Genomic DNA, 57,268 nt, shown 5'->3' with positions numbered 1-57,268 from the left:
GTCCGCGCACTCCACCGTGGCCGGCGGATGCTCCCGGCCGGCCAGCGCGATCATTGCCTGGCCCAACGCCAGATTGCTGGTCACCAGCGAGGGCGCGATCGCGCCTGCCAGTTTCATCAGCGGCGCGCCACCCCAGTACAACGGCTTCAGCAAGCCATGGCGGGTGCCGGTGCCTTCCACCGGGCGCACGCCACCCGGGCGTAACATCACCGTGCGAACCGGCAATGCCTGCAGCGCCTGCTCGGTTTCGCCCTTGATGCGCAGCGGCATCAGCCGGCTGTCCGCATCTGCGCCTGCACCGGACACATACAGGAAGCAGCCCTGCGGATTGGCCGCTGCCCACGCCCGGGCAACGGCCAGCGTGGTGTCCAGCGTGACGCGACGGTACTCGGCCTCGGCGGTGCCTACCGGTGGCGCACCGGCACAGTAGAAGCAGGCATCGAACCCTGCCAGTTCATCCTGCCGCGCTTCGATGTGCAGGAACTCCGGCACGATCAGTTCGCTGCCCGCACCGCGGAGGTTGCCCGGATGCCGGACCAACGCGGTCAGCTCAGCCACCTGCCTCGACTGCTGGCAGGCCAGGGCCACGCCCTGCCCCACCAACCCGGTAGCGCCGGTCAACAGAACCCGCAATGCACCGGCAGCCGCCATTGTGGTCACCCTAAAGCTTCACGAAACGCTGGATCTTCCGCGCCAGCCAGCCACTGAACACCAGCGGCGCATCCAGCGCGGACACGCAGATGCACGGCACACCCGGTGCGGTGACGGGCTGGTGCTCCACCTCCTCATCCAGGTCCGCCACATCGCCCGGCGCGAACAGGCCCAGCGCGTCGTTGTACGAACCGCGAAGGATCTGGGTCAGCTCACTGCGTCCGTGGCTGTGCATCGGCAGGCACTTGCCCGGCGCGATCTTCAGCATGATCAGCGATGGCATCTGTTCGGCGCGGATGCAGTGCACGCCCGGCGCCATCCAGCGCCAACGCAGGGCTGCCAGCGACGCACCGAAGTACGGGTGCAGCGACACAGGCAGGTGATCAGGATCGGCCTCCGGGCGCTCCCGCTGCGGCACGCTCGCCACCATGGGCAGGCCGACGGGCGACTCGCTGGCAAGCTGCGCCAGCATCGCCTCGCGCAACGCGCTCCGGCGTGCGTCACCTTCGGCTGACGCAGGTTGCGTCTGCTCCAGCAGCACCGACCCGATCGCTTCGGCCTCACGCAGGCGCTGGCGGCACTGCGGGCAGTGTTCAAGATGGGCGCCGGCCACGATGCTCAACGGCGCGGGCAGCGCACCGGCCGCATAGCTCATCAACGTGGATTCGTGCAGGTGGTGGTGCGGATTCACAGCGCACCTCCCACTTTCGACTGCAGTTGCAGGAACGCACGTCGTAGATGCGATTTGACCGTGCCCAGCGGCATGCCCAGCGCCTCGGCAATCTCACTGTGGCTCTTCGCTTCGAAATAGGACATCCGCACCAATCGCGCCTGCACGGCAGGCAGCTCGTTGATGCGCTGGCGCAGCCGCGCCTGGTCGGCGAACTGTTCGGCGCTGATGCGTTCGACCATATCCAGGGTTGCCGCATCCTCCACCGCCGCCTGCACCTGCAGCCAGCTGCGCTCGCGCCGCACCCGATCAATATGCAGGTTGCGGGCAATCCGGTACAGCCAGGTACTCAGCGCCCCTTGGGCGGCATCGTAGTCGGCCGCGCGCAGCCACAACCGCAGCAGGCATTCCTGCGCCAGTTCTTCGGCCACAGCGTCAGGTGCGCCGAGGCCGCGCAGATAGACGCACAGCCGTGGCATGAAATGGTCGTAGATCCGCATGAAGCAGTCGCGGTCGCGCAGGCGGGCGACCCTGTCCATGTCACCGGCCCAGTTCGTCGGCTCGCTGCTCGGCTGCTGGGAACTGGACACGATGCGTGCGGTATCGAAGGTGAGGAGAGTGCTGGCAGCGTCAGGGTACATCTGCGTTCGCGGCGGGCAGGTGAAGGTCTGTCCTCTGTACGCGCGTGGGTGGCGATTGGATGCAGGCCACGGACCGCATCCATCCGGCCGCGCCTGACGTATGACCGGGGCCCTCCCTGCGGATGACGATCATGCGGACCGCCTGGCTGCTGTTGTGCCTCCCCCACGCCGCGCTGGCCGCCCCCTGGCTGCGGACCGAAGGCCTTGCCAGCACCGGGCAAGGCGCCGCCGCCTATCGCGAAGTGCACTGGCAGCGCGACGCGACCGAAGGCGCCGAACGCTGGGTGCTGTACCAGTGCCCGGATGGGCGCCCCTTCGCCCGCAAGCACCTGCCCGCGACATCCCGCCCGCAGGCGCGCGGCTACTCGCTGGACGACCTGCGCAGCGGCCAGAAGGTGCAGATCGAGGTGGCCGGCGGCAGTGTCCTGGTCGACTGGAAGGAGGATGCCGATGCGCCATCGCGCCAGCGCCGCCTGGAACTGCCCGCTGATGCCGTGATCGATGTCGGCTTTGACGCCGCCGTGCGCCAGCATTGGCCGGCGCTGATGCGCGGCGAGCGCATCTCGCTGCCTTTCCTGGTCCCGGGGCGGCAGCGCTATTTCCCTGTACAGATTCGCCGCTCTGCCCCGCTGCGCTGGCAGGGGGTGGCCGCTCAGCAGATCGAGGTCAGCCTCGACACCTGGTATGGCGGCATCGCACCGCGCCTGCAGCTGGTCTATGCCGATGCCGACCGACGACTGCTGGAGTTCCAGGGCACCAGCAACCTGCGCGATGCACGGGGCCACTATCCGCAGGTGGTGGTTCGATTCGCCGCTGCCGCGCGCGCGAGCAGCGCGAGCGAATGGCAGCAGGCCTGGGCGCAATCGCTCGTTGCCGGTTGCGGCGTGACGTCCGGGTGAAGCGAAACTAACAGCGGAAGCACGCATCCAGTGGGCATCGTGGTGCGTATAGAGAACACACGACCCCCTTCGAGACCCCTCATGGCCTCTGCAGCGCCCCTCCCCCGTCGCCGTTGGCGCCTGCTGCGCACAGTGCAGCGCTGGGTCGACACCGGCAGTGCTGCAGACAGCGCCGTCGACCGCCCCGGGCGGATCGACTGGCTGCGCGCGGTCCCCTTCGCCTTGATGCATGTGGCGTGCCTGGCGGTGATCTGGGTGGGCGTGTCATGGACCGCAGTGATCGTTGCGGCGGCGCTCTATGCCGTGCGCATGTTCGCGATCACCGCGTTCTACCACCGCTATTTTTCGCATCGCACCTTCCAGGCGTCGCGAGCGGTGCAGTTCGTATTCGCTGTCATCGGGGCCGCCAGCGTGCAACGCGGACCGCTGTGGTGGGCCGCGCACCATCGCCACCATCACCGCCACGCCGACCAGCCGCTGGACCCGCACTCGCCGCGTGAAGGCGGCTTCTGGCGCAGCCACATGGGCTGGTTCCTGACCCGCGAAGCCTTCGCCACGGACCTTTCGCGCATCCCCGACCTGGCGCGCTTCCCTGAACTGCGTTGGCTGGATCGCTTCGACACCGCGGTTCCCGTACTGCTCGCCGCGGCGCTGTATGCCCTCGGCGCCGCGCTGGAGCGCTGGGCGCCGGGCCTGCACACCTCGGGACCGCAGTTGCTGGTCTGGGGCTTCTTCATTTCCACCGTCGTGCTGTTCCATGCCACCGTGACCATCAACTCGCTGGCGCATCGATTCGGCCGCCGCCGCTTCGAGACCCGCGATGACAGCCGCAACAACCTCTGGCTGGCCCTGCTTACCTTTGGCGAAGGCTGGCACAACAACCACCACTTCTTCCCGGGAACGGTCCGCCAGGGCTTCCGCTGGTGGGAGGTGGACCTGACCTGGTACGGCCTGCGCGTCATGGCGGCCCTCGGCCTGGTAAAGGGCCTCAAGCCGATTCCCGAGTGGGTGCTGGCCAAGGCGAGGTACTGACATGCGCATCGCGATCATCGGCTCCGGTATTGCGGGCCTGGCCAGCGCCTGGTGGCTGGACGGCGAACACGAGGTCACGCTGTTCGAGGCCAACGACTATCTGGGCGGCCACACCCATACCCACGACGTACAGGTCGATGGCCTGCAGATGGCGGTGGACACCGGCTTCATCGTCTTCAATCCGTTGCACTACCCGCTGCTGACGGCATTGTTCGACGAACTGGGCGTGGCCTCCCAACCTACGACGATGAGCTTCTCCCTGCACAGCGAGCGCAGCGGGGTGGAGTACAACGCCACCTCGCTGGATGGGCTGTTCTGCCAACGCCGCAACCTGCTGTCACCCCGGTTCTGGGGCATGCTGGCCGACCTGCGCCGGTTCTACCGGGACGCGCCCCTGCTGCTGGGCGAGGATGAAGGCCCCACCCTGGGCCAGTACCTGCATGCCCAGCGCTACGGCCAGGCATTCATCGAAGAGCACCTGCTGCCGATGGCATCGGCGCTGTGGTCGTCCCCCACCCGCTCGGTGATGGAGTTCCCGGCCCGCTACCTGGCCCAGTTCATGGCCAACCACCAGATGCTGCAGATGACCGGGCGCTCGCCCTGGCGCGTGGTGAGTGGCGGCTCGGCGCGCTATGTCGATGCCTTGCGCGCCCGCTGGCGCGTGCGTGAGCGGCTGCAGTGCCCGGTGCATTCGGTCGAGCGCATGCCGTGGGGTGCGCGCGTGCATAGTGCGGCCGGCGTGGAGGGTTTCGATGAGGTGATCCTGGCCTGTCACAGCGACCAGGCGCTGGCGCTGCTGGGTGACGCAGACCCTGTCGAGCGCGAGGTGCTCGCTGCCATCCGCTACCAGCCCAACGAAGCGGTGCTGCACACCGACGCAACGCTGCTGCCGCGCAATCGCAAGGCATGGGCCGCATGGAACGCGCATGTGCCGCGTGACCCGTCTGCACCCTGCACGGTCAGTTACTGCATGAACCTGCTGCAGGGACTGCCCGGTGACACGCCGCTGGTGGTGACGCTCAACCGCAGCGAGGCGATCGACCCGAGCAAGGTCCTGCGCACGCTGCACTACGCCCACCCGGTGCACGACCACGCAGCCATCCGGGCCCAGCAGCGCTGGCCCGAGCTGCAGGGCCGTCGCCACACCTGGTTCGCAGGCGCGTACTGGGGCTGGGGCTTTCATGAGGATGGAATCCGCAGTGCGCGGCGCGTGGTCGATGCGCTGCGTGCCTGCGAGCCACACCGGCTGCTGCCGGCGGCCGGCGAGGTCGCGGCATGAGCGCCAGCGCGCTCTATTTCGGGCAGGTGATGCACCGGCGGCATCACCCGCACCCGCATGCGTTCCGTTACCCGATAGCGCAACTGCTGCTCGACCTGGACGAGCTCGATACGGTGTTCGCTGGCCGCTGGCTGTGGTCGATCAATCGGCGCAACCTGGCCGAATTCCGCCGCAGCGACTACTTCGGTGATTCCACGCGGCCACTGGCCGATGCAGTCCGCGACCACGCCGCGGCCACCCTCGGCTTCCGGCCTGCCGGCCCGGTGCGCCTTCTTACCCACCTGCGCTTTGCCGGGCATGTGTTCAATCCGGTCAGCTTCTATTACTGCTACCAGCCCGATGGAAGCACCCTGGACTGCATCGTGGCCGAGATCACCAACACCCCGTGGAAGGAACGGCATGCCTATGTGCTGCCGGTCTCCACGGCCACCCATGAAGGTACCTCGCTGCGCTGGCAGTTCGACAAGGGCTTCCACGTCTCGCCCTTCATGCCGATGGACTGCCGCTATGACTGGCGCTTCAACGTGCCCGGCGAGGACCTGCGCGTGCACATGCAGGTCTCGCGCGACGGTGTCCGCCAGTTCGATGCCACCCAGGCCATGCAGCGCCGCGCACTGGATGGCCCCGGCCTGGCCCGGGTGCTTGCCTGCTATCCGCTGATGACGCTGCAGGTGGTGGCCGCCATCCACTGGCAGGCCTTGCGCCTGTGGCTGAAGCGCAACCCCGTCCACGACCACCCCAACCTTGCCGGGAAACCGCGATGAACTCGATGACTCCTTCGGTCGCGCTGCCGCGCCCGGGCGCACTGGATGCCTTTCTTCGCCGCCGCCTGCTGGCCCAGCTCGCCCCGCTGCGCGAGGGCCGGCTGTGTGTGCGTGACGCGCTCGGCGAAGTCTGGCTCGGCGATGCCCGGGGCGAACTGCATGTCACCGTCACCATCGACGACCCGGCGTTCTACAGGAAGGTCGCCGCGCAAGGCAGCGTCGGCGCAGGTGAGAGCTACATCAACGGTGAATGGCGCTGCGACGATCTGGTCGCGCTGATACGGCTGCTGGTACGCAACCGCGATCTTCTCGACAGCATGGAACACGGCCCGGCCCGCGTCGGCGGTTGGCTGCTGCGCGGCTGGAACCGCCTGCGCCGCAACAGCCGTGAAGGCAGCCGCCGCAACATCGCCGCGCACTACGATCTCGGCAACGACTTCTTCGCCCTGTTCCTGTCGCCGGACCTGATGTACTCCTCGGCGCTGTTCTCCGATGAAAGCGAATCGCTCGAATTGGCCTCGCGGCGCAAGCTGGACCGCATCTGCCAGCAGCTGCGGCTCAGCCCTGGCGATCGCGTGGTGGAGATCGGCACCGGCTGGGGCGGCTTCGCCGTGCATGCCGCTACGCACTATGGCTGCCACGTCACCACCACCACCATTTCCGCCGAACAGCATGCGCTGGCCGCAGAACGCGTGCAGGCCGCCGGTTTGCAGGACCGGGTCACCCTGCTGATGCAGGACTACCGCGACCTGCAGGGCCAGTTCGACAAGCTGGTCTCGATCGAGATGATCGAAGCCATCGGCGCCGAGTATCTGGACACCTATATGGCCACGTTGCAGCGCCTGCTGAAGCCGGACGGCGTGGCCCTGCTGCAGGCGATCACCATCGAGGATCACCGCTACGAGCAGGCCCGGCGCAGCGTCGACTACATCAAACGCTACGTCTTCCCGGGTAGTTTCATTCCATCGATCAACGCGATCATGGCGGCCAAGACCCGAGCCAGCGACCTGCAACTGATCGCCCAGCAGGATTTCGGGCACTCCTATGCGCTGACCCTGCGCGCCTGGCGCCAGCGCTTCCTGGCGCAGTTGCCCGCGGTGCAGGCACAAGGCTTCGACGCGCGCTTCTGCCGGCTGTGGGAGTTCTACCTGGCGTACTGCGAGGGCGGCTTCCTCGAGCGCTCGATCGGTGTCTCGCACCTGCTGCTGGCGCGCCCCGGCCATCGGCCGATCACGGATGCGGACGGCGGGCACTGAGATGGGTCGCTTCTGGGCCAACCTGCTCGGTAACCAACTGGTCTGGCTGAGCGCCGTGGCCGGTGCTGGCCGCGGCTGGCAATGGCCCGCATTGCTGGCTGCGTCGCTGTACGTCGGCAGCCAGCTGCTCACGTCCCCGCAGCCGAGGCTGGACCTCCGGCTGCTGGCATGGGCGCTGGCCTGCGCCTGGCTGGTCGACGCCAGTGCAGCGGCCAGCGGCACGGTGCGCTATGCCGCCGCCGCGTTCGGTTGGGCGCCGCCGCCGTGGATCATGGCGCTGTGGGCGGCGTTCGCGATGACGCTGACCACTTCGATGCGCTTCCTGCAGCGGCACGCCGCGCTGCCGATGCTGTTCGGCCTGCTGCTGGCGCCACTGGCCTACCTCTCTGCTGCGCGCGGCTTTGACGCAGTGCGGTTCGCAGCGCCGGCATGGCACGGCCTGCTCGTGCTCGGCATTGGCTGGAGCATCGCGCTTTCCCTGCTGTGCAGCCGTGCCCGGCTCGGATCGCGCGGCGCGCCACAGCCACCCCTCGCTGGAGCGCCGTCATGATCGACCTGTTATGGGTGCTGTTGTACGCCGTGCTGATAATGAGCTGGGGCTGGGCCTGGCAACGCCGCCACACAAACATCGGTGTAGTCGATGTGCTGTGGGCCAAGGGCGTCGGTGCATCTGCACTGTTGCTTGCGTTGCTCGGCGATGGCGCGCTGATGCCACGGGTGGCACTGGGCGCGCTCGGCGGCATGTGGGGCGGCCGCCTCGCCCTGCATCTGTGGCACCGGGTCCGTCACGAAGCGGAGGACGGACGCTATCGCTACCTGCGCGAGCACTGGCACGGCCACCAGGGAAAGATCTTCGGTTTCTTCATGGCCCAGGCCCTGCTGATCATCCTGTTCGCCCCGCCCTTCGTAGCCGTCGCGGCCAACCCACGGCCGGGGCTGACGATCTGGATCGTGGCCGCTGCGGGGGTCTGGCTGCTCAGCGTGGGGGGTGAAGCGCTGGCCGACCGCCAGCTGGCCCGGTTTCGCGCCAACCCGGCCAACAAGGGCCGCACCTGCCGGGATGGCCTGTGGCGCTACTCGCGGCACCCGAACTATTTCTTCGAATGGCTGCACTGGTTCACCTACGTGCTGTTGGCCGTGGGTTCGCCACTGTGGTGGATGGCCTGGCTTGGGCCGCTGCTGATGTATGTGTTCCTGCGCTACCTCAGCGGTATTCCGTTCACCGAAAAGCAGGCCCTGCGCAGCCGCGGCGACGACTACCGCGAGTATCAGCGCACGACCCCGATGTTCTTCCCCTGGTTCCCACGCCCTTCCAAGGAGCATTCCGCATGAACGCGATCCCGTCACAGAACCCCACCGAAGCGGGTGAGAGCGGGCTGATCGCCTGGGCCGAGCGCGGCTGGGTTCCAGATGCAGCCTTGCGCGCCGGCATCCGGCGCCTGTGCGCGCAGCGCCTGCACGAGGAAGCCGAGGGCGGCATCGAGGGCCAGTCGGCCCGCTTCAACCGCCGCATCGCCGAATTGGCCGACAGCCCACTGGCGCTGCATACCGATGCCGCCAACCGCCAGCACTACGAGGTGCCCGCCGCCTTCTTCCAGGCTTGCCTGGGCAGGCAGCTGAAGTACAGCAGTTGCTACTACCCGACCGGCAACGAGACGCTGGACCAGGCCGAAGACGCAATGCTGGCCCTGTACGGCGAACGTGCCGGGCTGGCCGATGGCCAGCACATCCTGGAGCTGGGTTGCGGCTGGGGCTCGCTGACCCTGTGGATGGCCGAGCGCTATCCGCTCGCCCGGATCACCGCCGTGTCCAACTCGAACAGCCAGCGCCAGCACATCCTGGCGCAGTGCGCGTCGCGAGGGCTGCACAACGTCGAGGTGCTCACCCGCGACGTCAACCAGCTGGAACTGCCACACGCGCAGTTCGACCGCTGCGTCTCGGTGGAAATGTTCGAACACGTGCGCAACTACCAGCGCCTGCTCGCGCGCATCGCGCAGTGGCTGAAGCCGGACGGCGCGCTTTTCGTGCACATTTTCGCGCACCGCACGCTGATGTATCCGTTCGAGACCGACGGCGGCGACAACTGGATGGGCCGGCATTTCTTCACCGGCGGGCTGATGCCTGCCGCCGATACCCTGCTGCACTTCCAGCGCGACCTGCAGCTGGAGCAGCGTTGGCTGATCGATGGCACCCATTACCAGCGCACCGCCGATCATTGGCTGGCCAACCAGGATGCGGCCCGCGACCGCGTGATGCCGGTGCTGGTTGCTACCTACGGCGAAGCGGCCGCACGGATCTGGTGGCAGCGCTGGCGCATGTTCTGGATGGCCTGCGCCGAGCTGTTCGGCTACGACGATGGCCAGCAGTGGCTGGTGGCCCATTACCTGTTCCGTCCACGCTGAGGTGTCGCATGCGCATTTTCCCGTTGCTCCCGCTGCTGGCGGTCGGACTGTTCGGTACCGGTTGCAGTTCCAATGACACACGCCCCCTGCCGCGCCCGCCATCGGTGGACGTGCCGCGCTTCATGGGCGACTGGTACGTGATCGCCCACATTCCCTCGCGTCCCGAGCGCGAGGCGTTCGATGCGGTCGAGAGTTACGCACTGCGGCCCGATGGGCGCATCCAGACCACCTTCACCTATCGCAAGGGCAGCTTTGACGCGCCACAGAAGTCGATGCATCCCATCGGCCGGGTCGAAAAGGAAGGAAACGGCGCCGTCTGGGGCATGCAGTTCATCTGGCCGATCCAGGCTGAGTACATCATCGCCTGGCTGGCTGATGACTACCGCCAGACCATCGTGGCGCGCAGCAAGCGCGACTATGTGTGGTTCATGGCGCGCACGCCACAGGTCTCGGACAGCGACTACCAGCAGGCGGTGCAACGCATCGCGGCAATGGGCTATGACACGCGGAAGCTGCGACGGGTGCCGCAGTCGGTGCGATGACCCCCTGCTACGCCCCTGCGTGGCCGCTCGCCCAGCACTTCGCACCAGGCTGACACTGCGCATCCACGCTGTTGATGCGGCAGGTCGCACACTGCGGTTCCCCATGTGAAACAGGCACCACCGGCATGCATCCCGAATCCCGCCCGCACATCTGCAACCTGCTGCTGGTGGAGGACCAGTTCGACCTGGCCACACTGATGGAGCAGGCGCTGCAGCAAGAGGGCGACCAGGTCACGCATGCCTACAGCGTGTTCGATGCACTGGGCCTGCTCGACACCCGGCAGTTCGACGGCGCCGTGCTGGATATCGAGCTGCGCGACGGCGTGGTGTTCCCGGTCGCCGATCGCCTGGCCGCGCTCGGAGTGCCCTATCTGTTCGTGTCGGCGGTCTATGACCAGCTGGTGCCGGCAAGGCATCGCGGCGCCCCGTTCGTTGCCAAGCCATTCCATCTCGAAAAGCTGCAGCGAGCCGTGCAGCAAGCCATCAGCGGCAGCCCCGCCATTGCATCGCCGGGGCCGGAAGGTGCCCCTCGCAATCCAGCGCACCCACAGGAGGCAGCCGCTCCCGGCACTCAATCCAGCGCGAACCCTGCAACCCTGCCTTCTTCGTCGGGGCGGATCATGTAGGGCATGAAGACGCCGGCGCCGAACGTCGCCACGTAGCGGTACATCGTGCCCTTCTCGCTGGCCTGCGTGCCCTTGAAGACCAGGGCGTCCGGCTTGCCATAGGGCCCGACCGCCTTCGCCAACCCGGCACCCAGCCCCGCCTCCAGCCTTGTACGCAGGTTCGCGCTGAAATCCGCATAACCGTGCCCGGCCTGCAACTGTTCAAACGTGGCCCGTGCCCGTGCCGTCACGGCAGCGTCTTCGCCAGGCGCGGGCTGGCTCCACGCAGCGACGATGGCGGGATGAAGCGCACTGAAGACCGCATTGGTCAGCGTGATGCCGGCCTCCGGCGTCTTGTCCCCCAGATTGGTGAAAGCAATGATGCGCAGCCCAAGCGCGGGGAAGTACTCGTCGGCGGTGGTGAACCCCTGCGAGCCGCCGGTATGGCCGATCCTGGCCTGGCCGTAGACCGCATTGACGAACAACCCGAGCCCATAGTCGGCGCTACCGCCCTCAGCGGTGTGAACCGGCGTGATCATTTCGCGGTAGCCGGCCTGGCTGACCACCCGCCCCCCGCTCAGGCCACGATCCCAGCGCGCGAGATCGTCAAGCGTACTGACCAGAAAGCCGGCAGCGCCACTCCAGTCCGGGTGGAAACAGGGTGATCGGCGCAGGACGCCCGCCTCGTGCCGGTACCCCACCGCCATGTCCTGCAGTCGCTCCGTATCGGCGAGGGTGAAGGTGTGCCGCATGTCCAGCGGCTCCAGCAGATGCTGGCGCACGTAGTCGACGTAACGCTCGCCCGATACCACCTCGATCACCCGGCCGAGCAGGATGTACCCGGTATTGGAGTACGACCAGCGGCTGCCCGGCGCGAAATCGAGAGGACGATCGCGGATGCGCGCGATCAGCCGATCAAACGCAATCGGCTGCGTCACCAGGGCATCGACCTCCTGTTCGGGCCCGTCGAAATAGTCGTGCAGGCCGCTGGTGTGGGACAGCAGCTGGCGCAGGGTCACCTCATGCGCGTGCGGGGCGTCCGGCAGGTACCTGGCCAGCGGATCATCCAGGCTGAGTTTGCCGGCCTCCTGCAGCTGCACGACCGCAGCGGCGGTGAACTGCTTGGTGATCGAGCCGATCTCGAACGGCGTGTCGGTGCGCACCGCCAGGTCCCGCGCCAGGTCGCGCTGGCCATAGGCCTTGGCGTGAATCAAGCGCCCGTCCTGGAGCACCATCACCGCCGCACCGGGAACACTGAAGCGGCGCATGACCTGGCCGACGCCGCGGTCGATCCCCTGGATCGCGGCCGCATCCAGTGGGGCGCTCGCCCTGCTCGCGGCATCGCCGCGCGGCCCTTCCGTGGCAACAGCGGGCCGGGCACTGCCGATCGTCACCAGCAGCAGGCCCGCCAGGGCCATCCAAAAGCGTGCCGTGCGCATTCCCGCCCCTATTATTCAAATTTGAACTATAGTTTGAATTATGAAATCCGCCACTGCAAGCCACTCCAGCCCAGCACCGCTCAAGCTGACACCCGCCCAGCTTGCCGCGATGGCCTCGCCCGCACGGATGGCGATACTGCAGCGCCTGGACGCGGAGGGTCCGGCCAGCATCCGCGAACTGGCCGAGCGCCTGGGCCGCCCCGCCACCGCGCTCTACCACCACCTGGCGCACCTGCAGAAGCACGGCCTGGTGCACATCACCGAACATCGCGACACCGGCCGCCGCCCCGAAGCCGTCTACGCGGCGGCCTCAACACGGCTGTCCTCCCGCGACGCGGTGCGCACCCCATCCGGCCGGCGGAGCCTTGTCCGCGTGGCGACACGCGTGGTCGCCGCCACCCTGCGCGCGTTCGCCTCGGCCGCCACCCAGGCCGCCGCCCGCTTTGAAGGGCCACAGCGCAACTGCGCGGTCAGGCACCTGTCCTTCCGCGCCGATGACGAGCAACTCGCCCGCATCAACGCATTGATCGAAGCGCTTGAGGCCACCGCGCTCGACGCCGGCACGCAGGGCGACCCCCTGCTGCTGACCGTACTGATGGCGCCCGCCGCACACAGGCCGCGCGGACCCTCGGCCTGACCGTCGATGCATCGCCACCATCAATGAACATTGCCTGGTTCGATATTCATTGACGATCGAAACTTAGGAATAATCGCAAAAATCCGACAAATTCAATGTGCGGCATGACAACGGCGCCAGAATGATCGCCACGCCCGCGGGGCGCTGACCACCTCTGTGCGCATGAATGGATATCCTGCACCGCGCCTGTTGCGCCTGGCACTATTGGACGATCACGAAGTGGTCCGTCGCGGTACCGCACTGCACCTGTCCCAGGACGCCCGCTTCAGCATTGTTGCCAGCCACGGCCACAGCGACGCGTTCATCCAGGACCTGCATGCAACGCCGGTGGATGTGGCCATCATCGACCTCACTCTGGCGCGCGGGGACCGCGACTGCATGGCGCTGGTGGAGCTGCTGCGCGCGACGTTCCCCGCCATCCCCCTGCTGGCCTTCGCCACCCTGTCGCCCAGCATCCACATCGGCCCCCTGATCGACGCTGGCGTCAGCGGCGTGGTCAGCAAGGCCGAGCCGCTGCCACTGCTGTCCGAGGCAATCGTACGCGTGTCGCTGGGGCTGGACCGGCTGCCTCCCGACTGCCGGCATCCGGCAGACGGCGAAGATCTCAGCCGCAACGAACGTGAAGTGCTTCACCTGCTGCTGGCCGGCCTTACCGTCTCGGAGATCGCCCAGTTGCGCCATCGCAGCATCAAGACGGTCAGCACACAGAAGAAATCCGCGTTACGCAAGCTGGGCCTGCGCAACGATGCAGAGATCTATGCCATGCGACATCAGCTGGAGGCACTGTGAGCCGGCGCCACCGCCTGCGCTTCGCCCCTGCCCTGCTGCTGGCCCTGCTCCTGTTGCCGACGGTCTCGGCCGGGGATGCACCGTCGCAACGATGGGCGGCGGGCCGCGAGGTCCGCGTGGCCACCGCGCCCTCGCTGCGCCCCTTGCCACCGGCGCTGGCTGATACGGCGCCGCTGCCCACCCTTGCCCACGGCTACGCCACGCTTGTGGCACGCCATTCCCAGCTGCGCTTCACCGAACACCCCTACCCCAGCACGGGCTCGTCGGTAGTCGCGGTATGCCGGGGCGATGCCGACCTGGTACTGGTCATCGGCGCGGTCAGGCCACTGCACCAGCCCTGCGCCAACCTTGTTGCCTCCACTCCCTTCCGCGGCGGCAGGACCGTCCTGGCCGGCCGGAACGGAGGCGCCTCCCGCACGATGTTGCACAACTGGAAGGACGCACACTGGCCGTCGTCAATGGCGGGCCGTACGCCGAGTGGCTGCAGGCGCATCATCCACACCTAAGCCTGCTGCACCTGCCCGATCGGCACGCAACACTGGTGGCCGTTGAAACCGGCGCTGCCGATGTCGCAATTGGCCTGGAATCGACACTGCAACCGATGATCCGGCGACACTTCGGCGGCACGCTGCAACTGCAGCCCTTCGAAAGCGCGTTCTCCACCGACCTGTACCTGCTGGTGCGCAGCATTGACCGCCAACTGCTGGCGCGCATCGACCAGGCACTGCAGGACATTACGCTGGAAGAGCATGCCGGCCTGCTGCAGCTCTGGGCCCGGCAGGCACTGCCCGCCTCGATCCAGCGCATGTTCGATCAGATGCGCATGCCACCGCCGCACTGGCTTCTGGCCCTGATCGCAGTACTGGCCGGCCTGCCTATCCTGTGGCACGTCGCGGCCCGTCGCACCAGGCGCGAACGCCGTCGCCATGCTCGCGCGGCAGGCATGGTCAGCCATGAGATGCGCAATTCGGCGCAGGCGATGCTGATGTCGATCGACCTGCTGGGCCGGTCTCCCCTGGCCAGCGGCCAGCGCGAACTGCTGGCGGCCGCCACGGCGGCCGGGCGCTCGCTGCGCAGCCTGTTGAACCGGTCACTGGATTTCTCGCGCCTGGCCGGCGGCGGCTTCAAGCCACATGTGGGCGCCTGCGATGTGGCGTCTCTCTGCCAGCAATCGCTGGACGCGATCCGGCCACAGGCCCGGCTGAAGGGATTGCAGCTTCGATTCGACTGCAGCCCCGACCCTGCGCCGACGATCGCACTCGATGCAGAAGCACTGCGGCAGATTGTCGACAACCTGCTTGGCAACGCGGTGAAGTTCACCGATGTGGGCGGCATCGATCTGCGCGTGCAACTGATGCCGCCGGTCCAGCCCCGGGCACTGGTGCTGGATGTGATCGACAGCGGCATCGGCATTGATGCCCGCCACGTCGGGCGGCTGTTCCGCGCCTTCCAGCAGGGCGAGGACGGCCAGATGCGCGGCGGCAGCGGCCTGGGCCTTTCCATCGCCCGCGAACTGGCCCGCGCCATGCGCGGCGACCTCACCGTGCACAGCGTCGTGGGACGCGGCAGCCGTTTCACCCTGTGCCTGCCGGTACAGGCCGCCGGCGACGATGTTGCGCCCGCAGAGTACCCTGCCGCCGGCCGTCCACTTGCCGGCCTCGACCTTCTGCTGGTTGAAGACCATGCATTGAACCGGCAGATCATCGCCGAGCAGTTGCGTCGGTTCGGTGCGAGCGTGCGTGCCGTTGCCGACGCGGCAGGCGCGCTGGACGAGCAGAGCCGCAGCCCGCGCCGGATCGTGCTGCTGGATATCGGCCTGCAGGGCATGGATGGCTACGCACTGGCGCAGCAACTGCGCAGCCAGGCCAGTGGGCCGCTGCGGCTGGTGGCGCTGTCCGCCCGTACCGGGCGCAGGCACCTGGCGCGCTCGCGCAAGGCCGGATTCGACGCCGTTCTGACCAAACCCCTGCAGGTTGCGCACCTGCTGCAGGCGCTGCAGCTGACGCCCATCACCGGTATTGCAGCCCGCACGCCCCTGGCAGCGCTGGACCACGTCCATCTGGCCGATATCCGCGGCGAACTGGAAGGCATCGAGCGGGCGCTGGCCGATCACGATGCAAGGGCCATGCGCCATCATGCGCACCGCCTGCAAGGGACACTTCAGATCTGTGGCGCCGCTGTCCAGGCCGACATCGCGGCCGATCTGTGGGAACTGGGTCATGATGCCGCGACGGACTGGATCGACGCGCGTCGACTGCTGCAGTTGCTGTGGCACTGGCATGGCTCCCGCACTGCGGAAGCCATGCCTGCCAACTGATCAGGCGGCCAGGCGCTGGACCTGGCGACGGGTCAGGTCATTGAAGCGACCCAGCGACATCAGGTGCTGGTGGATCAGCGCCAGCCAGCCGCTGCGGTGCCACTCGACCACGGTGGCTTCCGGCAGCGCAACGAACTTTTCGACGTCGACCACCTGGAAACCATTGAGGTTGAACTCGCGGCCATCCGGGGTACGCACGGTGGCGTTGCGCTCGACCAGCAGGCCGTTGTCGATCAGGGCCTTGGAGAAGGCCTGGGTCTGCTCGTGCTCACGGGTGAACTGGCCGCAGAATTCCAGCGCCTGCTGCACCATGTCGGTGGCCTTGCCGTCGACGAACAGCGGCTGGCCTTCGTCACCGCCCTTGACCACGCGCGGGCTCTCTTCATCGATGCCCAGCAGGAAATCGTTGTCCGCACCGGTGTCGATGAAGATGAAGGGATGGCGACGCAGGTAGGCCGGGATGTAGGCCTCGTCTTCCCACAGGCCGTCCTTGATGAACAGGTTTTCTTCCGACACACCCACGGCGGCCATCGGCACCGCGGTCGGGCCAGCGAACAGGATCGGGAAGTGGTGCAGCGCCAGCGAAAATTCGCCCAGCACCAGCGGAATGGCGTTGTTGCCGGCGGCGAATTCGAGCTTGCCCGGCAGGACGCGCAGATCGGCGTGCACATCGGCCTGCAGCGGCACCGGACGGGTGTAGAACAGGGGGGCGCCGCTCGGCGCCGCTTCGGTGGTGGTGTCGCTGGTGGTGGTCATCTTGGGAACCGTTCGATCATGCGCGCCTGCCATCCCGGGCGCGCCAGCGGGAACAACCTGAATCCCGCATTATCAACAAGCTCGATGACAAGGGCCACCCCGGCGAGGGCCTATTTCAGCTGCAGGGGGTATCGCTGCCACAGCACGTGGACGAGAAAACCGGCCAGTTCGGTATCACGGGCGCTCACCGCAGCGCGGATCTTGTCCAGCAGCACCATGTCCGAGCACGAGCGCACATCGGCGTGATTGGCCTGCCCTGCCCTGCGCGCACGGTAGCGCGCAGCCCGCTGTGCATCACTCATTGCGTACCCGAACTTGGGCGGACGACCGCGCTTGCGCGGCAGGGTCAGCTCCAGGGTTCCGGGGTCTTTGTCATCACGCATGGGCGGGGTGCGGGCGGCGGCGAGCAACGGGGGGTGCGCAATTTATCGTGAGGCATCACTTTAATCCAGCTTTTTCTGCAGTTTTGTTGCAATGCAGTGCAAATGCATCACGCCTCCGGCAGCAGAACCACGCCACGCGTGGATGCCTCACCGTGGCCCACGCAAAAAAGGGAGCCCGCGAACGGGCTCCCTTCACCTTCCTCATGCAGCGCGTACGGGCTCGTAACCGTGCAGATGCGCCTCGCTGCTGGCCCGCCCCTGGCTGAGCGAACGCAGCGAGGTGGTGTAGCCCACCAGCTGCGCCAACGGTGCGAATCCGCTGACCTCGGCGCGACCGTCCTGGTCCTCGATGCGGGCGATGCGGCCGTGACGGCGATTGAGGTCGCCGACCACGTCGCCCACCGACGCCGAGGGCGAATGTACCGTCACCGCCATCACCGGCTCCAGCAGCTGCGTGCCGCCTTCTGCCAGTGCCGCCTTGATCGCCTCGGCGCCGGCGCGATGGAACGCCATTTCCGAGGAATCCTTGGCATGGGTCTGTCCATCGACCAGGCTGACCTCGATGCCGACCACCGGATGTCCCTGCGGGCCTTCCGACAGTGCAGCGCGCACGCCCTTCTCCACCGCCGCGATGAAGCTGCGCGGCACCACGCCACCGACGATGCGATCGTTGAACACGACCTCACCGTCCTCGCGCGGCGCCACGTCCAGCACCACCTGCGCGAACTGCCCCTGGCCGCCGGTCTGCTTGACCAGCCGGCCGACCACGCCGGCCACTGCACGCATCGGCGTCTCCTGGTAGGCCACGCGCGGCGCGCCCACGCCCACCTCGACCTTCCATTCGCTGCGCAGGCGCTCGACCATCACCTCCAGGTGCAGCTCGCCCATGCCCCAGACCAGGGTTTCGGCCGTATCGCGATCGGTTTCGACGCCGAACGACGGGTCCTCCTGGGCCAGGCTGGCCAGCCCCTGCGCCATCCGGATCAGGTCGGCGGCACGCGCCGGCTCCAACCGCCATGCCAGCACCGGCGCCTGTGCCTGGATGTTCTCCAGGCGCAACGGCTGCGCACGGCCGCTCAGCGTTTCGCCACTGACCGCATCCTTCCAGCCCAGCACCGCGACGATGTCACCGGCCACGGCCTGTTCGATGTCGTGGGTCTGGTCGGCCTGCACCCGCACCAGGCGGCTCACACGCCGTCCCTGCGGATGCTGCGAACTGGCCACCGCATCGCCGACCTTCAAGGTGCCCGAGTACAGCCGCACGAAACTCAGCGCACCGTGCTGCTGGTGGGTGATCTTGAACAACAGGCCGGCCAGTGGACCGTCCGGATCCGGCGGCAGCACCACTTCGCCGTCCTCGCTTTCAGCGACCACGGCAGGCCGATCCAGCGGCGATGGCAGGTAATCGACCACCGCATCCAGCAACGTCTCGATGCCCTTGTCCTTGAACGCCGCGCCGGCCAGTACCGGCACACCGGCACCGGCCAACGTTGCGCGCCGGATGGCTGCACGTAGCTGCTCCGCATCGATCACGCGGCCTTCCAGCCAGGCATCGGCAAGTGCTTCATCGTGGTCGGCCACGGCCTCGACCAGCGCATCGCGTTGCGCCTGCCACTGCCTGCGCGCTGCGTCGTCCCATGGGGTGATCGTCGCCGCAGCACCGTCGTGCCACTGCAGCACCCGCTCATCGACCAGATCGACCCAGCCGTTGAAGTCGCTCTCGCTGCCCAGCGGCACGCCCAGCGCCCACGGTCGCGCGCGCAGCTTGTCCTGCAGCTGCTCCAGCACGCGCTCGAAGGAAGCACCGACGCGATCCATCTTGTTGACGAAGGCAATCAGCGGCACGCGGTGGCGTCGCGCCTGGCGCCACACGGTCTCGGACTGCGGCTGCACGCCATCCACCGCCGAGAACACGGCCACGGCGCCGTCGAGCACGCGCAGCGAGCGCTCGACTTCAATGGCGAAGTCGATGTGGCCGGGGGTGTCGATCAGGGTCAGCCGATGCGACGGCAGGTCGCGCGGCGACCATTGCGCCTGCACGGCAGCGGCGCCGATGGTGATGCCACGTTCGCGCTCGATCGCCGAGAAATCGGTGGTCGCATTGCCGTCGTGCACTTCGCCGACGCGATGGATCTCGCCGCTCTTCCACAGCAGGCGTTCGGTCAGCGTGGTCTTGCCGGCGTCGATGTGGGCAATGATGCCGAGGTTGCGGCGACGGGAAAGGGTCTGGGTGTTCATGAAGAGATTCCTGCAAAGCCAACTTCGGGGGCCGCGCACCCCGGTTGGCGACAGGGCGCGCGGCTAGCGTTCGGTCTCGGCGATCTGGTGCATGGCACGTTCTCCTTGCGGTACATCGGGTTACGGGGAATGGAACTGCGGAAACGAAAAGAGCGCCCCGGAGGGCGCTCTGTCGAAGGTCCAGCGATGGCCGTCTCAACGGCCTCGTGGGGCTCCAGGCAGACACGCCCGTTCCGCGCTTGCGCGGGTCAGGGTGAAAAACTTCAGGAGCGGCATCCGGTTCATGGGGCGCATTCTAGACCTGCCAATCTGGCGCGCAAGTGAATATTGCATACATTGATGGAACGATGCGCACCACTACAGACCCACCCATGGGGTGGCTGCAATCGGTCCCTGGCGCCTTACTTGCACCCATGCAGCGAGCGGGCCTCCGCCACGGTCGCCGCACGGTCATCCCCCATCGAGACCCATCCTTTCAGCGACATCCCCGGATCCACCTGCGCCTGGCGCGGGCCGCCATGGATCACCACCTCGGTCCAGCTGCCGACCGGCACCAGCTCGGACAATCTCGCCGCCTGGTCGTCCTCGGTGCTGAACATGTCGTCCGGCGACGCGGGCTTGGCGTTGTTCACGGTCTCGGTCTTGCGCACCCGGACCCGCAGCGCGCCATCCGGCATGCGCTGGGTCATAACCTCATGGCGTTCGACGCCGTAGGCCCACGTGTTCTCGCCAACGCCACGGGTTTCGCTGCCGTCATCCGCGACCGCCACCACCTCGCCTGCCGGCCCGATCACTCCTGCCACCGCACCCAATCCCGACATCAGTGCCTGGTAGACAATCATCTGCCGCTGCTCGGTCGTCAGCGAACCGACATCCGCCTTGCCCGCAGGCAACTTGAGATAGGCCGCTTCCTTGCACAACACCAGGACCTGCTGGTCATCCCAGCTCACCGACATTTCCTCGTTGGCGAAGTACTGCGTCTTCAACAACGTAACGGCGCCACCCTTACCCTCTGAATGCCGCGTTTCGATCAACGAGGCGTTCTCGGCTGCATCGGTCAGTGATACCGGAGAGGTGGCAGCCGCGTTGGCGGCGCACACGGAAGCAAGCAGGGCGGCAAGCAGCACGCCGCGCGGAGCGGTACGGAACATGGGGTCAGTCCATTGAGGGATTCGAGCACGCCATGATATGCCAACGAGACTCGACAGCCCCATCCCAACCCCGGATCAGCTCATCTCGCCATAGGTACAGCCTACCGTCACCCACCCCGGCGAATAGGACAGATCGACAATCAACCGTATGTGTCGATTGTCCGGAAGCGTTCTGTAGAGATTGAGGCCTTTCCAGCCATGCTCTCTTTCCATGGCCTCGGCATTCCAGCGCGACGACATGCCTCCAATGCGCTTGGCAATGGACATCCCCCGTGCCATCTCCTCGCCGATCGGAACCGGTATGGCAAGAAGCATCTCCTGGCGACCCGACACATGCACTAGCGACGACGACTCTCCCCACGCCGTCGTGGACGTCCGGGTTTTCCAGAGCATCAGTGCCGCGCCAACGCCCGCATCGCTCTGGGTGAAATCGGCGAGGTCGCCCGCTGCGATCCGGCCAGTGAAAGCGTCCAGCTCCCGGTGAGCCAGCTGACACTGCAACAAGCGGGAAAGAATCGATGACGTGTCCTGTTGCGCCTGGGCTGAGAATGAGAGGCCGACAGCCACACAGAACGCAGCCAGCCGCTTACCCCAGAACCTGTCCATCACCATGCCCACGTTCAACACCTTCTACGAATTTTCGATGAAGGCCCATCAATGCGGCAGTGCATCCAAGAAGTAAAGCCGGTGCACGGACTTCCGCGGCCTCCTCGTTGGGCGGTGTGCGTCCTGCCGTTGCAGCAACTGCTGACAGGAAGCCAGATACGTCACGGGCGGCATGGAGATGACGCCTGATCGTACGATTTTCGTACTTCTTGTATACCGCCAATGACAGCGGCAAGTGAACATGCGCCGACCCTATCCCGAGGCGGCGCACATGAGCAAACCGACAGAAAAGTTCCCCAATGACCCATCACGGCTTGCATGGGCGTCACTTCTGCTGGGCAACTGGCTGACTGCAATCATTGCCATCGTCTACGCAAACAAAGCCGCGTCACTTCATCTCGCGGGCCAGGCTGAACTCAGCCTGGCGGCCGCACGCAGATCCCGGGCCTGGGCTTATGCATCATTTGCCCTGCTGTGGATTCCGTTCGCCATAATAGTTGCCGCCGGCATGTACCTGCGTCTCACGGGATCGCGGTAGCCCCCGTCTCAGGTCACCACCACCAGCGGCACACCACGTCGCGGATGCTGCAGCACCACCACATCCTGCTGGTAGACCCGCTGCAGGTTGTCCTCGGTCAGCACCTGCAGCGGCGTGCCATCTGCGGCCACCCTGCCCTGCTCCAGCAGCACGATGCGGTCGGCATAACCGGCGGCCAGATTCAGATCGTGCAGTACTACGATCACGCAGGCCCCGGCTTCGGCGCAGGCACGCACGCTGCGCAGGGTGCGCTCCTGGTGGCGCAGGTCCAGTGCGGCGGTCGGCTCATCCAGCAGCAGCAGCGGCGTGTCCTGCGCCAGTACTCGCGCAAACGTGGTGCGGGCGGACTCGCCACCGGACAGCTGCTGCACTTCGCGCAGGCGCAGCGCCTGCAGTTCGGCGGCATCGATGGCACCTTCAACGTGAGCGTCATCCGCCACAGGATCCGGCGGGTGCGGCAGGCGCCCCATCGCCACCACTTCCTCCACGCTGAAGGCGAAACGCACGCCGTGCTCCTGCGGCATCACCGCGCGCTCGCGTGCCAGCGGCCCCGCCTTGTAGCCTGCCAAGGGTTTGCCGCGCAGGCTCACCTCGCCCGCATCGGCGCGAAGATCACCGGCCGCCACCGCCAGCAACGTGGATTTACCCGCTCCATTCGGGCCCACCAGCGCGGTCACCGTCCCCGGCTCGAATGCGAGCGAGATGCCATGCAGGATCTCGCGCTGCTGGCGGCGCACCACGACCTCGTGCAGTTTCAACAGCACGCTCATGGTGCGGCCTTGCGGCGCTGCTGCAGCACCAGCCAGAGGAAGAACGGCGCGCCCAGCGCAGCCGAGAACAGGCCCAGCGGAATCTCCGCCGGCGGGTCGAGCGTGCGCGCCGCGGTGTCGGCCACCACGATCAGCAGTGCGCCCAGCAGGCCGGACAACGGCAGCAGCCAGCGATGGCCGGGGCCGACCAGCAGGCGCGCCACGTGCGGCACCACCAGGCCAACGAAGCTGATCGAACCGGCAAAGGCCACCGCCGCGCCCACCAGCAGCGCACTGAACGCGACCAGGCGGCGACGCGTGCGGGTCACATCCAGCCCGAGGTGCTGCGCCTGGCGTTCGCCCAGCGCCAGCATGTCGAGGGGTGTGGCCAGGCGCTGCAGCGCGAACACGCCGATCGCGAACAGCGGCACCACCGCTGCCACATCGGCCCAGTTGGCGCGTGCCAGCGAACCCATCTGCCAGAACACCAGCGACTGCAGTTCGCTTTCGCTGGCAATGTAGGCCAGGAAGCCGATCAGCGCCGAGCAGAACGCGGCCATTGCGATGCCGACCAGCAGCAGCGTGGCATTGCCACTGCCCTTGCCCGGGCGCGCCAACGCGTAGGTCAGGCCGATCGCCAGCGCGCCGCCAACGAATGCGGCGACCGGCACCAGCCAACCCGCCGCACCGGCAGCGCCGAGCACGATGGCGGCCACCGCACCCAGCGCCGCGCCCTGGCTGACGCCAACGATGCCCGGATCGGCCAGGGGATTGCCGAACAGGCCCTGCAGGCTGGCCCCGGCCATCGCCAACGATGCGCCGACCATCGCACCGAGCAGCGCACGCGGGATACGCAGCTGCCAGACCACGGCCAGGTCGCGACTGCTGACCGCCTGCGGATCAAGCAGGCCCAGCTTCACCCCCAACGCCTGCACCACCTCCAACGGCGGCAACCGCAACGGACCCACGGCAAACGACGCCAGCACCGCCCCCAGCAGTGCCAGCAACGCCACCATCAACATCATCCGCCCGCGACGGCGGCGCCGATCCGCCGGACTCATGCCTTCGGCAACGCCGCCAGGGCCTTGGCCAGCGCCAGCGCACCGGCACCGGAACCGACGCTGGTGTACTTCAGCTGCACGTCCGGCATCACCCAGACCCGATTGGCCTGCCCGGCCGGGGTCTGCTTCAGCGTCGGATACGACTTCCACAGGCCTTCGGCGCCGCCGAACAGCTGCAGGTCATGCTCGGTCACCAGGATCACCTCCGGTGCTGCCGCGACCACGCCCTCGTTGCTCAGCTGCGAGTAGTTCTTCACCCCCGCTTCGGTACCGATGTTGACGCCACCGGCCAGTGCGATCAGCTGCGCCGAGGCGCTGTCGGCACCAGCCACGGTCGGCGCGCCGCCGGCGCCGGTTGCCGAAACGTGGATCACCCGTGGTGCATGGCCCAGGCCCTTGCCAATCGCTGCAGCCTCGTCCAGCTGGCGCTGCACCTGCGTGGCAAGCGCCTGCCCTGCCTCGGCCAGCCCGAGTGCAGCGGCGACCTTGCGCACCTTGTCAGGTGCCGGCTGCAGATCGTCGATGACCACCGCCGGCTCGCCCACTTCGCGCAGCTTCTTTGCCAGCTCGGTATGGCGGCGCAGGCTGTTGCCCAGGAACAGCGAGCCCTGCAGGCTCAGCACGCCCTCTACGCCGGTGGTGCGGTTGAACAGGAACTGGTGCGGCGCGGCCAGGCCCGCCTGGGTGGTGGTGTTGGTCGGCGCGGCGAAGACCTGCTTGCCAAGGCCCAGCGCCTCGATCACCGCAATGACATCGTCGCCACCGGCGATGATGCGGCTGGTGTCGGCCACCTCGATATCGGCGCCGTCATCGGAATGCACCTTGGCCGGCAGCACCGCCTTCTGGTCGTGCACGGCCGGCATCTCGGCACCGGCCACGCGCTGCCAGCCTGCCGGCAAGGCACCTTCAGCCGCCGCCGTGGCGGCCGGCGCCTCGGCAGGCTTCTGGCCCTCGGACGGGGCCGGCGCGCCACCGCACGCGGACAGCGCCAGCGAGACAGCCAGGGGAAGCGCACACAGGCGCAGACGGGACGCGATGTTCATGGAGGTTCTCCTTGCTGGCCGGGCGATGCGCGCATCGCCCGGCCCGGTGGCTTACTGCTTCGGGGTGATGCGGGTGATGCGGTCACCCTTCGGGTCTTCGGCACCGCGCGACTTGTTCACCGCGAACACATTGCCCTTGCCATCGGCGCGGACATGGTTCGGCAGCGTGCCGCCATCAAGGTTGGCGACCACCTTGCCGTCGCCATTCACCACGGTGACGGTACCGGCGCCGCGGTTGCTGACGTAGGCCAGGCCGGAGGCATCGTCGAAGGCGACGTTCAGTGCACCGGCACCGACCGGCACGTCATGCAGCACCTTGCCGGCCGCCACATCGACGATCAACAGGTTGTCGGTGCCCTGCGAGGCCACGTACAGGCGGTTGCGTGCCGCATCGAAGGCGACGCCGGAGGCGCTGATCGAATTGCCCAGGTCGATGACCTTGTCGACCTTGCCGCTGGCAACGTCGATCACCGCCGCTTCCGGCGTACCGATGCTGACGGTGAACAGCTTGCCGCCCTTCTCGTCCAGCACCAGGCTCATCGGGGTGAACTTGCCGTCATCGACGCCGGACTCCAGCGTCACCGCCGGCAGCTCCTTGAGCGTCTTGGCGTCGAACACCGACAGGTGGTCCTCACCCGTAGCCGAGGCGAACACCTTGCCGTGGGTACCATCGACCACCACGTCGCGCGCGTGCGGCACCGCATCGACCGGGAACTGGTGGACCAGTGACAGATCCTTCTGGCGATAGACCGCGATCGAGTTCTGGCGGGTATTGGTGACCCAGACGTTGCCGTTGGTGTCATCCACGCCGACGCCGTAGACCGCATACACCGCGCCATTGGTGCTGCCCGGCACCTGCGCCGGGGTGATCGCCTTGGTCACCTTCAGCGTCTTCGGGTCCAGCTTCAGCAGCTGCGACTGGGTCACCGGCGGGCGGCCCACCGCCGAGGTCACGAACACCGCGTTGCTGGCGGCGCTGTAGGCGGACTGGTACAGGCCCGGCACCAGCTTGTTGGACTGGGTAGCGAACTGCGCCTGGCCCGACAGCGGCAGCTGCGGCGAGACCCGCAGCTTCAGCACCGTGGCCGCGGCCGGCTGGCTGGCACGCACCACCACCGGGTGGGTGCCCGGCACCGCATCGGCCGGAATGCTCAGCTGGGTCTTGAAGTTGCCATCGGCATCGACCACCAGCGGCTGCGTGTTGAGCACAGCGTCACCGCGCAGCAGGCTGACCTTCTGGCCCGGCACGAAACCGCGACCGACCACGTCGGCGGTGCTGCCGGGAACCACGTTCTCACCGCGTGAGACGACCTGGCCCTTGAAGGTGGCATTGGCCGGCTGGTCGAATACCGGCTGCGCGGTGGCGGTCACCGCCAGCAGCATGCCGGCGGCCAGGGAAGTGAGACGGAAAGACGGACGGAACGACATGGAAGGCTCCTTGCACACGTAGGCCGCGCCACGTGGCGCGGGAGTCATCGGTTGCCTGGGCCGCTGCACGTCGGCAGCCTCGCCTGGGTAGTGGGGTCGCACGGCATCGCGTGCGAGGGAATTCATTCGGCGGCGTTGTCACCGCCAAGGGCAGCACCGTCGCCGGCGCTGCGATCGGTCACGCCATACAACTCGTGCAGCGCGGCGTGGAACGAGGCCGGCAGCATCGGACCGTGGCCGAGGCCGTCGAACTCGCGGTACTGCACGCTCAGTCCGGGGACCTTGCCCAGCCGCTCGGACAGCTGCATCGCTGCGTCCGGGGTGGCACCACCGATGCGGCGCAGGTGCGCGACCACGCGCGGGTTGTTCATGTCGCGCTTGCCGCGGTCACCAATGCGCTCCGCGCCGCCCAGCATCAACCAGAGCTTTGCGCGCTGGCCGTGCACGTTCTGCACGAACTGCTGTTCCGGATCGCCCAGCGCCGCACCCTGGCTCCACCACAGCGACGGGCTGGCCGCCAGGTAGGACTGGAACGCCGCCGGACGGGTGTACAGCGCATTGAGCACGAACAGGCCACCCAGCGAGTGGCCCCACAGCGCTTGCTGCTGCGCATCGATGCGTGCGCGGCGCTCGACCTCAGGCTTGATCCGCCGCTCGATCACATCAAGGAACGCTGCAGCGCCTCCTCCTACCGCCTGGGTCGTGCCGCTCTCGTCGTCCGCGCGATCGATCCACGCGGTGTAGTCGCGGGTGCGCGCCTTCGAATCGATGCGCAGGTCGTTGTCGTAGCCGATCAGCACCAGCACCGGTGGTGCCTTGCGTGCCGCCAACTCGGCCAGAATCGGCTGGTCCAGCACCATGGCCACGGCATTGCCGTCCAGCGCGTACAACACCGGCAGCGGCGCCTTGCCAGCCTTTGCCGGAATCGCCACGTTCACCCGCCAGCGGCGTTGCTGGTCGGGGCTGTCCACCACGAAATGCTCGAAGCGATAGCTGGCCGCCGGCTCGTCGAGCACGGTGTGGCCGATTTTCTGCAGCGGGTTGCGCTGCTGTGCATGGGCGTACGGAGTAGCCAGGAGTAGACCCATCATCAAGGCGGCCAGGCAGCGGGCCAGCGGGCCCCGGCGCAAAGGCAGGACGAAATGCTTCATCAGCGGCGGCAGAAGCGGCCCACGGCCGCCGGTTCACAAGGGACCGCAGTCTACCTCAAACGCGAATGATTATCACATCGATCACACGTCACACTGTGTATCACGCGCGCGCATGCCCGCTTGCACAGGGGGCGGAATTTCCCCTATTTTGCCGGCCACCGGGGCATTGGACCGCCCCGCTTCCAACGCTGCCATGGAGGGTGGACAGTCTGCCGCCGTCCGGGCCGCGTTCATCCGCGCCACGACCGCCATGGGATCGGATCCCATGATTGTGAGACCCCTTGAAGCACACCGCACTGATCGCCCTCACCCTCGGCCTGCTCGCGCCGCTGGCCGCCCACGCCGCACAGGATCTTCCGACGCTCTACCAGGCCTTTGAAGAAGCCGGCAATTCCACGCTGAGCATGGAAGAACTCAACCAGACGGTGACCTTCACCGCCGTGGCGCTGGGCGTTTCCAGCAACATGGCGGGCGAACCGCTCATCGAGGCCGGCGATGACCAGGGCAATGTCCTGGCCCGGCTGACCACCTCCGATGATCAGCAGGCGGCCAAACTGGGCGCACTGGAAGAAGGCGCTGTCTTCAGCGCCAGCTGCACGCTGCAGTTCAGCTCCGGCACGGACTACCTGTCCTTCGGCGATTGCGCCATCAAGTAAAGACGAAGCCGGCGAAACGCCGGCTTCTTTTCTTTGCCTCTGTAGCGTCGAGCCATGCTCGACTCGTGCAGCATCACGGCCCCGTGGGCACCGGGCCATACGGATTCTCCTGCGGCGTGCCCGGCAGCAGCGAGAAGATCATGATCACGATGCCACCGCCCGGCACCAGCGCCAGCAGGAACAGCCAGCCCGACTGGTTGCAGTCATGCAGGCGGCGCACGGTCACGGCAATCAACGGCACGATCGTGGCCAGCCACATCACACCCAGCAGTACCACCATGCCGATCAGGATGCCGGCCAGTGCATCGGCACTGTTGCGCAGGAGGATTGCCAGCACGCCGGCCAGCACCATCACCGCTGTTGCGACCAGGAACAGGAACAGCTGGTACATCCAGTACTCGCGGCGGTTGGCGCGGCCCTCGAACTGGGCGTAGCGCTTCAACGGCAGAATCATTTCCTGCACGGCATCGATCCTTGAAAAGAGAAGCCGCGCAGTGTGCCAAATGCACGCGCACGCGACAATGCAGCGTCGTGCCCTGCCCGACTGCCATGCCCCTGTAGAGTCGAGCCATGCTCGACTCAATACGCGCGAAGCAGTCGAGCATGGCTCGACTCTACACAAGCAGGATCAACGGCCCTTTGCGGCGCGCGCCGCTTCGCGCTCGGCGCGCAGCCGATCCAGCTTTTCCTTCAGCTTGATTTCCAGGCCGCGCGGCACCGGGTTGTAGTACACGCGCTCACCCATCGCATCCGGGAAACCGGTCTGATCCAGCGCGATGCCGCCTTCGGCGTCGTGGTCGTACTGGTACTCCGCACCGTAGCCCAGCTCCTTCATCAGCTTGGTCGGCGCGTTGCGCAGGTGCAGCGGCACCTCCTCGGTACCACTCTCGCGCACGTCGGCCTTGGCCTGATTGAAGGCCGCATAGCCGGCGTTCGACTTGGCGGTGCTGGCCAGATAGAGCACCAGCTGGGCAAAGGCAAGCTCGCCTTCCGGGCTGCCCAAACGCTCGTAGATGTCCCAGGCCTCCAGCGCCATGCTCTGCGCGCGCGGATCGGCCAGTCCGATGTCCTCGATGGCCATGCGAGTCAGCCGGCGCGCAAGGTAGGACGGATCGCAGCCGCCATCGAGCATGCGGGTCAGCCAGTACAGCGCGGCATCGGGATTGGAGCTGCGCACGGACTTGTGCAATGCCGAGATCTGGTCGTAGAACTGCTCGCCGCCCTTGTCGAAGCGCCGGGTGCGATCTGCCAGCACCTGGATAAGGGTCTGCGGGGTGATGCGGCCACCCTCGCCGCCCGCCAGCTCGGCGGCGATTTCCAGCAGGGTCAGCGCGCGTCGCACGTCACCGTCAGCGGCGGTGGCGATTTCCAGCAGCAGCTCGGGGGCGACCTCGATACCCTCGTCGCCCAGGCCGCGCTCACGGTCACCCAGCGCACGCTCCAGCGCTTCGACGATGTCGGTGGGCGAGACGCCCTCCAGCACATGCACGCGGCAGCGCGACAGCAACGCCGAGTTCAGTTCGAACGACGGATTCTCGGTGGTGGCGCCAACGAACAGGATGGTGCCCCGCTCGATGTGCGGTAGGAACGCATCCTGCTGCGCCTTGTTGAAGCGATGCACCTCATCCACGAACAGCACCGTGCGGCGACCTTCGGCGAACCGTTGCGCAGCCTCGGCCAGCACCTGGCGCACTTCCGGCAGGCCGGACAGCACGGCGGAGATGGCACGGAACTCGGCATCGGAATACTCGGCCAGCAGCAGCGCCAGGGTGGTCTTGCCACAGCCCGGCGGCCCCCACAGGATCATCGAATGCACGCGACCGGATTCAACCGCGCGGCGCAGCGCGCTGTCCGGCGCCAGCAGGCGCTTCTGCCCGACCATTTCGTCCAGGGTGCGCGGGCGCATGCGCTCGGCAAGCGGGCGCAGATGTTCCCGATCAACGCTCAGCAGATCGGGGCCGGGGAAGGAAGTTGAACGATGTCTTGCCACACGTCCATTGTACCGCGAGAGCGTGCCAACCAAGGTTGGCACCCACCACGGCGGCCGGCCATGATCGGTAGTGCCGGCCGCTGGCCGGCAACCCCGCAATCTGTCGGAAATGGGCCGGCGCGGGTGCCACCGATACATCGGTAAGCCGCTGATTCACATGGAGCATGCTTTCGCGGGACCCATGCATCCTCATCATTAACCGAGAATTTGAAGCTCAACCATTCAGGACTCACCCGTGCGCGATCCCGAGTCCAATGCCCTTGAGTTCGTTGCCGGCTGCGCCGTCGACGCGGACATCTACTACCTGGCTGCAAGGATTGGCCCGGGGCACGAATGCTATGACCCTGATCCCGGCCCGCCCTCCCGGATGTTCTTCTATCAACATCAAACGGATGAGAAATGGTTCTATCACGACCTGTCCGACTGGCAGGTCGAGTCCGCCATCTTCATCCCTGAACAACAGGACGGGCGGGAGCGCCGTGTACTGGCCCTGGACTTCTACGGCCACCTTGAAGACCTCGCTCGATCAGGCACGAAATGCGAGCTCATTCCACCTGAAGGTGATCACTTCTGCGGGGGCCTGACCCGAGTTCGGCAACTGGGCAAGGATCTGTTCTGCTGTGGCGTGCACGGGATGATCTGTCACCGTAGCGAGACTGGCTGGAAGCAGCTTCCCACCCACTTCCCCGCACCCGAACGCGGGAGTCTCAAGGACGATCTTGAGTCGATTGATTTCGACAACTGGCTTGCCTGCGTTGGCCATCTGTTCGAACTGGACGGTGTGCCACCACTACCCGCTGACCCTGCAGAGCGCGACGCAGAGCTTCGGCGAAGATTTGAAGAATCACGCGCCGATCTGGCGCAAATCGGCAAGAATCAAGTGGTCAAGCAGCTACTCGCTGAGTTGGATCTGGCCAGCGTGAATGACCTCTGCGGAACCGGCCTTACCGATCTCTATGCGATCGGTTCTGACGGCCTGATTGCGCACTGGGATGGGGCCACCTGGAATGTTCCGGAGCCGATCACCTCCGCCGAACTGCTGCATGCATCCAGAACGGATTCGGGCGAACTGTTCCTGGTCGGTACCGAGGCAACAATCTTGATGGGGCAGATCAATACGGGTTTCACGCCGATCCGGCATCAGATCAGCCCCGAAGTCCCGTTCTACTGCGCTTGCATGTACGGGCAAGCCATCTACATCGGCTCAGAGAATGGACTTTATCTCTACAGTCCCAACTCCGGAGTGGTTGAACGCCTGGAGGCGGGCATTCCTGAAGAGCTGATGGATGCCGCAATTAACGACATCAGTTCCGCCGACGGCGTGTTGTGGGTGCTGACGCCCTGGGATCTGATTCGATTTGATGGCACCGCGTGGCAGGTGATCGTTCACCCGGACAACGAATGAGCCGACCGAGAGCGTGCCAACCAAGGTTGGCACCCACCAGGGCGGCCGGGCCATGATCGGTAGTGCCGGCCGCTGGCCGGCAGATCAAAAGCGTGCCAACCAACGGTTGGCACCCACCAGAGCAGGTAGCGCCCGGCCGGGCCCGGCGTCCCCGATCAGTTACCGATGACGTCGGTGCCCTTCGGCGGGGTGAAGCTGAAGGTGCCGGCGGCGAAGCCCGGGTTGCGCTTCCAGCCACTGAAGGTGATCACGGTGCGCTGGCCGACCGCGTCGGTGATTTCCATCTTGGCCAGGCCCTGGGCGTTGAAGCCCAGCGCGGCGTACTGGAAGCTGGCTTCGGTGTCGCGCTTCGGCGACAGCGACAACCATTGCAGGCCGTCGCGCTGCGCGGCTTCCTCACTGAGGTCGTACTGCTGCTCCAGCAGCGCCGGGTTGATCAGCGCGGTCAGCGGGCTGTTCTGCTCTTCCTTGCCCTGCTCGCGCACGGTGGCCTGTTCCAGGTCCGGCTCGTACATCCAGACCTTCTTGCCATCGGCCACGATCAGCTGTTCGTGCGGGCGCACGTACTCCCAGCGGAACAGGCGCGGCGCCGACAGCGCCACACGGCCACTGGTCGATTCCTTCACCCTTCCGCGGCTGTCGAACACCTGCTGGCTGAACTGGCCATCCAGGCCCTTCAGGCCACTGGTGAAGCTCTTCAGGTCATCGCGGGCACCGGCCCAGGCGCTGCCGGCAGCGGCGCAGGCGACGCCCAGGGTGGTGATGGCAAGGAAACGACGGAAGCGGAAGTTCATGCAGGAATCCTGTGGGCGCATGCGCCAGGAAAGGTGGTAGCCAGTGTGCCCGGGCAAAGATGAATGGGCGATCAGGGCGACATTATGCCGCCCCGAACGTCCATCGGCGATTCAGCCGCCCGCCCCCGGCAGCTTGCCGTACAGCACCTGCCCGCGGAAACCACGGCGCACTTCGCGGTACAGCGCGCGGAACGCGGTGTAGTCCTGCGGCTGGCACAGCGCCTCCGGGCCACGCACCGCGTTCTGCTGCAGGCGGTGCCGCACGACCACGTCCTGGCCCTCGCGGCTCCAGTCCACCCGGTACTCGCCCGCAGCGTTGCTGAAACGCTGGCTGGCCGGAATGGCGATGATCGGTGCGTTGGCCGGGAACTGCAGGCGATAGGTTTCCTCGCGCAGGCTGGCGTTGCAGTAGAACGGGGTCTCGTTGGCCGGCGCCGATGCGGTGGCGTACAGCCCGCGCACCGATTCGCCACCCGGCGGGTCCGGCACGGCCATGCCGCCGGCCACGCTGAAATCGGCGTAGTCCTCGGCCTGGAACGCCATGCGATAGCCGAATGGCCGGGTCAGGTCGACCGGCACGCCCTGGATCTGCAGCTGCCCTCGCCCATCGAAGCCGGACGCGGCCATGATCTGCTCTTCAGCGCGCGCACGGTTCTGCGCGTTGAGCTGGGCGAACTGCGCACGCATGCCGATTTCGGCGTTCTCGCCCAGCTTCGGAATCGTTTCGCCACGCAGGTTGCCATTGGCATCGAAGGTGAAGCGCACCTCCATCGACGTAGCATTGCGCTGCGGTGTGTTGGCCGGGGTACGCGCCAGCGTGGCATCGCGGGTACGCATCACCGGAGCACCAAGGTCACCTTCGGGCAGCTGGCCGAAGCGCGCCCACGCGGTGGTCGAGTCCAGGTACAGATCAAACTCGGGAATGTAGGTGATGGCGTGGTTGAAGCGGCCCAGTACCGGAATCTTCGGCAGGGTCGGGCCACCGCCCGCTCCGATCAGCACTGGCGAACTGTCGATGCCCTTTGCCGCCAGCAGCGCCTCCAGGATCGTCACGTGGTCCTTGCAGTCGCCATAGTGGTTGTCGAGGATGCTCTGCGCGCTGTTCGGCTCCAGGCCACCGTTGCCCAGGTACACCGCCACATAGCGGATGTTCTGCGCCACCCAGCGGTACAGCGCATCGGCCTGCTCGCGGCGGTCGCTGATGCCGGCGGTCACCTGGTCGGCCAGTGCCTGCAGCTCCGGGGTGACCTGCGCCGCCGGGCCCGCCTTGAGCTGGTAGGCGCGCCCCATCTGCGACCAGTCACGGTACGTGCTGGCCATGATGTTCGGGCCGAACTCCCAACCTGCCGCCGACCAGTTCTGCGCCGGCATCGCCTCGCGGCGCTGGTAGCGCCAGCGCCACTGCGCCTGGCCGTTCTTCACCGTCGGGCGATCACTGCCCTGCACGCCACGGCTGTCGACGAACATCGGCAGGTTGGCCGGCGCACTGAGGGTGACTTCGGCGTCCTCGTATTCGGTGAACACGTTGAAGGTTTCCCACAGGCCGAAATAGCCCGGGAAGTACGGGGTCGTCTGGGTCCGGCGCACCTGGTAGTACAGGCGCGTGCCCGGGGCCAGGTTCGGGAACACGATCACCCGCACCTTGCGGTCGGCGTACATCGCCGCCGAGGCGCTGGAGTAGCTTTCCTGGGTGTAGATGCGATCGGCCGGCACGTCGCGGCGCTGGCCGTCGGCGGTGATGGTGTAGGCGCCGAGCACTTCCAGCGTCTCCATCTTCTCGCTGTAGCTCAGCCGCACCTGGCTGAACTGCTCGACGGAGGCCTTGGTCTTGAGCAGGACTTCGTAGGTTTCGGTCTGCACATTGCCCGCATCGGGCCGCACCTGGTAGTCGGCGCGGTAACGGACAATGCTGAAATTGTTGCTGGCTTCGGTGTCGCCGCTGGTGGAAGGCGGCGCCGTAGCGGGCGCGGAGGTGGCGGTGTCTGCCAGTGCCGGGCTGGCAGCCAGGAAGGCTGCCAGCGCCAGTGCCAGCGCGCTGGGTACGGGGTGAAGCATGCGTCGGTTCCTTGGACGTCGTGGGGGATACGTCGGGTCTTACTTCGGCGGCGGCGGTGCCAGCACCGTGCGGTCGCCATTGTGTTCAGGCGCACTGACCACGCCGGCCGCTTCCATGGCCTCAATCAGTCGTGCTGCACGGTTGTAGCCGATCTTCAGCCGGCGCTGCACGCCGGAAATCGAGGCGCGGCGGGTCTCGGTGACCACCCGCAGCGCTTCGTCATACAACGGGTCGGACTCATCGCCGGCGGAGCTGTTCTCGGGCAGGCCGGTGGCGCCAACGACCACGCCGTCACCCATCGTCTGCACTTCGTCCAGCACGCCGTCGACATAGTCGGCCGGGCCCATCGCCTTGAGGTGTTCGACCACGCGGTGCACTTCCTCGTCGGAGACGAACGCGCCGTGCACGCGCTCGGGCATGGCGGTGCCCGGCGGCAGGTAAAGCATGTCGCCGTGGCCCAGCAGGGTTTCCGCACCGGACTGGTCGAGGATGGTGCGCGAGTCGATCTTGGAGCTGACCTGGAAGGCGATGCGGGTCGGGATGTTGGCCTTGATCAGGCCGGTGATCACGTCCACCGACGGGCGCTGCGTGGCCAGGATCAGGTGGATGCCGGCCGCACGCGCCTTCTGTGCCAGGCGCGCGATCAGCTCTTCCACCTTCTTGCCGACGATCATCATCATGTCGGCGAATTCGTCGATGAAGATGACGATGAACGGCAGCGTCTCCAGCGGGCGCGGCGCCTCGCCCAGTTCCGGGTTCGGCTTGAACAGCGGGTCCATCAACGGCTGGCCGGCGTCCTGCGCTTCCTTCACCTTCTTGTTGAAGCCGGCCAGGTTGCGCACGCCCACCGCGCTCATCAGCTTGTAGCGGCGCTCCATCTCGGCCACGCACCAGCGCAGGCCGTTGGCGGCCTCCTTCATGTCGGTGACCACCGGCGCCAGCAGGTGCGGGATGCCCTGGTAGACGCTCAGTTCGAGCATCTTGGGGTCGATCATCAGCATCCGCAGGTCTTTCGGCGAGGCCTTGAACAGCAGGCTCAGCACCATCGCGTTGACCGCCACCGACTTGCCCGAACCGGTGGTACCGGCCACCAGCAGGTGCGGCATGCGCGCCAGGTCGGCCACGGTGGAGCGGCCGGCGATGTCCTTGCCCAGCGCCAGGGTCAGCACGCTGGCCGACTTGTCGTACTCCTTGGAGCGCAACAGCTCGGACAGGTAGATCATCTCGCGGGTGACGTTGGGGATTTCCAGGCCGATCACCGACTTGCCCGGAATCACGTCGACCACGCGCACCGATTTCACCGACAGGCCGCGCGCGATGTCCTTGTCCAGCGAACTGATCTGGCTGACCTTGATGCCCGGCGCCGGCTCGATCTCGAAGCGGGTGATGACCGGGCCGGGATTGGCACCGACCACCTGGGCGTCGATGCGGAAATCCTTCAGCTTGAACTCGATCTGCCGCGACAGCGCGTCCAGGGTTTCCTTGTCGTAGCCCACCGGCTGCGGCTTGGGATCGTCCAGCAACGCCAGCGGCGGCAGGTCCGAGCCATCGCCATTGACGCCACGGAACATCGGGATCTGCGTGTCGCGCTTGGCCCGGTCACTCTTCTCGATCACCGGCTCCGGGCGCGGTTCGATCTTCACCGGCTCGCGCTTGGCGCGCACCTCGGCATCGGCCTTGCGCACCTCCTGGCGCTCCTCGCGCATCACCCGGGTCTGCTGCCACTCGGTGACTTCTTCCTTCTTGCGCGCCAGCAACGGTGCCAGCGACATCACGCCGCGTCCGATCTTCTCCATCACCGTGAACCAGGAAAGCCCGGTGGCCAGGGTGATCGAGGCCAGCAGCAGCACCAGCACGAACAGGTTCGCACCCAGCGCACCGAAGCCCACCGTGAGCGAATTGCCGACCAGCTTGCCGAGGATGCCGCCGGCGCTGGAGACATCGCCACTGAACAGGCGTACATGCAGGAAGCCGGTGCCGGCGATCAGGAAGCCGACCAGCCCGACCAGGCGCAGCGCCGGGTCCAGGTCGTTTTCGCCCTTGCTCTCGCGCTTGAGGCCGAACATGGCTATCCACGCCAGTGCGCCCAGCACCACCGGCAGCAGGAAGGCGACGTAGCCGAACAGCTGCAGCAGCACGTCGGCGATCCAGGCCCCGGCGCGGCCGCCCAGGTTGTGTACCGGCGCAACCACGCTGCCGGTATGCGACCAGCCCGGATCGGTGGCTGAATAGGTGAACAGACTGGCCGCCAGGTACAGCAGGGCTGGCGCGATGGCGATCAGGCCAAGGTCGCGCCAGAGGCGTTGGCGGCGTGGATTGTCGGTCGTCGCCGCCGCGGCCGTGCGACGTGACGCCTTGCTGTCGTCGGACTTGGAGCGTTCGGGGACCTGCTTCGCCACCTTAGACCATACCTTTGGAATGCGCTGTTAGTGATTGATAATAAATGAGACGGCGTCAGTTTTCAGTTATGCGACGTTTCACGGGGCATCCGGGGCGCCGCAACCACCGCTGGATGACGGCGTTCTGTTCATCGGCTTGAATCGCCCTGCCCCAGCCGCCACTCTATGACCAGCCACGGATGCTGCGCAAACATCGCCAGCGCCTTGTCCCATCTACCTTTTCGCGAGTCTACATGAGCACCAGCCTGCCCTCCCGCCACCAGCGCCTCGTCATCCTCGGTTCCGGCCCGGCCGGCTGGACCGCCGCCGTCTACGCCGCCCGTGCCAACCTGAAGCCGGTCGTCATCACCGGCCTGCAGCAGGGCGGCCAGCTGATGACCACCACCGAGGTGGACAACTGGCCGGGTGACGCCCACGGCCTGATGGGCCCGGACCTGATGGCACGCATGCAGGCCCATGCCGAGCGCTTCGAGACCGAGGTCATCTTCGACCACATCCATACCGCCGACGTGTCGCAGCGCCCGTTCAAGCTGATCGGCGACAGCCACGAGTACACCTGCGATGCCCTGATCATCGCCACCGGCGCCACCGCCAAGTACCTGGGCATCCCGACCGAGGACGAATTCAAGGGCCGCGGCGTGTCCGCCTGCGCCACCTGTGACGGTTTCTTCTACCGCGACCAGGACGTGGTCGTGGTCGGCGGCGGCAATACCGCCGTGGAAGAGGCGCTGTACCTGTCCAACATCGCCCGCAAGGTCTACCTGGTCCACCGCCGCGACACCCTGAAGGCGGAAAAGATCATGCAGGACAAGCTGTTCAAGAAGGTGGCCGAGGGCAAGATCGAGACCGTCTGGCACCACCAGGTGGAGGAAGTGCTGGGCAACGATGCCGGCGTGACCGGCGTGCGCGTGAAGTCCACCCTGGACGGCAGCACCCGCGACATCGACGCCCACGGCTTCTTCGTGGCCATCGGCCACCATCCGAACACCACCCTGTTCGACGGCCAGCTGGCGATGAACAACGGCTACCTGGAAATCCGTTCGGGCCTGGGCGGCAACGCCACCCAGACCTCGGTGGAAGGCGTGTTCGCGGCCGGCGACGTGGCCGACCAGCACTACCGCCAGGCAATCACTTCGGCCGGCTTCGGCTGCATGGCCGCACTGGATGCCGAGCGCTACCTGGACACACAGGGCAAGGCCAGCTGAGGGGCGAACCCGCTTCTGTAGCGTCGAGCCAGGCTCGACTCAGGCAAAAGGCCGACGCCAGTGCGTCGGCCTTTCTGTTTCATCTGCCCTATCCTTCCCTCATGCCTTCCCCCCGCTTCCTCGATTCCCTGCAGTCCGTTTCCGCAACCGACTGGGATGCCCTGCACGAAGGCCACAACCCCTTCGTCAGCCACGCGTTCCTGTCCGGACTGGAAGAACACGGCTGCCTGCGCGAGGACTGGGGCTGGCAGCCGCAGCACTTCACCCTGTGGGAAGGCGACACCCTGGTCGGCGCCATTCCGGGCTACCTGAAGACCAACTCGCACGGTGAATTCGTGTTCGACCACGCCTGGGCCAACGCCTATGCCCGGCATGGTCGCGACTACTACCCGAAGTGGCTGGGTGCGGTGCCGTACTCGCCGGTCACCGGGCCGCGGCTGTTGGCCTGTCACGATTCAGGCCGCGCCGCGCTGCTGTTGGCGTTGCGCGAGGCACTGCCCGCGCTGGACGTATCGTCGGCCCACATCAACTTTCACAGCGCTGGCGACGAGGCATTGTTCGGCGACGACTGGCTGCTGCGCGAAGACGTGCAGTTCCAGTGGCATAACCCGGGTGACTGGTCGACATTCGACCAGTTCCTCGGCGCGATGGACCACAAGCACCGCAAGAACATCCGCCAGGAGCGCGCCAAGGTCGCCCGCCAGGGCATCACCTTCCGCGTGGTGCACGGCGACGAGGCCAGCCGCGCCGATCTGCAGTCGATGTACCGCTTCTACCTGCAGACCTTCATGGAGTACGGAAATGCGCCGGCACTGACGGAAGCCTTCCTGCGCCATCTGGCCATTACGCTTGGCCGCGGGCTGGTGTTGTTCCTGGCCGAGCAGGACGGCGAACCGATTGCCGGCGCACTGTGCCTGCGCGGGGGTGACACGCTCTTTGGCCGCTACTGGGGTGGCGCCACCCTGCCCGGCCTGCACTTCGAGGCCTGCTACTACCAAGGCATCGAGTATTGCCTGCGCGAGGGGCTGGCGCGTTTCGAGCCCGGCGCACAGGGCGAGCACAAACTGGCGCGGGGCTTCCTGCCGACGCGGGTGCGCAGCCGGCACTGGGTGGCCGATGCGGAGTTCGCCAATGCGCTGCAGGACTGGTGCCGACAGGAGCGTCGCGATGTGCGGCGTTACCAGCAGGAACTGCAGGGGCATGGGCCGTTCCGCGAGCGTGCCAACCAAGGTTGACACCCACCAGAGCAATAGCGACAGCCGCACGCATCCGTAGAGTCGAGCTTGCTCGACTTGGGCGATGCCGAAAAGCGTGCCAACCAAGGTTGGCACCTACCAGATCAATAGGCCTACGGTTGCCACCCGCCAAAGCGCTGGCGGGAATGCTGCGCTCAGGTGCACTGCCAGAAGTGCCCGCTCACCCGGCACTTCGCGCACCAGAACGTGTAGAGCATGCCACCGCTGCCCCACAGCAGCGTGCTCTCACCCGTGGTCGGCAATGTCGAATCCAGCTGCATCACGAACGGCATGTCCTGGCCACAATCGATGCACGCCGGGTACCAGGCACTCTGCACCCAGCTGGGCGCGCCACCCACGCGCGAGAGATTCTGCCGATGATTGGACTGGCCCCAGTCCTGCTGCTGCCAGCGCGCGCTGTCCAGGAGTGCCAGTCCCACATCGGCCGGCATCAGATCGCCGCTGTCGGTGGGCGTGTTCGGCACGTCGCGGTGCTGGCGGGGATGGCAGCTGGGCCAGCCCGCGCCATCGTGGCGATAGAAGCGCACCGGCGGCTCCTCCCAGCCACAGCAGTCCAGGCAGACGCCCAGTGTGATCTCCCCTTCCGCGTCCGGCTGCAGCACGGCGGCGTCGGTCTGCAGCAGGCGCTGCAGTGGTGCATGGCAGCTCCCGCACAGCGCCTCCAGCCGCCCACCCATATGACCGGCGTGATGAACCTGCCCGCCGCTCCAGGTGGGGTGCAGGCGCCAGATGCGCTTGCGCCAGCCCGGCTCGTCGGCCAGCTGGGCGCGATGCTGCGCACCGCCGAAACGGATGTGCAGCGGCCGCTCTCCATGCAGGCGCCGCGGATGCGGCCCGTCGGCAACGCCGGCCCAATGTGCCCAGGCCTCGGCGTCCAGCTGCCCCCAGCCGGCCAGATAGCCGCGCGCAGCGGCATAGGTCGCGGGCTGCGCAGCCAACAACAGCGCCCGCGCCCGCGGCATTTCGCGATCATCATCGGCCTCGGCCAGGACCTGCGCCCAGCCCGCAGCCACCGCGGGCGGCAGCGCCCGCCACAGCTGCGAGGCCAGTTGCACCTCATCTTCGATGGTCAAGGCCAGCAGCGCATCCCAATCGTCCTGCAGCACCCTCGGCGCTTGGTAGCTGGCAAACTCGATCACGTTGGCCAGCAGTTCGCCGCGCTCGCCGTCGCGATAGCGCCGCCAGGCGTCGACGGCAACCGCGGGCACCACCTCATCCGGCATCAGGTCCAGTGCCATGTCGAGGAAGGCCGAGCCCGGCGAGCGCCGCGCCAGGGCCTGCAGCATCAGCTCGCCCAGCTGGCGCGGCTGCTCAGCAGCCAGCGACAGCAGCATGCCCAGGCTGTCGTTGCGTGTGCGCGGGCTGTCGTGCACATCGAGAACGGCGCTGATCGGGTCGCTCATGCATAGGCTCCTTGCCGCGGGAAGATGATGGTGCCAGACATCGCGCATGCCTACCGCGAATACAATTGCCTGCATGACCCGCCAGCTGCCCTGGCGCCTGGCCGATGCGCCGGACGCCCCCTTCCCGCCGGCCGAGACCGCGCTGCGCCAGCCCGATGGCCTGCTCGCGGTAGGCGGCGACCTGCACCCGGTACGACTGCTGAACGCCTATGCCGGCGGCATCTTTCCATGGTTCAGCGAGGGCGAGCCGATCCTGTGGTGGTCGCCGGACCCGCGCATGGTGTTTCGCACCGAGGGTGTGCACCTGTCCAGCCGCTTCCGTCGCCAGCTGCGCGGCAGCACGTGGGAAGTCACCGCCGACACGGCCTTCAGCCGGGTGATGCAGGACTGTGCCGCCGCGCCCCGCCCGGGCCAGGATGGCACCTGGATCAGCCCGGCGATGATCGAGGCCTACAGCCAGCTGCACGACCTCGGTTTCGCCCACTCCTTCGAGGTCTGGGACCGGCAGACCCTGGTCGGGGGTATCTACGGGGTGGCGATCGGGTCGATGTTTTTCGGCGAGAGCATGTTCAGCGGCGCCAGCGGCGGCTCCAAGATCGCACTGGCGGCGCTGGCGGCCACCCTGCGCGGCTGGGGCTGGGCGCTGATCGATGCGCAGGTGGAGAATCCGCATCTGCTGCGGATGGGGGCCGAGCACCTGCCGCGCGCCGAATTCCTGGCGCATGTGCGACAGGCCGTGCGCGGCAACGGGCGCGAAGGCCCGTGGACCAGGGCGGTCGGACGGCTGCCGGCACGGGATTTGGCCGGGGGTTAACACAAACTTTGCAAGCTGGCCCGGTCACGCGTAAAATACCGCGCCTTAGGCCCAGCGTGGCCGTTTTCTGAACCGCACAGGACTACATGTCGAAAGACGATTCCATCGAGTTCGAGGGCACCGTCAGCGAGACGCTGCCGAACACCACTTTCCGCGTTCGTCTGGAAAATGGGCACGAAATCATTGCCCACATTTCCGGCCGCATGCGCAAGAACTACATCCGCATCCTTACCGGTGACCGGGTCAAGGTTGAAATGACCCCCTACGACCTGACCAAGGGTCGTATCACCTACCGCATGAAGTAAGCGGTCGGCGCCTGGCGCCACTCCGACAAGGCCAGCCCTGGTTGCTGGCCTTTTGTCATGCCTGCAATCCGGCCCTGCCGAAGGTCATCGTGACCGAACTCACCGTGACGTCGGTCAGCCCCGCTTGCGGCAGATTCGCATGTGCAACGGCGACGGCAATCTGCAATCCGGTCCAGTCCGGATCGCTACCCCCTCGCACCGCCATGAAGATGCCCTCCCTGCTCACCGCCCTCGCCCTGGCCGTGACCGGCCTGCTGGCGCCGACCGCCCAGGCCGCCGACACCACCCCCACCCAATGCGTACCGCTGGCCGGCGAGCAGCAGATCGTGCGCGCCGGCGCAGACAAGAACGTGTTGCTGCGCACCGGCGACGACCACTACATCGTGCACTTCCGCAGCAGCTGTCCTTCGGCCGTGCTGGCCACCCGCCTCGGCTTCAGGACCGACGGCAGGAAGGAGGCGGATCAGTTGTGCGGTGAAGGCCGCAGCCAGCTCGACACCGGCAATGCCACCTGCGACGTGTCGCGCATCGAACCGATCGATGCCGTGCAGTTCAAGCGCGAAGTGCGCCGTCGCAGCCGCTGACCGCAGGCACGACAAGGGCGGCCGAAGCCGCCCTTGCCCCTGCTTGTTGCCGGGTTGCGCCCGGCGCCGGCTTTACTCCACCGTCACCGGCAACAGACGCTCCGGTTCGGCCTGGGTTTCGACCACCAGCTCGTCGTCACGGACGTCGATGCTGACCTTGCCACCGTTCACCAGCTTGCCGAACAGCAGTTCGTCGGCCAGCGGACGCTTGATCTTGTCCTGGATCACGCGGGCCATCGGACGGGCACCCATCAGCGGGTCGAAGCCGTGGTGGGCCAGCCAGTCGCGCGCGGTCGGGGTAGCCGACAGGCTGACGTGCTTGTCCTGCAGCAACATCTCCAGCTCGATCAGGAACTTGTCGACCACGCGCAGGATGTGCTCGAAGCCCAGTGCCTGGAACTGCACTACCGCGTCGAGGCGGTTGCGGAATTCCGGGGTGAAGGCGCGGCGAATGGTCTCCATCGCGTCGGTGGCATGGTCCTGCTTGGTGAAACCGATCGAACGCCGCGAGGCCTGCGCCGCGCCGGCATTGGTGGTCATCACCAGCACCACGTTCTTGAAGTTGGCCTCGCGACCGTTGGTATCGGTCAGCACGCCGCGGTCCATCACCTGCAGCAGGATGTTGAAGATGTCCGGGTGCGCCTTCTCGATTTCGTCCAGCAGCAGCACGCAGTGCGGCGTCTTGACGATCTTTTCGGTCAGCAGGCCACCCTGGTCGAAGCCGACGTAGCCCGGGGGCGCACCGATCAGGCGGCTGATCGAATGCGGCTCCATGTACTCGGACATGTCGAAGCGGACCAGCTCGATGCCCAGCTGCAGCGCCAGCTGCTTGGTCACCTCGGTCTTGCCGACACCGGTCGGGCCGGCGAACAGGAAGTTGCCGATCGGCTTTTCCGGGTTGCCCAGGCCCGAGCGGGCCAGCTTGATCGCCGAAGACAGCGTCTCGATGGCCGGATCCTGACCGAAGATCACCATCTTCAGGTTGCGCTCCAGGTGCTGCAGCACATCCTTGTCGGTGGCACTGACCTGCTTGGTCGGGATGCGCGCCATCTTGGCGACGATCGCCTCGACTTCCTCGACGTCGATCAGCTCCTTGCGCTCGCCTTCCGGCAGCAGGCGCTGGCGGGCGCCGGCCTCGTCGATCACGTCGATGGCCTTGTCAGGCAGCAGGCGGTCGCCGATGTGCTTCACCGACAGGTCCACGGCAGCCTGCAATGCCTCGTCGGAATAGGTCACGCCGTGGTGCAGCTCGTACTTGGACTTCAGCCCCTGCAGGATCTCGTAGGTCTCGCCGACGGTCGGCTCGACGATATCGATCTTCTGGAAGCGCCGGGCCAGCGCCCGATCCTTCTCGAAGATGCCACGGTACTCCTGGAAGGTGGTCGAGCCGATGCAGCGCAGCTCACCCGAGGCCAGCGCCGGCTTGATCAGGTTGGACGCATCCATGGTGCCGCCCGAGGCCGAACCGGCACCGATGATGGTGTGGATCTCGTCGATGAACAGCACCGCATTGGGCACCTTCTTCAGCGCGGTCAGCACGCTCTTCAGGCGCTTTTCGAAGTCGCCCCGGTACTTGGTGCCGGCCACCAGCGCGCCCAGGTCGAGCGAGTAGATCACGGCATCGGCCAGCACGTCGGGCACCGAACCCTCGACGATGCGGCGGGCCAGGCCCTCGGCAATCGCGGTCTTGCCCACGCCGGCCTCACCCACGTACAGCGGATTGTTCTTGCGGCGGCGGCACAGCACCTGGATGGTGCGCTCGATCTCGTCGGCACGGCCGACCAGCGGGTCGATGCGACCGGCCCGGGCCTGTTCGTTGAGGTTGCTGGCGAATTCGGTCAGGGCGTCGCCCTTCGGCTCGCCGTCCCCGCCCTCGATGCGGCCCTCGCCCTCGGAGGACGAGGACGGCTGCTCGCCCTCCTCACCCAGCTTGGCGATGCCGTGGGACAGGTAATTGACCACGTCCAGCCGGGTAACGTCCTGCTGGTTGAGGTAATAGACGGCGTGGGAGTCCTTTTCGCCGAAGATGGCGACCAGCACGTTGGCGCCGGTGACCTCCTTCTTGCCCGAGGACTGCACGTGGTACACGGCCCGCTGCAGCACGCGCTGGAAGCCGAGGGTCGGCTGGGTGTCGCGGCCGTCATCTTCGGCCAGGCGCGACACAGAGGCCTCGATGGCCTGCTCCAGTTCCTGGCGCAGGCGTTCGGCGTCGGCCCCACAGGCCTTCAGAACGGCCTGGGCGGACGGGTTGTCGAGCAGTGCCAACAGCAGGTGTTCGACCGTCATGAACTCATGCCGGGCCTCACGGGCGCGCTTGTAGCACTGGCCGATGGTGTGTTCGAGGTCTTTGCTGAACATGGATTACTCCGGCGGCAGATGGGGACAATATGCGGCCTGACTACGCGTTTTCCATCACCCTAGCGGATTGCTGCGTTCAGATGGCGTTAGCAGTAGAGATTGCTTGATCTTCATTCACTCCAGGACAGCCCGCCCAGCATGAGCGAACCCTACCTGAGCCGCTGGCGATTGCGGCGTGATGGCGCATCCATCAAAACGCCCCATGCCCTGCTCTGGCCGGTACTGACCGCCGCCGGCGAGCCGGCGATGCTGAAGGTCAGCAGCGAAACCGAGGAGCAGAACAGCCATCGCCTGCTGCGCTGGTGGGACGGTGACGGCGCCGCCCGCCTGCTGGCCCACGACGGGCCGGCGATCCTGATCGAACGCGCACGCGGCGACTCGCTGCGGCAACGCTCGATCGACGGCAACGATGACGCCTGCACCACGATCCTGTGCCAGGTCCTGCAGCAGCTGCACCGGCCACGGAGCGCACCGCCAGCGGAACTGGTCTGCCTGCGTACATGGTTCGCCGACCTGCTGCAGCCAAGGGCTGCGCTACCGCCATTATTGGAACAGTGCAGGTCAATGGCGGAGGAGCTGCTGCAGGACGAACAGGAGATCCGGCCCCTGCACGGTGACCTGCACCACGACAACGTGCTGGATTTCGGCCCGCGCGGCTGGCTGGCGATCGACCCGAAGCGGCTGTTGGGCGACCGTGCCTTTGATTACACGACACTGTTCAGCAACCCGGACCTGTGCGGCCCGGGTATCCATGTGGCCACGCGCCCGGAGCGGTTTGCCGCCCGGCTGGAACAGGTGAGCACGCTGGCCGGCCTGGAACGGGCGCGCCTGCTGCGCTGGATCGCAGCCAGCGTGGGGCTGTCGGCGGTGTGGTTCCGCGATGACGGTGACCTCGCGGACGTGGACGGGGCAGTGGCGCGGATGGCGCTGGAGGCGCTGGCGGCGGGGTGATCCGCACTTGGCAGGTGCCCACCCGGGTGGGCACACCCCGTCCGGGATCGATACAGGCCTGTGCCCTGGCAGGTGCCCACCTTGGTGGGCACGCCCCGTCCGGGATCGATACAGGCCTGCGCCCTGGTAGGTGCCCACCTTGGTGGGCACAACGGGTCCGGAATCAATGTGCCCGGACGAGAATCAGCAGCCGGTCAGGCTTTTTCCATCGTGCACAGCAACGGATGCTGGTTCATCCGCGAGTACTCGTTGACCTGGGCGACCTTGGTCTCGGCCACTTCGCGGGTGAACACCCCGCATACACCACGGCCACGCGTATGCACGTGCAGCATCACCTGCGTGGCCTTGTCCAGGTCCATGCTGAAGAACTGCTGCAGCACGTCCACCACGAAATCCATCGGGGTGTAGTCGTCGTTGAGCAGCATCACCTGGTAGAACGGCGGCGGCGCCACTTCCGGGCGCGCGGGCTCCACGGCAACGCCGTGCTCGTGATGGGAATCGGGGGAAGACTCATGGGGCATCCATCCATTATAGAGGTTGCGCCCGGCCTGCGTCGGCCTGCCGCGGATTGGACGACACGGACGCCCACCGTCACAATTGCAGCTTCTTTCAAATCTGCTTCACAGGATCTTCATGAAAAGGACCCTTCTGCCTGCCCTGCTGATCGGCCTGGTCGCCGCCGGCTCTGCCGCCGCCGCGACCGAGGCCGACAAGGCCGTGGCCCGCCACCTGGACAAGCTGGGTTACACCTATGAGGTGGACGAGGACGGCGATTACCGCATGGTCTTCGACGTCGAGGGTGACCGCACGCAGATGGTCTATGTGCGTTCGTCGGTGGAAGATTTCGGTACCCACAACATCCGCGAGATCTGGTCGCCGGCCTACATCGCCAAGACCAAGCAGTTCCCGGTGGCCGTGGCCAACCGCCTGCTGGAGGATTCGCAGGATGCCAAGATGGGTGGCTGGGTGAAGCAGGACACCACCGCCATGTTCGTGGTGAAGATCGACGCCGATGCCAGCGCCGACCAGCTCAGCGACGCCATCGATGCGGCCATCCGCACCGCCGATGCGATGGAGCTGGAACTGACCAAGAAGGACGAATTCTGATGTGAACACCACGCCGGACCCGCGCTGGGCACCGCACGCCACCGTCGCCACCGTCGTGGTCGACGGCGGCCGCCTGCTGCTGGTCGAAGAGACCATCGAGGGCCGGCAGGTGCTGAACCAGCCGGCCGGCCACCTCGAGCCGGGCGAAAGCCTGGCCGAGGCGGCCCTGCGCGAGACCCGCGAGGAAACCGGCTGGACGGTGCAGCTGACCCACTTCATCGGCTGCTACCAGTGGACCGCCGGCGACGGCACCACCTTCCTGCGCTTCTGCTATGCGGCACGCCCGCTCTCACATGACCCGGTGCAGCCGCTGGACACCGGCATCGACCGCGCGCTGTGGCTGACCCCGGCCGAGCTGCAGTCCGCTGGCGAACGCCTGCGCAGCCCGCTGGTCTGGCAGGTGGTGGCTGATTTCCTGGGTGGCCAGCGCCATCCCCTTTCGCTGGTCAGGGAGGTCGCATGAGCACTCCGCGGGTGATGGTGGGCGTCTCCGGTGGCGTCGATTCCTCGGTTGCCGCCTGGCGCCTGGTACAGCAGGGCGAAGCCGTAGCCGGCCTGTTCATGCAGAACTGGGCCGATGACGGCAGTGGCGACTGCCGCGCCGAAGATGACCGCCGCGATGCGGTGGCGGTCTGCGGCCTGCTCGGCATTCCGTTCCACTTCCGCGATTTCTCCAGCGAGTACTGGCAGGGCGTGTTCGAGCACTTCCTGGCCGAGTACGCTGCCGGCCGCACACCAAACCCGGATGTGCTGTGCAACCGCGAGGTGAAGTTCAAGCACTTCCTGGACGCGGCCCGCGAACTGGGTGCCGAGCGCATCGCCACCGGCCACTACGCGCGGGTGACCCAGCGCGGCGGCCAGTGGCTGCTACTGCGCGGCGCCGACCGCTCCAAGGACCAGAGCTACTTCCTGCACCAGCTCGGCCAGCAGCAGCTGGCGGCGACGCTGTTCCCGATCGGCGATCTTGAAAAGAGCGACCTGCGCCGGATCGCGCGCGACGTCGGCCTGCCGACCCACGCCAAGAAGGACTCCACCGGCATCTGCTTCATCGGCGAGCGCGACTTCCGCGAGTTCCTTGGCCGTTACCTGCCGGCCAAGCCGGGCCAGATCCTCGACCCGGCCGACGGCAGCGTGATCGCCGAGCATCCGGGCGTGTTCTATTTCACCCTGGGCCAGCGCGAAGGCCTGAACATCGGCGGCGTACGCGGCCGTCCGGCCGCGCCGTGGTACGTGGTCGGCAAGGACGTGGCCAGCAACGTGCTGTACGTGGACCAGGACCGCGAAAGCCGCTGGATGTTGTCTGACCGCCTGCGCTCGGAGACCGCGCACTGGATTGCCGGCTCGCCGCCGGCGCGGCGCTTCGAATGCGCCGCACAGACCCGCTACCGCCAACCCGACGAGCCGTGTACGGTCGAAGTGCTGGACGATGGCAGCGTGCTGGTCAGCTTCGCCCGCCCGCAACGCGCCGTCACCCCCGGCCAGTCGCTGGTGCTGTATGACGGTGATGTGTGCCTGGGTGGCGCGGTGATCGCCGCCACCGATGCGCCGCTGGAACAGCGCCTGCGCACCACCCCTTCTCCTTTTGAGGTAATCGCTGCATGAGTTTCACCGTCGACGACCGCGTCCTGGCCTTGGCCGGCATTGCCCAGGCCCTGCAGCAGGTACGCCGCATCGCCGATACCGGCCATTCCGACGCCGCTGCCGTGCGCACTGCCGTGGACAGCGTGTTCCGCGTCGACGCGTCCTCGCCGCAGGAGGTGTTCGGTGACCGCGACGCGCTGAAGGCGGGCCTGCGCCTGCTGCACAACTACTTCCGCAGCCAGGGCCAGGACCCGATCCTGCCCAAGCTGGCGCTGTCGGTGCTGCAGCTGGAGCGGCGCTTCGTGCAGGACGGGGCGACCGTGAACAAGGTCGCCTCGGGCATCGAGCGCGCCCAGCGACAGGCCAGCGAACTGGGTGACAGCGGCCACCCGGACGTGCTGGCCAACCTGGGCGGCCTGTATGCCGACACCATCAGCCACCTGAAACCGCGAGTGATGGTGCAGGGCAACCCGCACTACCTGGGCCAGGCCGGCGTGGTCGCCGAGATCCGCGCCCTGCTGCTGGCCGCGGTGCGCTCGGCGGTACTGTGGCGGCAGCTGGGCGGCAGCTACTGGGACTTCCTGTTCAGCCGCAAGGCGATGATCGAGGCCGTGGACCGTCAGCTGGCCTGATCTTCACCCACAATCGCCGGGCATCGCCCGGCGAGCGCACCACGCAACGACGCGCCAAGCGCCGGAAAACCGGCGCATTCAGAATGCACTTCAAGGCACATCGACGTTAAAGAGAAAGGGGGTACGGCCGATACATCCTCCGTGCACCTCCCGAGAACGTCCATGTACTCACGCATTTTCATCCGTCTGGCCGCCCCCCTGGCTCTGACCCTGCTGCTCCCCTTCGCCATCGGTTTCGAATGGCCGGCCGCCCTGCGCTGGGCGATCCTGACCACGATGACGCTGAGCTGGCTTGGCTTTGCGTGGTGGACCACCCGCGCCCAGGCGCACCGTTCCCCGGAACATGCCCGTGTGCTGCGTGAGCAGGACCAGCTGCTGACCGAACTGCGCAACTTCGTCGGCAACGAGATCGACGGTTCGCGCGGCGAAGTGGAACGTGCCCGTGACCTGATCCGCCAGGCCGTTTCCAGCCTGGGCGGCAGCTTCGATGCGATGAACCGCAAGTCGCGCCAGCAGAGCCAGGCCCTGTCGCGCATCGTTGACCGCGCCGGTGATGAAGGCAGCGCCGGTCTCGACGTTGCCCGCTTTGCCCAGCACGCCAGCCATCGCATGGAGCAGCTGGTGGAGGCGCTGGAGCAGGTCAGCGGCCAGAGCAGCACCACCGTGCAGCACATCGACCAGATGGCGCAGCACCTGGATGGCATCTTCGCGCTGCTGGAAGACGTCAAGTCGATTGCTGACCAGACCAACCTGCTGGCCCTGAACGCCGCCATTGAAGCCGCGCGTGCCGGTGAAGCCGGTCGTGGCTTCGCCGTGGTGGCCGACGAAGTGCGCAACCTGTCCGAGCGCTCGACCACGTTCAACGAGCAGATCCGCAAGTTGGCGCACAGCTCCAAGGACGCCATCGCCAAGGTGCGCGAGACGGTCTCGCACATGGCCTCGCGCGATATGGACCGCTCCCGTGAAGCGCGCCAGGAAGCGGCGGCCATGCTCGACAACGTCGCTCAGATCAACGCCTCGCTGGGCGACGGCATGCGCGAAGTCTCCGAGTGTGCCCGTTCGATCGATGGCAGCGTGGCCGAGGCCGTGCGCGCCCTGCAGTTCGAAGACATCGCCACCCAGGCGCTGGGCGGCGTGCACACCCACCTGGACCGGCTGACCGCGATCAACCGCGAAGCGGTGGCCCTGCAGGAGCTGCTGCACCGCAATGGCGGCGTGTTCGACGAAGAGATCGCCACCGCCCTGCAGCGCACTGGCAGCCGCCTGCGCGAACTGCGTAGCGAATGGGAGCGCCCGCCGCACAAGCCGGTTGCCCAGCAGAGCATGGGCGCCGGTACCGTCGAGCTGTTCTGATCCTGATGTCCGCTGCCGCCACCGGCAGCCCGAAAGGCCCCGGTTCGTCCGGGGCCTTTGCCTGTGACCCGCCGTTGGATGCATCCTGTACGCGCACCATGACCCTGATCCGCGCCCTGCCCTCCCTCACCGACACCGAGCGCCCGCGCAACGCGAGCGTGCGTGAGCAGCTGCAACAGCTGGAGGACGTCGCCCGCGAGGAGATACGCGAGCTTCAGCAACTGGCCGATGCGCGCCCTGCCCCGACCCGTGCGGACAACGAGCTGCTGGGCCTGGCGTGGGACCTGGGCCTGGATGGGGAAGCATTGAGATAGAGATCCACGCCATGCGTGGATGAACGCGGGCGCAGGCATCCGTGCCGACCAAGGTCGGCACCTATCAGAGCGGGATTCTGATGCGTGGATGATCGCGCGTGCAGGCATCCGTGCCGACCAAGGTCGGCACCCACCAGAGCGGGATTCTGATGTGTGGATGTTCGCGGGCGCAGGCATCCGTGCCGCCCAAGGTCGGCACCTATCAGAGCGGGATTCTGATGCGTGGATGATCGCGCGTGCAGGCGTCAGTGCCGACCAAGGTCGGCACCCACCAGAGAAGGTCGGCACCCACCAGAGCCGGTCCAGATACGGTCAGCGCACCAGCACCACTTCGCCGCTGGCGTCGGTGCGCATCGGTGACGGGTGCTGCTGGCGCAGCCACTGCGCCAGGTCACGCGGGCTGAGCGGGCGCGAGTACAGGTAGCCCTGGATCTCATCGCAGCCCTGGCGGCGCAGCATGTCTTCTTCCTGGTGCGTTTCCACGCCTTCGGCCACCACCTTCATGCCCAGCGCGTGGCCCAGATGCACGATGGCCTGGGTCACCTCGGCTGTACCCGAATCGTGCAGCATGCCCTGCACGAAACTTCGGTCGATCTTCAGGCGCCCCACCGGGAAACGGTTGAGGTAGTTGAGGTTGGAGAAGCCGGTGCCGAAGTCATCCACGGCCAGGGGCACGCCGTGCCGTTCCAGCACGTCGAAGCAGTGGCGCAGGATGTCGGTGTCACGGATCAGCGCCGACTCGGTCAGTTCCAGCTCCAGCCGCTGTGGCGGCCAGCCGTGCGCGTGGCAGATCTCGATCACACGCTCGGCGAAACCACGGTCACGCAGCTGCACCGCCGATACATTGACTGCGATGCGATCGAAACGCAGGCCAGCGTGGTCCCAGGCCGTCGCCTGCCGGCAGGCTTCGTTCAGCACCCAGTCGCCGATGCGCACGATCTCGCCGCACTTTTCGGCAATGGGAATGAACTCGGCCGGGCTGCAATAGCCGATGCCCGGACGATGCCAGCGCAGCAGCGCCTCGATCGCCGGCGGTTCGCCCTGGTGCGCGTGCAGCAGCGGCTGATAGGCCAGGCTGAACTCTTCGCGTTCGATGGCGCCGTGCAGCGCATGCTCCAGTTCAAGCTTGCGCTGGATCCGGGCCAGTGCGTCCTGGCTGTAGTACTGGTAGGTGTTGCGCCCGGCTTCCTTGGCCGCGTACATCGCAGCGTCGGCCGCGCGCAGCAGCGAATCGAAGTCGGTCTGTGCATCACCCAGCATCGCAATGCCGACGCTGGCACCCACCTTCAACGTGGTCTCGCCCCGGCGCAGCGGCTCGGCCAACGAGGCGATCAGCTTGCGTGCCACGTGGCCGGCGTCTTCCGGCTCGGCCAGGTCGCGCAGTACGACGATGAACTCATCGCCGCTGAAACGACCGAACAGATCGTTGTTGCGCAGGTTCTGGTGCAGCCGGGTTGCGGCCGCCTTCAGCAGCGCATCGCCGGTGGCGTGGCCGAAGCTGTCGTTGATGGTCTTGAAGCCGTCCAGGTCGATGAACAGCATTGCCAGCGAGGTGCCGCGGTCGCGCGCTTCCTCGATGGCTTCGGCGGTCTGCTCGCCGAGCAGCACACGGTTTGGAAGGCCGGTGAGCAGGTCGTAATGCGCCAGCAGCTCGATGCGCTCGTTGGCTTCGCGCTCGCGGGTGATGTCACGGAACAGCACCACGAAGCGCGGCGGCAGCCCATCACGGCGGTCCAGCTCGACCAGCACCTGCACCCATACCCGCAGGCCGGACTGGCGGTAGAAGCACAGGTCCAGCTGCTCGGGCAGCCCGCCATTGGCGATCCGCAACAACGCCGCTTCGAAGGCGCTGCGCGAATCCTCGGTGTACAGCGCCAGCGCCTGGTCGAGGGTGATCGGCTCCTTGCGCAGGCCGTGGATGCGGTAGCACTCCTCGGTCCACTGCATGTGCCGGGTCTGCACCTCGATCTCGCAGCCGCCGATGCGGCCCAGTGCGGAAACGCGGTTCAGCAGTTCGGTGCGCCAACGGATCAGCGCATCGGTCTGGTGCTGTTCGGTGATGTTCTGGACCTGGCCGAGCAGTCGCTTGGGCTGCCCCTCCATGCCCATCAGCGGCTGCATCCACAGCCGCAGGTGCTGCGAGGGCTCGTTGCCGCGGGTCAGCTCCAGCTCCAGGTTGGCGGCGCGACCATCGCGCCACAACCGCCGCCAGGCCGCGCGCAGCGCGCCGCGCGAGCGCGGGTGCAACTGCTTGAGCCAGCGCCGCTGGCCGGGCACGGCGCCCTGCTCCAGCGCCAGCAGCGAGCGCAGTTCCGGCGACCACCAGAAATGACCGGTGGTCGGATCAAACGACCAGCTGCCCATGCTGGCGATGCGCTGCGCCTCGCTCAGGTGCAGCTGCTGTTCCTGCAGCAGCGATTCCAGCTGCTTCTGCTGCTCGATATCGGTATGCGTGCCGACCATGCGCAGCGGCTGGCCATCGGCCGTACGCGCGACCACGCGCCCCCGGTCCAGGACCCAGCGCCACTGGCCATCGGCCTGGCGGAAGCGGAACTGCGCGCTGTACTGCTCGCTCTGCCCGCGCAGATGCTGGTCCAGTGCCGCACGCACCTGGCCGATGTCCTCGCTGTGGACGCGTGACAACATCTCGGTGGCGGTCTCATCGCCGAGCGCCGGGGTTCGCGCCACGCGGTCACTGGGAATATCCCAATCCCACAGGCTGTGGCCGGCACTGTCCAGCGCCAGCTCCCAGCGCCCGCCGCCATCGATCGGCGTTGGCTCGGGAACGCTCAGCGTGAACGCCAGCAGGTTGCCGGCGCCATCGTGCACGGCGCGCAGGTGGCCGTCGTAGTGACCGCGCGGGCCGCCGGGCAGCGTACAGGCCACGATGCCGCCATCGGCGGCCATCAGGCGCAGATCTTCCAGCATCGGCGCATAGGCGGCCACAGTGGCCGGCAGGCCATGCTCGCGCGCAGCCGGATTGGCCGCCAACGGGCGCCCCGTACGGTCGACGATGACCAGCGCCGACGCAAGCGGGTGCTGCAGCAGGCTGGCGATGATCCCTTGGTCCACGCGATCTTGCTCCGGATGACACGCCCGTCAGCGGGGCACGCAGTGGTTAACGGCGCCTGCGGCGGATAATTGAGTGGTCAGGGCACACCCGCGCGGTAAGATGGCCGGCGCCCCTTTCATCCCTCCCATCCATGCCCGCAGACCCTACCGGCAAGGCCCCTGTTTCCGACCCGCGGATGGCGCAGGCGCTGAGCCGCGACCGGCGGCGGGTGGTGCTGAGCTACCTGGTGATGGCGCTGGCCTGGATGATCGCGACCGACGGCGCGGTGCAGGCACTGGTGCCCGACCCGCAGCAGGCCGCGCTGTGGCAGGGCCTGAAGGGTGCATTCTTCGCCCTGGCCAGCGCCGGGCTGCTGTACCTGCTGTTGCGCCCGCTGGCCGAGCACGTGCTGCAGACCCATGCCCGGCAGCAGGCGTCGGAACTGCGGCTGCGGCAGATGTTCGAGGGCAATCCCGGCCCAATCCTGGTCTACGACCTGGATACGCTGGCCATCCTCGATGCCAACCCCGCCGCCTGCGCGACCTTCGGCTGGGAACGCGACGAATTGCTGGAGCAGACCATCGATGTGCTGTGGCCGCCAGGCCAGGACCAGGCCCTGCAGACCAAGCTGGAAGCAATCCGCGAGGCGCCGGAAGAATTGTGCATCCTGCGCACGCAGTTGCAGCTGCGTGACGGCAGTCAGCGCCAGATGGAACTGCGTTCCAATGCGATCAGCTACGACGGCCACAATGCCCGCCTGCTGATCGCCATCGACCGCACCGCCGAGGACCTGGCCCAGCTGCGCCGTGACCAGGCACTGGCGCGGGTGGAAGAGGCGCACGAGCTGGCCCGCATCGGCGCATGGGAGCTGGACCCGTCCACGGCCCTGGGCCGCTATTCCAACCAGGTCTATCGCCTGCTCGGCCGCCGCCCGCCCGAGGCGCGCCGCTGGCACCGTTTCGACGAACTGCTGGTGCCGGCCGACCCGGCCACCGCCACCCAGACCGAACAGCTGCTGTCCGAGCTGTGCTCCGGCGACCCGGTGCAGGTGGACGTGCTGCTGCCGCTGCTGTCGATGGACGGCCGTGCATTGATGGTGCACCTGCGCGCCGCCAGTGGCATTGATGAGTCCGGCCGCAGCCGCGTGCTGGGCACCCTGCAGGACGTGACCGAGCGCGAACAATCGCGGCGCCTGCTGCGCGAGCGCGAGGAACAGTTCCGCGAGCTGGTGCGGGTGCTGCCCGACGGCGTGGTGATTCTCTCCGACGAACACGTGCTGTATGCCAATGCGTGGGCTGCCAGCCTGTTCGGCTATGGCAGCCACACCCTGCTGGGCGAGCCGCTGTCGGCGCTGGTCGCTGCAGGTGACCTGGCGCGGGTGCGCAGCCAGCTGCGCGCCGGGCAGCCGCACCTGGGCCCCGGGCACAGCAGCGTGGTGGCGATGCAGCGCGCCGACGGCCGCAGCTTCCATGCCGGGCTGGCGGTGGGTGAAGTGCGCTATGGCGGCCGCGACTGCAAGCTGTTGATCGTGCGCGACCTCAGCGATTCCGAGCGCACCCGCAGCGCACTGGAAACCAGCAACCGCGAGCTGCAGGCGATGGCCGGCCGCCTGTTCTCGCTGCAGGAGGACGAGCGCCGCGCGATCTCGCGCGACCTGCACGACGACATCGGCCAGGCGATCACCGCGATCAAGCTGTCGGCCTATGCGGCGCAGGACGAAGATGACCCGCAGCGCCGCGCCGAGGACCTGGCGCAGATCGTCAGCCTGGCCGACACCACCGTGGCCAAGCTGCGCGATATCTCCACCCTGCTGCGCCCGCCGCAGCTGGACGCACTGGGGCTGGAGGCCGCGCTGAGCTGGCAGGCACGCGTGCTGTTCCGGTCCTCACCGGTGGAGCTGCTGGCCGAGATCGAGCCGCTGCCGCATCGCCCGGACAACAGCATCGAACAGGCCTGCTTCCGCATCGCGCAGGAGAGCCTGACCAACGTGCTGCGCCATGCGCGCGCCAGCCAGGTGCAGCTGCAGCTGCGTGACGTCGGGCAACGCGGGCTGCACCTGCAGATCCGCGATGACGGCGAAGGTTTCGACCCGGATGGACCGCGCGGGCTTGGCCTGATCGTGATGCGCGAGCGCGCGCAGAGTGTCGGTGGCCATGTACGGATCGAGTCCGCGCATGGCGAAGGCACCCTCGTCGACGTCCACCTCCCCTACCAGGCGGCCGGCATGGCCGCCGTCGAGTCACCGGAATACTGAGCCTATGTGGAATCCCAACCTGCCCCCGGTCAGCATCGACGATGCACCCGACCGCCTTGGCGCCGGCAATCCCGAGCTGCAGGCGATGGTCGCCGACGCGGCTTCGGGCGGTACCGCGCTGATGCTGATGCATGTGGACATCGACCACTTCGCCTCGGTGAACGAGAACATGAGCGCGGAAGTGGGCGACCAGGCCCTGGTGCTGGTGGCGCAGCGCCTGCAGTCCTACCTGCGCGGGCGTGGCAAGTTGTGGCGCCACGGCAGCGACGAATTCCTGATCGCGGTACCGCGCACCGCCGACGTGCCGCTACCGGAAGACTTCGCCGAGGAGATCCGGCAGCAGATGGAGCTGCCGCTGTCGGTGCTGCCGTACACGCTGTTCATGACCGGCAAGCTGGGCGTGAGCCTGTGCCCCGAACATGCCAGCAGCACTTCGCGCCTGCTTGACCACGCCGAAGACGCGCTGTACCAGGCCGCGCGCGAAGGCGGCAACGCGGTGCGCATCCACGCGGTGGATACCCCGCCCAGCGCGCACAGCGAGAGCATCATCGCGCGGCAGATCGTCGATGCGATTCCCAACGGCGAGCTGAAGCTGCGCTACCAGCCGCTGGTCAGCGCCCGCGACGGCCACGTGGTGGGCATGGAGGCGCTGCTGCGCTGGCAGTCGCCCACGCTGGGCATGCTGGTGCCCGAGCGCTTCATGCGTACCGCCGAGCGGCTGGGGATCATCGTGCAGATCGGCACGTGGGTGCTGGAAGGCGCATTGAAACAGGCACGCATGTGGCGCGACCAGGGCTTCGATGACTTCACCATCGCGGTGAACGTCTCCACCCTGCAGCTGCTGCGGCCGAACTTCTTCGCCGAGGTGATGTCGCTGATGCAGGCCGCCGGTGTTCCGGCGCACATGCTGACGCTGGAGATCAACGAAAGCGCACTGACCAACAACGTCAATTTCGTGCACGAGACGCTGGCCAACCTGCGCAATGAAGGCATCAGCCTGAGCCTGGACAACTTCGGCACCGGTGATTCCAGCCTGAGCGCGCTGGTGCGCTACCCGGTGGACAAGCTGAAGATCGACCGCAGCTTCATCAAGAGCGCGCCGGCCGGCAACCGCGAGGCCGCCATCGCCCGCGCGATCATCGCCATGGGCCACCAGCTGGGCATGACCGTGATCGCCAATGGCGTCGAGTCGCAGGCGCAGCTGGGCTTCCTGCGCCGCAACGACTGCGATGTGTTCCAGGGCTACCTGTTCGGCGAACCGATGTCGGCCGATGCCGCCGGCATGACCCTGCGCCGCCGTTACCTGCGCCCGGAGGCGTTCGCCGAGACCCGTCCCGACCGCACCCTGCTGCTGCTGGATGACGAGGAGAACGTGCTGCGCTCGCTGGTTCGGCTGTTCCGCCGCGACGGCTACCGCATCCTCGCCGCCGGCAACGTGCGCGATGCGTTCGACCTGCTGGCGATCAACGACGTGCAGGTGATCCTGTCCGACCAGCGCATGAGCGACATGAGCGGTACCGAATTCCTCGGCCGGGTGAAGATGCTGTACCCGGATACGATCCGCCTGGTGCTGTCCGGCTACACCGATCTGAACACGGTGACCGACGCGATCAACCGCGGCGCGATCTACCGTTTCCTGACCAAGCCATGGAACGACGACGAGTTGCGCAAGCACATCCACCAGGCATTCCGCACCTACGAGGAACAGCGGCGCAGCAACGCCGGGCCAGCGTCGGTTGAAACCGGCGAAGGTGGCGAGGATCGACCGCAGC

The 57,268-nt window shown here is 67.0% G+C and carries 51 protein-coding genes and 2 pseudogenes (1 of these 53 cut by a window edge); 30 read left to right on the top strand and 23 right to left on the bottom strand.

Annotated elements, in window-relative coordinates; all coding sequences use genetic code 11:
• The 3 genes in view from N7590_RS10370 to N7590_RS10360 are tightly spaced (at most 10 nt apart) and all read right to left on the bottom strand, a layout consistent with a single transcriptional unit that may run on beyond the window.
• A protein-coding gene (locus N7590_RS10370; protein ID WP_164240856.1) for an oxidoreductase crosses the window boundary here: on the bottom strand, positions 1-651 show its 5' portion. 42 nt of this gene lie to the left of the window's left edge; only the first 651 of its 693 coding nucleotides appear in the window; it begins with the start codon at positions 649-651; the stop codon falls past the left edge of the window.
• Positions 652-661: 10 nt separating this feature from the next.
• Positions 662-1,342: a ChrR family anti-sigma-E factor gene (locus N7590_RS10365; RefSeq protein ID WP_053509050.1), complete on the bottom strand. Its 681-nt coding sequence runs from the start codon at positions 1,340-1,342 to the stop codon at positions 662-664.
• Positions 1,339-1,962, bottom strand: coding sequence for a sigma-70 family RNA polymerase sigma factor (locus N7590_RS10360; protein ID WP_279935448.1), 624 nt, complete (start codon positions 1,960-1,962; stop codon positions 1,339-1,341). Before N7590_RS10360 ends, N7590_RS10365 begins: the two co-directional genes overlap by 4 nt.
• A gap of 131 nt (positions 1,963-2,093) precedes the next feature.
• Between N7590_RS10360 and N7590_RS10355 the strand changes: the two genes are divergently transcribed.
• The 10 genes and pseudogenes from N7590_RS10355 to N7590_RS10310 all read left to right on the top strand — a co-directional run.
• The gene (locus N7590_RS10355; protein WP_164240857.1) at positions 2,094-2,861 is read left to right on the top strand and encodes a hypothetical protein; all 768 of its coding nucleotides are present in this window, start codon (positions 2,094-2,096) and stop codon (positions 2,859-2,861) included.
• A gap of 81 nt (positions 2,862-2,942) precedes the next feature.
• Complete coding sequence (locus N7590_RS10350) at positions 2,943-3,893, top strand: acyl-CoA desaturase (protein ID WP_164240858.1); 951 nt, start codon at positions 2,943-2,945, stop codon at positions 3,891-3,893.
• 1 nt (position 3,894) lies between these two features.
• Positions 3,895-5,172, top strand: coding sequence for an FAD-dependent oxidoreductase (locus tag N7590_RS10345; RefSeq protein ID WP_279935446.1), 1,278 nt, complete (start codon positions 3,895-3,897; stop codon positions 5,170-5,172).
• A complete protein-coding gene (locus N7590_RS10340; RefSeq protein WP_164240860.1) occupies positions 5,169-5,936 on the top strand; it encodes a DUF1365 domain-containing protein in 768 nt (255 codons plus the stop codon). The genes N7590_RS10345 and N7590_RS10340 overlap by 4 nt, the downstream gene beginning before the upstream one ends.
• A complete protein-coding gene (locus N7590_RS10335) occupies positions 5,933-7,192 on the top strand; it encodes a cyclopropane-fatty-acyl-phospholipid synthase family protein (protein ID WP_164240861.1) in 1,260 nt (419 codons plus the stop codon). The genes N7590_RS10340 and N7590_RS10335 overlap by 4 nt, the downstream gene beginning before the upstream one ends.
• A gap of 1 nt (position 7,193) precedes the next feature.
• On the top strand, positions 7,194-7,742 hold the full coding sequence (locus tag N7590_RS10330) for a DUF2878 domain-containing protein (protein ID WP_164240862.1): 549 nt from the start codon (positions 7,194-7,196) through the stop codon (positions 7,740-7,742).
• Positions 7,739-8,524, top strand: a complete 786-nt coding sequence (locus N7590_RS10325; protein WP_164240863.1) for a DUF1295 domain-containing protein — start codon at positions 7,739-7,741, stop codon at positions 8,522-8,524. Before N7590_RS10330 ends, N7590_RS10325 begins: the two co-directional genes overlap by 4 nt.
• Entirely contained in the window at positions 8,521-9,594 is a 1,074-nt protein-coding gene (locus tag N7590_RS10320) for a cyclopropane-fatty-acyl-phospholipid synthase family protein (protein WP_053509033.1), read from the top strand. The genes N7590_RS10325 and N7590_RS10320 overlap by 4 nt, the downstream gene beginning before the upstream one ends.
• 8 nt (positions 9,595-9,602) lie before the next feature.
• The gene (locus N7590_RS10315) at positions 9,603-10,136 is read left to right on the top strand and encodes a lipocalin family protein (RefSeq protein ID WP_164240864.1); all 534 of its coding nucleotides are present in this window, start codon (positions 9,603-9,605) and stop codon (positions 10,134-10,136) included.
• A 125-nt stretch (positions 10,137-10,261) separates the two neighbouring features.
• A pseudogene (locus N7590_RS10310) lies at positions 10,262-10,615 on the top strand (response regulator); the annotation flags it as partial.
• Between the two features lie 92 nt (positions 10,616-10,707).
• Here the strand turns inward: N7590_RS10310 and N7590_RS10305 are convergent.
• Entirely contained in the window at positions 10,708-12,180 is a 1,473-nt protein-coding gene (locus N7590_RS10305; RefSeq protein WP_164240865.1) for a serine hydrolase domain-containing protein, read from the bottom strand.
• A 40-nt stretch (positions 12,181-12,220) separates the two neighbouring features.
• Between N7590_RS10305 and N7590_RS10300 the strand changes: the two genes are divergently transcribed.
• The 3 genes and pseudogenes from N7590_RS10300 to N7590_RS10290 all read left to right on the top strand — a co-directional run bounded on the left by N7590_RS10300 (position 12,221) and on the right by N7590_RS10290 (position 15,923).
• Complete coding sequence (locus tag N7590_RS10300) at positions 12,221-12,817, top strand: helix-turn-helix domain-containing protein (protein WP_164240866.1); 597 nt, start codon at positions 12,221-12,223, stop codon at positions 12,815-12,817.
• A gap of 162 nt (positions 12,818-12,979) precedes the next feature.
• Entirely contained in the window at positions 12,980-13,606 is a 627-nt protein-coding gene (locus tag N7590_RS10295; RefSeq protein WP_053451300.1) for a response regulator transcription factor, read from the top strand.
• A pseudogene (locus tag N7590_RS10290) lies at positions 13,603-15,923 on the top strand (ATP-binding protein). The gene N7590_RS10295 and the pseudogene N7590_RS10290 overlap by 4 nt, the downstream one beginning before the upstream one ends.
• Here the strand turns inward: N7590_RS10290 and N7590_RS10285 are convergent.
• From N7590_RS10285 to N7590_RS10265, 5 genes are all read right to left on the bottom strand, one after another.
• Positions 15,924-16,679, bottom strand: coding sequence for a SapC family protein (locus N7590_RS10285; protein WP_053509026.1), 756 nt, complete (start codon positions 16,677-16,679; stop codon positions 15,924-15,926).
• 110 nt (positions 16,680-16,789) lie between these two features.
• Positions 16,790-17,062: a hypothetical protein gene (locus tag N7590_RS10280; RefSeq protein WP_005409616.1), complete on the bottom strand. Its 273-nt coding sequence runs from the start codon at positions 17,060-17,062 to the stop codon at positions 16,790-16,792.
• Positions 17,063-17,263: 201 nt separating this feature from the next.
• Entirely contained in the window at positions 17,264-19,300 is a 2,037-nt protein-coding gene (gene fusA / locus N7590_RS10275) for an elongation factor G (protein WP_164240868.1), read from the bottom strand.
• A 401-nt stretch (positions 19,301-19,701) separates the two neighbouring features.
• The gene (locus N7590_RS10270; protein ID WP_164240869.1) at positions 19,702-20,451 is read right to left on the bottom strand and encodes a hypothetical protein; all 750 of its coding nucleotides are present in this window, start codon (positions 20,449-20,451) and stop codon (positions 19,702-19,704) included.
• A 75-nt stretch (positions 20,452-20,526) separates the two neighbouring features.
• The gene (locus tag N7590_RS10265) at positions 20,527-21,069 is read right to left on the bottom strand and encodes a hypothetical protein (protein ID WP_164240870.1); all 543 of its coding nucleotides are present in this window, start codon (positions 21,067-21,069) and stop codon (positions 20,527-20,529) included.
• A gap of 229 nt (positions 21,070-21,298) precedes the next feature.
• Between N7590_RS10265 and N7590_RS10260 the strand changes: the two genes are divergently transcribed.
• Positions 21,299-21,595: a CD225/dispanin family protein gene (locus N7590_RS10260; RefSeq protein ID WP_164240871.1), complete on the top strand. Its 297-nt coding sequence runs from the start codon at positions 21,299-21,301 to the stop codon at positions 21,593-21,595.
• 8 nt (positions 21,596-21,603) lie between these two features.
• Here the strand turns inward: N7590_RS10260 and N7590_RS10255 are convergent, their stop codons facing one another.
• The 5 genes from N7590_RS10255 to N7590_RS10235 all read right to left on the bottom strand — a co-directional run bounded on the left by N7590_RS10255 (position 21,604) and on the right by N7590_RS10235 (position 27,027).
• On the bottom strand, positions 21,604-22,365 hold the full coding sequence (locus N7590_RS10255) for a heme ABC transporter ATP-binding protein (RefSeq protein ID WP_053449711.1): 762 nt from the start codon (positions 22,363-22,365) through the stop codon (positions 21,604-21,606).
• Positions 22,362-23,405: an iron ABC transporter permease gene (locus N7590_RS10250; RefSeq protein WP_164240872.1), complete on the bottom strand. Its 1,044-nt coding sequence runs from the start codon at positions 23,403-23,405 to the stop codon at positions 22,362-22,364. Before N7590_RS10250 ends, N7590_RS10255 begins: the two co-directional genes overlap by 4 nt.
• Positions 23,402-24,448 carry an ABC transporter substrate-binding protein gene (locus tag N7590_RS10245; RefSeq protein ID WP_053449709.1) on the bottom strand — a complete coding sequence of 349 codons (1,047 nt, stop codon included), beginning with the start codon at positions 24,446-24,448 and terminating at the stop codon, positions 23,402-23,404. The genes N7590_RS10250 and N7590_RS10245 overlap by 4 nt, the downstream gene beginning before the upstream one ends.
• Before the next feature lie 51 nt (positions 24,449-24,499).
• Positions 24,500-25,876, bottom strand: coding sequence for a YncE family protein (locus N7590_RS10240; RefSeq protein WP_164240874.1), 1,377 nt, complete (start codon positions 25,874-25,876; stop codon positions 24,500-24,502).
• A gap of 122 nt (positions 25,877-25,998) precedes the next feature.
• Positions 25,999-27,027: an alpha/beta hydrolase-fold protein gene (locus N7590_RS10235; RefSeq protein ID WP_164240875.1), complete on the bottom strand. Its 1,029-nt coding sequence runs from the start codon at positions 27,025-27,027 to the stop codon at positions 25,999-26,001.
• Between the two features lie 281 nt (positions 27,028-27,308).
• Here N7590_RS10235 and N7590_RS10230 point away from each other — a divergent pair, with 281 nt between their 5' ends.
• Entirely contained in the window at positions 27,309-27,683 is a 375-nt protein-coding gene (locus tag N7590_RS10230) for a hypothetical protein (protein ID WP_164240876.1), read from the top strand.
• Between the two features lie 73 nt (positions 27,684-27,756).
• On the opposite strand, the gene N7590_RS10225 is transcribed toward N7590_RS10230, so the two are convergent.
• Positions 27,757-28,146 (bottom strand): DUF805 domain-containing protein, encoded by a 390-nt coding sequence (locus tag N7590_RS10225; protein ID WP_164240877.1) that lies wholly within the window; start codon positions 28,144-28,146, stop codon positions 27,757-27,759.
• A gap of 165 nt (positions 28,147-28,311) precedes the next feature.
• Positions 28,312-29,589, bottom strand: a complete 1,278-nt coding sequence (locus N7590_RS10220; RefSeq protein ID WP_239544143.1) for a replication-associated recombination protein A — start codon at positions 29,587-29,589, stop codon at positions 28,312-28,314.
• Positions 29,590-29,908: 319 nt separating this feature from the next.
• Between N7590_RS10220 and N7590_RS10215 the strand changes: the two genes are divergently transcribed.
• Positions 29,909-31,078 (top strand): hypothetical protein, encoded by a 1,170-nt coding sequence (locus tag N7590_RS10215; RefSeq protein WP_164240879.1) that lies wholly within the window; start codon positions 29,909-29,911, stop codon positions 31,076-31,078.
• 155 nt (positions 31,079-31,233) lie between these two features.
• Here N7590_RS10215 and lolA read toward each other — a convergent pair whose 3' ends face one another.
• The 3 genes from lolA to N7590_RS10200 form a co-directional block, all read right to left on the bottom strand.
• Entirely contained in the window at positions 31,234-31,872 is a 639-nt protein-coding gene (lolA, locus tag N7590_RS10210; protein WP_164240880.1) for an outer membrane lipoprotein chaperone LolA, read from the bottom strand.
• A gap of 111 nt (positions 31,873-31,983) precedes the next feature.
• Positions 31,984-33,927, bottom strand: coding sequence for a DUF3857 domain-containing protein (locus N7590_RS10205; RefSeq protein WP_164240881.1), 1,944 nt, complete (start codon positions 33,925-33,927; stop codon positions 31,984-31,986).
• Positions 33,928-33,966: 39 nt separating this feature from the next.
• Positions 33,967-36,327, bottom strand: coding sequence for a DNA translocase FtsK (locus N7590_RS10200; protein WP_053449701.1), 2,361 nt, complete (start codon positions 36,325-36,327; stop codon positions 33,967-33,969).
• Between the two features lie 233 nt (positions 36,328-36,560).
• On the opposite strand from N7590_RS10200, the gene trxB reads away from it, so the two are divergent.
• Both trxB and N7590_RS10190 read left to right on the top strand, forming a co-directional pair.
• Positions 36,561-37,532 carry a thioredoxin-disulfide reductase gene (gene trxB / locus N7590_RS10195; RefSeq protein WP_164240882.1) on the top strand — a complete coding sequence of 324 codons (972 nt, stop codon included), beginning with the start codon at positions 36,561-36,563 and terminating at the stop codon, positions 37,530-37,532.
• Between the two features lie 101 nt (positions 37,533-37,633).
• Positions 37,634-38,767 carry a GNAT family N-acetyltransferase gene (locus N7590_RS10190; protein WP_164240883.1) on the top strand — a complete coding sequence of 378 codons (1,134 nt, stop codon included), beginning with the start codon at positions 37,634-37,636 and terminating at the stop codon, positions 38,765-38,767.
• Positions 38,768-38,922: 155 nt separating this feature from the next.
• Here the strand turns inward: N7590_RS10190 and N7590_RS10185 are convergent, their stop codons facing one another.
• Entirely contained in the window at positions 38,923-40,191 is a 1,269-nt protein-coding gene (locus tag N7590_RS10185; RefSeq protein ID WP_053511869.1) for a hypothetical protein, read from the bottom strand.
• A gap of 73 nt (positions 40,192-40,264) precedes the next feature.
• Here N7590_RS10185 and aat point away from each other — a divergent pair, with 73 nt between their 5' ends.
• The 3 genes from aat (at position 40,265) to N7590_RS10170 (ending at position 41,894) form a co-directional block, all read left to right on the top strand.
• Positions 40,265-41,005 carry a leucyl/phenylalanyl-tRNA--protein transferase gene (gene aat / locus N7590_RS10180; protein WP_053511870.1) on the top strand — a complete coding sequence of 247 codons (741 nt, stop codon included), beginning with the start codon at positions 40,265-40,267 and terminating at the stop codon, positions 41,003-41,005.
• An 86-nt stretch (positions 41,006-41,091) separates the two neighbouring features.
• Entirely contained in the window at positions 41,092-41,310 is a 219-nt protein-coding gene (gene infA, locus N7590_RS10175; RefSeq protein ID WP_005409596.1) for a translation initiation factor IF-1, read from the top strand.
• A gap of 203 nt (positions 41,311-41,513) precedes the next feature.
• Positions 41,514-41,894: a hypothetical protein gene (locus N7590_RS10170; protein WP_164240885.1), complete on the top strand. Its 381-nt coding sequence runs from the start codon at positions 41,514-41,516 to the stop codon at positions 41,892-41,894.
• A gap of 72 nt (positions 41,895-41,966) precedes the next feature.
• On the opposite strand, the gene clpA is transcribed toward N7590_RS10170, so the two are convergent.
• Entirely contained in the window at positions 41,967-44,252 is a 2,286-nt protein-coding gene (gene clpA / locus N7590_RS10165; protein WP_053511872.1) for an ATP-dependent Clp protease ATP-binding subunit ClpA, read from the bottom strand.
• Between the two features lie 138 nt (positions 44,253-44,390).
• On the opposite strand from clpA, the gene N7590_RS10160 reads away from it, so the two are divergent.
• Positions 44,391-45,203 (top strand): APH(6) family putative aminoglycoside O-phosphotransferase, encoded by an 813-nt coding sequence (locus N7590_RS10160; protein WP_053511873.1) that lies wholly within the window; start codon positions 44,391-44,393, stop codon positions 45,201-45,203.
• A 194-nt stretch (positions 45,204-45,397) separates the two neighbouring features.
• On the opposite strand, the gene clpS is transcribed toward N7590_RS10160, so the two are convergent.
• Complete coding sequence (gene clpS / locus N7590_RS10155) at positions 45,398-45,724, bottom strand: ATP-dependent Clp protease adapter ClpS (protein WP_006444529.1); 327 nt, start codon at positions 45,722-45,724, stop codon at positions 45,398-45,400.
• Between the two features lie 112 nt (positions 45,725-45,836).
• Here clpS and N7590_RS10150 point away from each other — a divergent pair, with 112 nt between their 5' ends.
• From N7590_RS10150 to N7590_RS10125, 6 genes are all read left to right on the top strand, one after another.
• A complete protein-coding gene (locus N7590_RS10150) occupies positions 45,837-46,310 on the top strand; it encodes a hypothetical protein (RefSeq protein WP_053512111.1) in 474 nt (157 codons plus the stop codon).
• Position 46,311: 1 nt separating this feature from the next.
• Positions 46,312-46,773 carry an NUDIX hydrolase gene (locus tag N7590_RS10145; RefSeq protein ID WP_053512110.1) on the top strand — a complete coding sequence of 154 codons (462 nt, stop codon included), beginning with the start codon at positions 46,312-46,314 and terminating at the stop codon, positions 46,771-46,773.
• Complete coding sequence (gene mnmA, locus N7590_RS10140) at positions 46,770-47,912, top strand: tRNA 2-thiouridine(34) synthase MnmA (RefSeq protein ID WP_164240886.1); 1,143 nt, start codon at positions 46,770-46,772, stop codon at positions 47,910-47,912. The genes N7590_RS10145 and mnmA overlap by 4 nt, the downstream gene beginning before the upstream one ends.
• Positions 47,909-48,523 carry a high frequency lysogenization protein HflD gene (gene hflD / locus N7590_RS10135; protein WP_053512108.1) on the top strand — a complete coding sequence of 205 codons (615 nt, stop codon included), beginning with the start codon at positions 47,909-47,911 and terminating at the stop codon, positions 48,521-48,523. Before mnmA ends, hflD begins: the two co-directional genes overlap by 4 nt.
• A 162-nt stretch (positions 48,524-48,685) precedes the next feature.
• A complete protein-coding gene (locus N7590_RS10130; RefSeq protein WP_049446363.1) occupies positions 48,686-49,876 on the top strand; it encodes a methyl-accepting chemotaxis protein in 1,191 nt (396 codons plus the stop codon).
• A 98-nt stretch (positions 49,877-49,974) separates the two neighbouring features.
• Positions 49,975-50,190 carry a hypothetical protein gene (locus N7590_RS10125; RefSeq protein WP_053449690.1) on the top strand — a complete coding sequence of 72 codons (216 nt, stop codon included), beginning with the start codon at positions 49,975-49,977 and terminating at the stop codon, positions 50,188-50,190.
• Between the two features lie 312 nt (positions 50,191-50,502).
• On the opposite strand, the gene N7590_RS10120 is transcribed toward N7590_RS10125, so the two are convergent.
• A complete protein-coding gene (locus N7590_RS10120; protein ID WP_053511947.1) occupies positions 50,503-53,262 on the bottom strand; it encodes an EAL domain-containing protein in 2,760 nt (919 codons plus the stop codon).
• A gap of 131 nt (positions 53,263-53,393) precedes the next feature.
• On the opposite strand from N7590_RS10120, the gene N7590_RS10115 reads away from it, so the two are divergent.
• Together N7590_RS10115 and N7590_RS10110 are read left to right on the top strand one after the other, a co-directional pair.
• A complete protein-coding gene (locus N7590_RS10115; protein ID WP_164240887.1) occupies positions 53,394-55,496 on the top strand; it encodes a PAS domain-containing sensor histidine kinase in 2,103 nt (700 codons plus the stop codon).
• A gap of 4 nt (positions 55,497-55,500) precedes the next feature.
• Positions 55,501-57,268, top strand: a 1,768-nt coding sequence (locus N7590_RS10110; RefSeq protein ID WP_279935441.1) for an EAL domain-containing protein, incomplete at its 3' end; no start/stop codon positions are given.

Origin of the sequence: Stenotrophomonas sp. GD04024, assembly GCF_029837545.1 — a bacterium.
GTDB lineage: Bacteria > Pseudomonadota > Gammaproteobacteria > Xanthomonadales > Xanthomonadaceae > Stenotrophomonas > Stenotrophomonas forensis.
The sequence above is the reverse complement of the archived record's forward strand: the minus strand, read 5'-3'. Positions and strand labels throughout refer to the sequence as shown.

Bases quoted from the DNA above. Each gene is read 5' to 3' on its own strand.
- N7590_RS10360 (WP_279935448.1), bottom strand. From the start codon at position 1,962: ATGTACCCTGACGCTGCCAGCACTCTCCTCACCTTCGATACCGCACGC.
- N7590_RS10355 (WP_164240857.1), top strand. From the start codon at position 2,094: ATGCGGACCGCCTGGCTGCTGTTGTGCCTCCCCCACGCCGCGCTGGCC.
- N7590_RS10350 (WP_164240858.1), top strand. From the start codon at position 2,943: ATGGCCTCTGCAGCGCCCCTCCCCCGTCGCCGTTGGCGCCTGCTGCGC.
- N7590_RS10345 (WP_279935446.1), top strand. From the start codon at position 3,895: ATGCGCATCGCGATCATCGGCTCCGGTATTGCGGGCCTGGCCAGCGCC.
- N7590_RS10340 (WP_164240860.1), top strand. From the start codon at position 5,169: ATGAGCGCCAGCGCGCTCTATTTCGGGCAGGTGATGCACCGGCGGCAT.
- N7590_RS10335 (WP_164240861.1), top strand. From the start codon at position 5,933: ATGAACTCGATGACTCCTTCGGTCGCGCTGCCGCGCCCGGGCGCACTG.
- N7590_RS10330 (WP_164240862.1), top strand. From the start codon at position 7,194: ATGGGTCGCTTCTGGGCCAACCTGCTCGGTAACCAACTGGTCTGGCTG.
- N7590_RS10325 (WP_164240863.1), top strand. From the start codon at position 7,739: ATGATCGACCTGTTATGGGTGCTGTTGTACGCCGTGCTGATAATGAGC.
- N7590_RS10320 (WP_053509033.1), top strand. From the start codon at position 8,521: ATGAACGCGATCCCGTCACAGAACCCCACCGAAGCGGGTGAGAGCGGG.
- N7590_RS10315 (WP_164240864.1), top strand. From the start codon at position 9,603: ATGCGCATTTTCCCGTTGCTCCCGCTGCTGGCGGTCGGACTGTTCGGT.
- N7590_RS10305 (WP_164240865.1), bottom strand. From the start codon at position 12,180: ATGCGCACGGCACGCTTTTGGATGGCCCTGGCGGGCCTGCTGCTGGTG.
- N7590_RS10300 (WP_164240866.1), top strand. From the start codon at position 12,221: ATGAAATCCGCCACTGCAAGCCACTCCAGCCCAGCACCGCTCAAGCTG.
- N7590_RS10295 (WP_053451300.1), top strand. From the start codon at position 12,980: ATGAATGGATATCCTGCACCGCGCCTGTTGCGCCTGGCACTATTGGAC.
- N7590_RS10285 (WP_053509026.1), bottom strand. From the start codon at position 16,679: ATGACCACCACCAGCGACACCACCACCGAAGCGGCGCCGAGCGGCGCC.
- N7590_RS10280 (WP_005409616.1), bottom strand. From the start codon at position 17,062: ATGCGTGATGACAAAGACCCCGGAACCCTGGAGCTGACCCTGCCGCGC.
- fusA (WP_164240868.1), bottom strand. From the start codon at position 19,300: ATGAACACCCAGACCCTTTCCCGTCGCCGCAACCTCGGCATCATTGCC.
- N7590_RS10270 (WP_164240869.1), bottom strand. From the start codon at position 20,451: ATGTTCCGTACCGCTCCGCGCGGCGTGCTGCTTGCCGCCCTGCTTGCT.
- N7590_RS10260 (WP_164240871.1), top strand. From the start codon at position 21,299: ATGCGCCGACCCTATCCCGAGGCGGCGCACATGAGCAAACCGACAGAA.
- N7590_RS10255 (WP_053449711.1), bottom strand. From the start codon at position 22,365: ATGAGCGTGCTGTTGAAACTGCACGAGGTCGTGGTGCGCCGCCAGCAG.
- N7590_RS10250 (WP_164240872.1), bottom strand. From the start codon at position 23,405: ATGAGTCCGGCGGATCGGCGCCGCCGTCGCGGGCGGATGATGTTGATG.
- N7590_RS10245 (WP_053449709.1), bottom strand. From the start codon at position 24,448: ATGAACATCGCGTCCCGTCTGCGCCTGTGTGCGCTTCCCCTGGCTGTC.
- N7590_RS10240 (WP_164240874.1), bottom strand. From the start codon at position 25,876: ATGTCGTTCCGTCCGTCTTTCCGTCTCACTTCCCTGGCCGCCGGCATG.
- N7590_RS10235 (WP_164240875.1), bottom strand. From the start codon at position 27,027: ATGAAGCATTTCGTCCTGCCTTTGCGCCGGGGCCCGCTGGCCCGCTGC.
- N7590_RS10220 (WP_239544143.1), bottom strand. From the start codon at position 29,589: ATGCGCCCGCGCACCCTGGACGAAATGGTCGGGCAGAAGCGCCTGCTG.
- lolA (WP_164240880.1), bottom strand. From the start codon at position 31,872: ATGAACTTCCGCTTCCGTCGTTTCCTTGCCATCACCACCCTGGGCGTC.
- N7590_RS10205 (WP_164240881.1), bottom strand. From the start codon at position 33,927: ATGCTTCACCCCGTACCCAGCGCGCTGGCACTGGCGCTGGCAGCCTTC.
- trxB (WP_164240882.1), top strand. From the start codon at position 36,561: ATGAGCACCAGCCTGCCCTCCCGCCACCAGCGCCTCGTCATCCTCGGT.
- N7590_RS10190 (WP_164240883.1), top strand. From the start codon at position 37,634: ATGCCTTCCCCCCGCTTCCTCGATTCCCTGCAGTCCGTTTCCGCAACC.
- N7590_RS10185 (WP_053511869.1), bottom strand. From the start codon at position 40,191: ATGAGCGACCCGATCAGCGCCGTTCTCGATGTGCACGACAGCCCGCGC.
- aat (WP_053511870.1), top strand. From the start codon at position 40,265: ATGACCCGCCAGCTGCCCTGGCGCCTGGCCGATGCGCCGGACGCCCCC.
- infA (WP_005409596.1), top strand. From the start codon at position 41,092: ATGTCGAAAGACGATTCCATCGAGTTCGAGGGCACCGTCAGCGAGACG.
- N7590_RS10170 (WP_164240885.1), top strand. From the start codon at position 41,514: ATGAAGATGCCCTCCCTGCTCACCGCCCTCGCCCTGGCCGTGACCGGC.
- clpA (WP_053511872.1), bottom strand. From the start codon at position 44,252: ATGTTCAGCAAAGACCTCGAACACACCATCGGCCAGTGCTACAAGCGC.
- N7590_RS10160 (WP_053511873.1), top strand. From the start codon at position 44,391: ATGAGCGAACCCTACCTGAGCCGCTGGCGATTGCGGCGTGATGGCGCA.
- clpS (WP_006444529.1), bottom strand. From the start codon at position 45,724: ATGCCCCATGAGTCTTCCCCCGATTCCCATCACGAGCACGGCGTTGCC.
- N7590_RS10150 (WP_053512111.1), top strand. From the start codon at position 45,837: ATGAAAAGGACCCTTCTGCCTGCCCTGCTGATCGGCCTGGTCGCCGCC.
- mnmA (WP_164240886.1), top strand. From the start codon at position 46,770: ATGAGCACTCCGCGGGTGATGGTGGGCGTCTCCGGTGGCGTCGATTCC.
- hflD (WP_053512108.1), top strand. From the start codon at position 47,909: ATGAGTTTCACCGTCGACGACCGCGTCCTGGCCTTGGCCGGCATTGCC.
- N7590_RS10130 (WP_049446363.1), top strand. From the start codon at position 48,686: ATGTACTCACGCATTTTCATCCGTCTGGCCGCCCCCCTGGCTCTGACC.
- N7590_RS10125 (WP_053449690.1), top strand. From the start codon at position 49,975: ATGACCCTGATCCGCGCCCTGCCCTCCCTCACCGACACCGAGCGCCCG.
- N7590_RS10115 (WP_164240887.1), top strand. From the start codon at position 53,394: ATGCCCGCAGACCCTACCGGCAAGGCCCCTGTTTCCGACCCGCGGATG.